The organism is Parasphingorhabdus sp., assembly GCF_965233695.1.
Lineage (GTDB): Bacteria > Pseudomonadota > Alphaproteobacteria > Sphingomonadales > Sphingomonadaceae > Parasphingorhabdus.
This window is the reverse complement of the sequence record NZ_OZ247497.1, coordinates 1,989,366-2,047,036: the sequence shown is the minus strand read 5'-3', so window position 1 is coordinate 2,047,036 and position 57,671 is coordinate 1,989,366. Positions and strand designations below refer to the sequence as shown.

At 53.1% G+C, this 57,671-nt stretch carries 57 protein-coding genes and 3 pseudogenes (2 of these 60 cut by a window edge); 23 read left to right on the top strand and 37 right to left on the bottom strand.

Annotated elements, in window-relative coordinates:
- From ACO6S1_RS09730 to ACO6S1_RS09650, 17 genes are all read right to left on the bottom strand, one after another.
- On the bottom strand, positions 1-953 hold the 5' portion of the coding sequence (locus ACO6S1_RS09730; RefSeq protein ID WP_422346085.1) for an MFS transporter. The gene continues 268 nt to the left of window position 1, outside the view; 953 of the gene's 1,221 nt are visible here — the first part of the coding sequence; the start codon lies at positions 951-953; its stop codon lies beyond the left edge, outside the window.
- Between the two features lie 248 nt (positions 954-1,201).
- Positions 1,202-2,395: a CaiB/BaiF CoA transferase family protein gene (locus ACO6S1_RS09725; RefSeq protein ID WP_422346084.1), complete on the bottom strand. Its 1,194-nt coding sequence runs from the start codon at positions 2,393-2,395 to the stop codon at positions 1,202-1,204.
- Between the two features lie 2 nt (positions 2,396-2,397).
- Positions 2,398-3,354 carry a hydroxymethylglutaryl-CoA lyase gene (locus tag ACO6S1_RS09720; RefSeq protein ID WP_422346172.1) on the bottom strand — a complete coding sequence of 319 codons (957 nt, stop codon included), beginning with the start codon at positions 3,352-3,354 and terminating at the stop codon, positions 2,398-2,400.
- Positions 3,354-3,629 (bottom strand): isochorismatase family protein, encoded by a 276-nt coding sequence (locus ACO6S1_RS09715; protein ID WP_422346083.1) that lies wholly within the window; start codon positions 3,627-3,629, stop codon positions 3,354-3,356. Before ACO6S1_RS09715 ends, ACO6S1_RS09720 begins: the two co-directional genes overlap by 1 nt.
- Before the next feature lie 231 nt (positions 3,630-3,860).
- Positions 3,861-4,505, bottom strand: a complete 645-nt coding sequence (maiA, locus tag ACO6S1_RS09710) for a maleylacetoacetate isomerase (protein WP_422346082.1) — start codon at positions 4,503-4,505, stop codon at positions 3,861-3,863.
- Between the two features lie 17 nt (positions 4,506-4,522).
- Positions 4,523-4,993, bottom strand: coding sequence for an aromatic-ring-hydroxylating dioxygenase subunit beta (locus ACO6S1_RS09705; RefSeq protein WP_173208202.1), 471 nt, complete (start codon positions 4,991-4,993; stop codon positions 4,523-4,525).
- 3 nt (positions 4,994-4,996) lie between these two features.
- The gene (locus ACO6S1_RS09700; RefSeq protein WP_422346081.1) at positions 4,997-6,259 is read right to left on the bottom strand and encodes an aromatic ring-hydroxylating dioxygenase subunit alpha; all 1,263 of its coding nucleotides are present in this window, start codon (positions 6,257-6,259) and stop codon (positions 4,997-4,999) included.
- A 15-nt stretch (positions 6,260-6,274) separates the two neighbouring features.
- Complete coding sequence (locus ACO6S1_RS09695; RefSeq protein WP_173208199.1) at positions 6,275-6,955, bottom strand: fumarylacetoacetate hydrolase family protein; 681 nt, start codon at positions 6,953-6,955, stop codon at positions 6,275-6,277.
- A 32-nt stretch (positions 6,956-6,987) separates the two neighbouring features.
- A complete protein-coding gene (gtdA, locus tag ACO6S1_RS09690; protein ID WP_422346080.1) occupies positions 6,988-8,031 on the bottom strand; it encodes a gentisate 1,2-dioxygenase in 1,044 nt (347 codons plus the stop codon).
- Positions 8,032-8,052: 21 nt separating this feature from the next.
- Positions 8,053-9,033: a 2Fe-2S iron-sulfur cluster-binding protein gene (locus ACO6S1_RS09685; protein ID WP_422346079.1), complete on the bottom strand. Its 981-nt coding sequence runs from the start codon at positions 9,031-9,033 to the stop codon at positions 8,053-8,055.
- Positions 9,034-9,081: 48 nt separating this feature from the next.
- Positions 9,082-9,948, bottom strand: a complete 867-nt coding sequence (locus ACO6S1_RS09680) for a fumarylacetoacetate hydrolase family protein (RefSeq protein WP_422346078.1) — start codon at positions 9,946-9,948, stop codon at positions 9,082-9,084.
- 30 nt (positions 9,949-9,978) lie between these two features.
- A complete protein-coding gene (hcaB, locus tag ACO6S1_RS09675) occupies positions 9,979-10,800 on the bottom strand; it encodes a 3-(cis-5,6-dihydroxycyclohexa-1,3-dien-1-yl)propanoate dehydrogenase (protein ID WP_422346077.1) in 822 nt (273 codons plus the stop codon).
- Positions 10,801-10,830: 30 nt separating this feature from the next.
- Complete coding sequence (locus tag ACO6S1_RS09670; RefSeq protein ID WP_173208178.1) at positions 10,831-11,406, bottom strand: aromatic-ring-hydroxylating dioxygenase subunit beta; 576 nt, start codon at positions 11,404-11,406, stop codon at positions 10,831-10,833.
- A gap of 44 nt (positions 11,407-11,450) precedes the next feature.
- The gene (locus ACO6S1_RS09665) at positions 11,451-12,782 is read right to left on the bottom strand and encodes an aromatic ring-hydroxylating oxygenase subunit alpha (protein ID WP_422346076.1); all 1,332 of its coding nucleotides are present in this window, start codon (positions 12,780-12,782) and stop codon (positions 11,451-11,453) included.
- A complete protein-coding gene (locus tag ACO6S1_RS09660) occupies positions 12,779-13,396 on the bottom strand; it encodes a 2-hydroxychromene-2-carboxylate isomerase (RefSeq protein ID WP_422346075.1) in 618 nt (205 codons plus the stop codon). The genes ACO6S1_RS09665 and ACO6S1_RS09660 overlap by 4 nt, the downstream gene beginning before the upstream one ends.
- Positions 13,397-13,398: 2 nt before the next feature.
- Entirely contained in the window at positions 13,399-14,385 is a 987-nt protein-coding gene (locus ACO6S1_RS09655; RefSeq protein WP_422346074.1) for a dihydrodipicolinate synthase family protein, read from the bottom strand.
- Positions 14,386-14,473: 88 nt separating this feature from the next.
- Positions 14,474-16,855, bottom strand: a complete 2,382-nt coding sequence (locus ACO6S1_RS09650; RefSeq protein WP_422346073.1) for a TonB-dependent receptor — start codon at positions 16,853-16,855, stop codon at positions 14,474-14,476.
- A 397-nt stretch (positions 16,856-17,252) separates the two neighbouring features.
- Between ACO6S1_RS09650 and ACO6S1_RS09645 the strand changes: the two are divergent.
- Positions 17,253-17,924: pseudogene (locus ACO6S1_RS09645) on the top strand (IS110 family transposase); the annotation flags it as partial.
- A gap of 17 nt (positions 17,925-17,941) precedes the next feature.
- Here ACO6S1_RS09645 and ACO6S1_RS09640 read toward each other — a convergent pair.
- Positions 17,942-18,049 (bottom strand): annotated as a pseudogene (locus ACO6S1_RS09640) (transposase); the annotation flags it as partial.
- An 87-nt stretch (positions 18,050-18,136) separates the two neighbouring features.
- Positions 18,137-19,036 (bottom strand): LysR substrate-binding domain-containing protein, encoded by a 900-nt coding sequence (locus tag ACO6S1_RS09635; RefSeq protein WP_422346072.1) that lies wholly within the window; start codon positions 19,034-19,036, stop codon positions 18,137-18,139.
- 192 nt (positions 19,037-19,228) lie between these two features.
- On the opposite strand from ACO6S1_RS09635, the gene ACO6S1_RS09630 reads away from it, so the two are divergent.
- The 7 genes from ACO6S1_RS09630 to ACO6S1_RS09600 all read left to right on the top strand — a co-directional run bounded on the left by ACO6S1_RS09630 (position 19,229) and on the right by ACO6S1_RS09600 (position 25,275).
- Positions 19,229-19,534 carry a non-heme iron oxygenase ferredoxin subunit gene (locus ACO6S1_RS09630; protein WP_422346071.1) on the top strand — a complete coding sequence of 102 codons (306 nt, stop codon included), beginning with the start codon at positions 19,229-19,231 and terminating at the stop codon, positions 19,532-19,534.
- Positions 19,535-19,570: 36 nt separating this feature from the next.
- On the top strand, positions 19,571-21,091 hold the full coding sequence (locus ACO6S1_RS09625) for an aldehyde dehydrogenase family protein (protein ID WP_422346070.1): 1,521 nt from the start codon (positions 19,571-19,573) through the stop codon (positions 21,089-21,091).
- A gap of 10 nt (positions 21,092-21,101) precedes the next feature.
- Entirely contained in the window at positions 21,102-22,130 is a 1,029-nt protein-coding gene (locus tag ACO6S1_RS09620; protein WP_422346069.1) for a 2Fe-2S iron-sulfur cluster binding domain-containing protein, read from the top strand.
- Positions 22,131-22,145: 15 nt separating this feature from the next.
- A complete protein-coding gene (locus ACO6S1_RS09615; RefSeq protein WP_422346068.1) occupies positions 22,146-23,390 on the top strand; it encodes a Rieske 2Fe-2S domain-containing protein in 1,245 nt (414 codons plus the stop codon).
- Positions 23,387-23,857, top strand: coding sequence for an aromatic-ring-hydroxylating dioxygenase subunit beta (locus ACO6S1_RS09610; RefSeq protein ID WP_422346067.1), 471 nt, complete (start codon positions 23,387-23,389; stop codon positions 23,855-23,857). Before ACO6S1_RS09615 ends, ACO6S1_RS09610 begins: the two co-directional genes overlap by 4 nt.
- 27 nt (positions 23,858-23,884) lie before the next feature.
- Entirely contained in the window at positions 23,885-24,796 is a 912-nt protein-coding gene (gene bphC, locus ACO6S1_RS09605) for a biphenyl-2,3-diol 1,2-dioxygenase (RefSeq protein ID WP_173208226.1), read from the top strand.
- 323 nt (positions 24,797-25,119) lie between these two features.
- Positions 25,120-25,275: an NAD(P)-binding protein gene (locus tag ACO6S1_RS09600; protein ID WP_422346066.1), complete on the top strand. Its 156-nt coding sequence runs from the start codon at positions 25,120-25,122 to the stop codon at positions 25,273-25,275.
- Positions 25,276-25,373: 98 nt separating this feature from the next.
- Here the strand turns inward: ACO6S1_RS09600 and ACO6S1_RS09595 are convergent, their stop codons facing one another.
- The 7 genes from ACO6S1_RS09595 to ACO6S1_RS09565 form a co-directional block, all read right to left on the bottom strand.
- Positions 25,374-26,438 (bottom strand): relaxase/mobilization nuclease domain-containing protein, encoded by a 1,065-nt coding sequence (locus ACO6S1_RS09595; protein WP_422346065.1) that lies wholly within the window; start codon positions 26,436-26,438, stop codon positions 25,374-25,376.
- Entirely contained in the window at positions 26,438-26,992 is a 555-nt protein-coding gene (locus tag ACO6S1_RS09590; RefSeq protein WP_422346064.1) for a hypothetical protein, read from the bottom strand. Before ACO6S1_RS09590 ends, ACO6S1_RS09595 begins: the two co-directional genes overlap by 1 nt.
- A 160-nt stretch (positions 26,993-27,152) precedes the next feature.
- Positions 27,153-27,356, bottom strand: a complete 204-nt coding sequence (locus ACO6S1_RS09585; RefSeq protein ID WP_422346063.1) for a DUF1289 domain-containing protein — start codon at positions 27,354-27,356, stop codon at positions 27,153-27,155.
- 43 nt (positions 27,357-27,399) lie between these two features.
- Positions 27,400-27,954 (bottom strand): nucleotidyltransferase family protein, encoded by a 555-nt coding sequence (locus ACO6S1_RS09580; protein WP_422346062.1) that lies wholly within the window; start codon positions 27,952-27,954, stop codon positions 27,400-27,402.
- A 159-nt stretch (positions 27,955-28,113) separates the two neighbouring features.
- Positions 28,114-28,437 carry a DUF736 domain-containing protein gene (locus tag ACO6S1_RS09575; protein WP_422346061.1) on the bottom strand — a complete coding sequence of 108 codons (324 nt, stop codon included), beginning with the start codon at positions 28,435-28,437 and terminating at the stop codon, positions 28,114-28,116.
- Between the two features lie 662 nt (positions 28,438-29,099).
- Positions 29,100-30,893: a ParB/RepB/Spo0J family partition protein gene (locus tag ACO6S1_RS09570; protein WP_422346060.1), complete on the bottom strand. Its 1,794-nt coding sequence runs from the start codon at positions 30,891-30,893 to the stop codon at positions 29,100-29,102.
- A gap of 158 nt (positions 30,894-31,051) precedes the next feature.
- Complete coding sequence (locus ACO6S1_RS09565; RefSeq protein WP_422346171.1) at positions 31,052-31,294, bottom strand: DUF2958 domain-containing protein; 243 nt, start codon at positions 31,292-31,294, stop codon at positions 31,052-31,054.
- Positions 31,295-31,400: 106 nt separating this feature from the next.
- Here ACO6S1_RS09565 and ACO6S1_RS09560 point away from each other — a divergent pair, with 106 nt between their 5' ends.
- From ACO6S1_RS09560 to ACO6S1_RS09550, 3 genes are read left to right on the top strand one after another with little or no spacing between them, the layout of a single operon-like run.
- The gene (locus ACO6S1_RS09560) at positions 31,401-32,615 is read left to right on the top strand and encodes a tyrosine-type recombinase/integrase (protein WP_422346059.1); all 1,215 of its coding nucleotides are present in this window, start codon (positions 31,401-31,403) and stop codon (positions 32,613-32,615) included.
- The gene (locus ACO6S1_RS09555) at positions 32,609-33,526 is read left to right on the top strand and encodes a tyrosine-type recombinase/integrase (protein WP_422344970.1); all 918 of its coding nucleotides are present in this window, start codon (positions 32,609-32,611) and stop codon (positions 33,524-33,526) included. The genes ACO6S1_RS09560 and ACO6S1_RS09555 overlap by 7 nt, the downstream gene beginning before the upstream one ends.
- Entirely contained in the window at positions 33,523-34,524 is a 1,002-nt protein-coding gene (locus ACO6S1_RS09550; protein ID WP_422344969.1) for a tyrosine-type recombinase/integrase, read from the top strand. Before ACO6S1_RS09555 ends, ACO6S1_RS09550 begins: the two co-directional genes overlap by 4 nt.
- 105 nt (positions 34,525-34,629) lie before the next feature.
- Here the strand turns inward: ACO6S1_RS09550 and ACO6S1_RS09545 are convergent.
- The 3 genes and pseudogenes from ACO6S1_RS09545 to ACO6S1_RS09535 form a co-directional block, all read right to left on the bottom strand.
- Positions 34,630-34,785, bottom strand: a pseudogene (locus ACO6S1_RS09545) (DUF2958 domain-containing protein); the annotation flags it as partial.
- A 14-nt stretch (positions 34,786-34,799) separates the two neighbouring features.
- Positions 34,800-35,015: a hypothetical protein gene (locus tag ACO6S1_RS09540; protein ID WP_422346058.1), complete on the bottom strand. Its 216-nt coding sequence runs from the start codon at positions 35,013-35,015 to the stop codon at positions 34,800-34,802.
- Complete coding sequence (locus ACO6S1_RS09535) at positions 35,012-36,028, bottom strand: ArdC family protein (protein ID WP_422346057.1); 1,017 nt, start codon at positions 36,026-36,028, stop codon at positions 35,012-35,014. The genes ACO6S1_RS09540 and ACO6S1_RS09535 overlap by 4 nt, the downstream gene beginning before the upstream one ends.
- Positions 36,029-36,388: 360 nt before the next feature.
- On the opposite strand from ACO6S1_RS09535, the gene ACO6S1_RS09530 reads away from it, so the two are divergent.
- From ACO6S1_RS09530 to ACO6S1_RS09520, 3 genes are all read left to right on the top strand, one after another.
- Entirely contained in the window at positions 36,389-37,567 is a 1,179-nt protein-coding gene (locus ACO6S1_RS09530) for an IS110 family transposase (RefSeq protein ID WP_422346056.1), read from the top strand.
- A 1,023-nt stretch (positions 37,568-38,590) separates the two neighbouring features.
- Positions 38,591-39,058, top strand: coding sequence for a mobile mystery protein A (locus ACO6S1_RS09525; protein ID WP_422346055.1), 468 nt, complete (start codon positions 38,591-38,593; stop codon positions 39,056-39,058).
- Complete coding sequence (locus tag ACO6S1_RS09520) at positions 39,055-39,648, top strand: mobile mystery protein B (RefSeq protein WP_422346054.1); 594 nt, start codon at positions 39,055-39,057, stop codon at positions 39,646-39,648. Before ACO6S1_RS09525 ends, ACO6S1_RS09520 begins: the two co-directional genes overlap by 4 nt.
- Before the next feature lie 113 nt (positions 39,649-39,761).
- Here ACO6S1_RS09520 and ACO6S1_RS09515 read toward each other — a convergent pair whose 3' ends face one another.
- The 5 genes from ACO6S1_RS09515 to ACO6S1_RS09495 all read right to left on the bottom strand — a co-directional run bounded on the left by ACO6S1_RS09515 (position 39,762) and on the right by ACO6S1_RS09495 (position 43,908).
- On the bottom strand, positions 39,762-40,418 hold the full coding sequence (locus ACO6S1_RS09515; RefSeq protein WP_422346053.1) for a hypothetical protein: 657 nt from the start codon (positions 40,416-40,418) through the stop codon (positions 39,762-39,764).
- Between the two features lie 213 nt (positions 40,419-40,631).
- On the bottom strand, positions 40,632-40,895 hold the full coding sequence (locus ACO6S1_RS09510; RefSeq protein WP_422346052.1) for a hypothetical protein: 264 nt from the start codon (positions 40,893-40,895) through the stop codon (positions 40,632-40,634).
- On the bottom strand, positions 40,888-41,265 hold the full coding sequence (locus tag ACO6S1_RS09505) for a hypothetical protein (protein WP_422346051.1): 378 nt from the start codon (positions 41,263-41,265) through the stop codon (positions 40,888-40,890). The genes ACO6S1_RS09510 and ACO6S1_RS09505 overlap by 8 nt, the downstream gene beginning before the upstream one ends.
- A 124-nt stretch (positions 41,266-41,389) precedes the next feature.
- Positions 41,390-42,700 (bottom strand): hypothetical protein, encoded by a 1,311-nt coding sequence (locus tag ACO6S1_RS09500; RefSeq protein WP_422346050.1) that lies wholly within the window; start codon positions 42,698-42,700, stop codon positions 41,390-41,392.
- Positions 42,700-43,908, bottom strand: coding sequence for a hypothetical protein (locus tag ACO6S1_RS09495; protein WP_422346049.1), 1,209 nt, complete (start codon positions 43,906-43,908; stop codon positions 42,700-42,702). The genes ACO6S1_RS09500 and ACO6S1_RS09495 overlap by 1 nt, the downstream gene beginning before the upstream one ends.
- A 142-nt stretch (positions 43,909-44,050) precedes the next feature.
- Here ACO6S1_RS09495 and ACO6S1_RS09490 point away from each other — a divergent pair.
- A protein-coding gene (locus tag ACO6S1_RS09490; protein WP_422343784.1) for an IS5 family transposase occupies positions 44,051-44,811 on the top strand; the annotation gives its coding sequence in 2 pieces (ribosomal slippage) (positions 44,051-44,384 and positions 44,384-44,811; 762 coding nt in all).
- 292 nt (positions 44,812-45,103) lie between these two features.
- On the opposite strand, the gene ACO6S1_RS09485 is transcribed toward ACO6S1_RS09490, so the two are convergent.
- Positions 45,104-45,946, bottom strand: coding sequence for an acyl-CoA thioesterase domain-containing protein (locus ACO6S1_RS09485; RefSeq protein ID WP_422346048.1), 843 nt, complete (start codon positions 45,944-45,946; stop codon positions 45,104-45,106).
- Positions 45,947-46,576: 630 nt separating this feature from the next.
- On the opposite strand from ACO6S1_RS09485, the gene ACO6S1_RS09480 reads away from it, so the two are divergent.
- From ACO6S1_RS09480 to ACO6S1_RS09445, 8 genes are all read left to right on the top strand, one after another.
- Entirely contained in the window at positions 46,577-47,761 is a 1,185-nt protein-coding gene (locus ACO6S1_RS09480; RefSeq protein WP_422346047.1) for an alkane 1-monooxygenase, read from the top strand.
- Between the two features lie 184 nt (positions 47,762-47,945).
- A complete protein-coding gene (locus tag ACO6S1_RS09475) occupies positions 47,946-48,359 on the top strand; it encodes a rubredoxin (protein WP_422346046.1) in 414 nt (137 codons plus the stop codon).
- Between the two features lie 31 nt (positions 48,360-48,390).
- Positions 48,391-49,845, top strand: coding sequence for an aldehyde dehydrogenase family protein (locus tag ACO6S1_RS09470; RefSeq protein WP_422346045.1), 1,455 nt, complete (start codon positions 48,391-48,393; stop codon positions 49,843-49,845).
- 30 nt (positions 49,846-49,875) lie between these two features.
- Positions 49,876-51,498: a GMC family oxidoreductase gene (locus ACO6S1_RS09465; RefSeq protein WP_422346044.1), complete on the top strand. Its 1,623-nt coding sequence runs from the start codon at positions 49,876-49,878 to the stop codon at positions 51,496-51,498.
- A 95-nt stretch (positions 51,499-51,593) separates the two neighbouring features.
- On the top strand, positions 51,594-52,268 hold the full coding sequence (locus ACO6S1_RS09460) for an OmpW/AlkL family protein (protein WP_422346043.1): 675 nt from the start codon (positions 51,594-51,596) through the stop codon (positions 52,266-52,268).
- A 131-nt stretch (positions 52,269-52,399) separates the two neighbouring features.
- Positions 52,400-55,012 (top strand): helix-turn-helix transcriptional regulator, encoded by a 2,613-nt coding sequence (locus ACO6S1_RS09455; RefSeq protein ID WP_422346042.1) that lies wholly within the window; start codon positions 52,400-52,402, stop codon positions 55,010-55,012.
- Positions 55,013-55,030: 18 nt separating this feature from the next.
- Positions 55,031-56,221, top strand: coding sequence for an NAD(P)/FAD-dependent oxidoreductase (locus ACO6S1_RS09450; protein ID WP_422346041.1), 1,191 nt, complete (start codon positions 55,031-55,033; stop codon positions 56,219-56,221).
- 415 nt (positions 56,222-56,636) lie between these two features.
- Positions 56,637-57,020: a transposase gene (locus ACO6S1_RS09445; protein ID WP_422346040.1), complete on the top strand. Its 384-nt coding sequence runs from the start codon at positions 56,637-56,639 to the stop codon at positions 57,018-57,020.
- 100 nt (positions 57,021-57,120) lie between these two features.
- Here the strand turns inward: ACO6S1_RS09445 and ACO6S1_RS09440 are convergent, their stop codons facing one another.
- On the bottom strand, positions 57,121-57,348 hold the full coding sequence (locus tag ACO6S1_RS09440) for a helix-turn-helix transcriptional regulator (RefSeq protein ID WP_422346039.1): 228 nt from the start codon (positions 57,346-57,348) through the stop codon (positions 57,121-57,123).
- On the bottom strand, positions 57,341-57,671 hold the 3' portion of the coding sequence (locus ACO6S1_RS09435) for a hypothetical protein (RefSeq protein WP_422346038.1). Its footprint extends 161 nt past the window's final position; 331 of the gene's 492 nt are visible here — the last part of the coding sequence; its start codon lies off the right edge, out of view; it ends in the stop codon at positions 57,341-57,343. The genes ACO6S1_RS09440 and ACO6S1_RS09435 overlap by 8 nt, the downstream gene beginning before the upstream one ends.

Genomic DNA, 57,671 nt, shown 5'->3' with positions numbered 1-57,671 from the left:
GGTGCCGCCGCGATCATAACCATGCCGATCACCTGAACGACCAGAGAGTAGCGGGCTACCGTCCCACCACCGTAGCGATCAGGAAAGCTACCACCGAAGACACGAACAGCGATGATCGCCGTAGCGAAGGCGCTGTAGCCGAGCGCTCCACCGTTCCACTCCTCAAACGCGAAATACAGAGTGAAAAAGCTGGTAATGACGCCAAGTGAAATTCCACTCATCGCAAATCCGATGCTTGGTATGGCCACGAGGGCCAATACTGAACGTACTGGCTGCGGCCTAGAAGGCGAAGGCATCAACGGTCTCATTCGTAGAACACCAAAAATGCAAACCAAAGGTATCGCAATGGTGAGCAGCGCAATTCCCGTGAAGCTACTCCCAAGAAAAACCACATTACCGAGCGCGGCACCAATCGCCAGTCCGATGAACATAGCCATGCCCGTCCACCCCATCGATCTGCCCGCCAGTCGGGGAGGGGTGAGCCCCAGCGACCAGACAAGACAGGCGGTAATAATGAGAGATTCCGCCGCTCCCATAAGAATCCGCCCGCCAAGCAGAACGAGCACCGCCAGATGAGGGCGCGAGAGAAATTGTATCGAAATCAGGTAAGCGGTGCCAGAGGCCATGGCCAATCCCAAGCCGAGCAGCACGGCATAGCGAGGGCCCTTTATATCAGACAGCCGTCCGACCCAGAATCGAGTAAGAAGCGCGGCGACGAACTGAGTCCCTATTGCAACCCCTACAACAAAGGGCCCCAGTCCCAAAACATGATTGATGTGAAGCGGGAGGACGGGCAGTGCCACACCCATGGTGAGAAATGTAGCCACAACGATAGCCATGATTGGATATATGGGCTTCATCCCAAAGGCATAAATTGCCTGTTCTTTTTCGCCTTGCTGATCGAGCGCCTCCCCTTCTTCGATCAGCATTCCCACCGTTCCTGCAGCGGACATGCCAAATCCTGCCACGCAAATATGCCAACTATCTTACGGATCAAGGCAGACCAGTATCCACTTCTTTGGACCGGGCAAGGCGTTTTGACAAAGGCTAACAAAATCGGGAAAGACTGCGCGATTCTGCACGGTGCGGGAAATTTGAGGTAGGTGCGAGCACGCGCGTCGCTCATCAGTACAAACTCCACTTGCGGTAATAACCGAACCTGCCACACCGATTCCGTCCGATTTTGGCCATGCTCCTCATTCTAGATTGCGTTCGCTTCTTTCAGGCGTCTAAGTTCGCTTTCGGTAATTCCGAGCAAATCCCGATACACAGGCAGATTGTCTGCTCCTGGAACGCGAGGCGCAGGACGCCTTACGCCACTGACGCTGCGGGAAAGTTTGGGCACCGGCGCCTGCATTTTCAGCGAACCGAAATATGGATGGGGAACCTCGACAATAGCCTCGCGAGCGGCAAAGTGCGGATCCACCAACATATCGGGTGCAGTATAAAGTCGGCCGGACGGAATGGAATGCTCTGTCATCAGCCGTTCGAGATCATCCACGCGCAGCATGCGCGTCCAGTCGGCGATGATCGCGTCCAGTTCCGCCTGATGTTTCCCGCGCGAGATGTGGGTGGCATAACGCTCGTCCAGCGCCAGCTCGGGCCTGCCCATCGCGCGCGCCAGCCGAGCAAAGATCGCATCGCCATTTGCCCCGATCATGTATTCGCCATCGGCGCAAGGGTAGACATTGGAAGGCGCGATGCCGGGCAGGATCGCGCCAGAGCGCTGGCGCACTATCCCCATTGCGTCATATTCAACGATCAGACTTTCCATCACCTGCAGCACGCTTTCATAAAGCGCCACGTCGACGACCTGGCCCTTGCCACTCTTTTCGCGTTCGCGAAGTGCGGCGAGCGCACCCATGCAGCCGTAGTTGCCAGCAAGAGTATCGCCGATCGAGACTCCCATCCGGCTCGGCGAGCGATCAGGATCACCCACAATCGCACGCCAGCCGCCCATTGCCTCGGCAATCCCGCCGAAGCCGGCCCGCTCGGCATAAGGGCCGGTTTGCCCGTAACCGGAAATACGGACCATGATCAGGTCTGGATTGATCGCGTGGAGCTGATCGGGGCCAAGTCCCCACTTCTCCATTGTGCCGGGCCGGAAGTTCTCGATTAATATGTCGGCCCCGACGACCAGCTTGCGGACCAGCTCCCGGCCTTCAGGCAGGCGCAGATTGGCGGTGACCGAACGCTTGTTGCGGGCGATCACCTCCCACCATACTTTGTGTTCGCCGTTTCCCCACTGCCGCATGGGGTCGCCCGCTCCCGGCGGCTCAACCTTTATGACATCGGCACCCATGTCACCAAGCAGCTGGCCGCAGAATGGACCGGCGATCAGCTGTCCCAACTCGACCACGAGTATCCCTTCGAGTGCACCGCTGTTCTTGTCCATCGTTAGCTAATCTCCTGCATGAAAAAATTTCCCGCTCGCGCGAGTTTTGAAGGAAGCTGCTTTCCCATCACTTGCTCCAGCCAGACGGAGGCGCGGATTGCAGCATCGAGTTCCAGCCCAGTCGCCAGACCCGAGCGGTGCAGCATGTAGAGCGCATCCTCGGTTGCAACATTTCCAGCAGCCCCGGGCGCAAAAGGGCATCCGCCAAGGCCGCCAAGCGAGACATCGACAGTGCGGGCGCCCGCTTCGACAGCCGCCCAGATATTGGCAATGCCGGTATTGCGAGTGTCGTGGCAATGGATCCTAACAGGAAGCGGTTCGATCGCCTTTCGCACCGAAGTCACCAGCTGGGCAACCTGCGTCGGCACCGCTACCCCGATGGTGTCGGCCAGGGCAATCTCAACAGGCCCCGCCTGGGCCAGAGCGCCTACCATGGCTATCACATGATCAGGATCAACATCTCCCGTGAACGGGCATCCAAATGCCACAGCGATCGTAACTTGCGCGGTTTTTCTTGCTTCACGAGCCATGGACACAATCCGCCTAGCCACATCAACCGAATCGGAGCTGTCCTGCCCCTGATTGCGGATCCCGAAAGAATCGCTGGCTACGGCCACCGCGCCAAGCTGGTCCACACCGCTGGCCAGCGCACGCTCGGCGCCCATTTCGTTCAGTACCAGCCCGATGCGTGTCACTCCGGGTACTTCGCCCAACGCCGAAACTACTTCTTCGGCATTGGCCATTTGCGGTACCCTGCGCGGGTTGACGAAGCTCGCCACTTCGATGCGCCGCGCACCATAATCAATCGCCCGGCGGATCAGTTCAACCTTGTCGAACGTCGAAACGATCTCTTTCTCATTTTGAAGCCCGTCACGCGGCCCCACTTCCACAATCTCGATCCGTTGGTGCATGTTGAAATACTCGTTTATTTCCGTTTCGAAAGGCTCCTCTGCCGGCATCACCCCTGTTCGCTGCTTGCGCGCAACAATTCCTCTGCCTTCTCGCAGCTAATCACTTCGGCATATTTGGCTTGCAGATCATAGAGGTTGCCTTGCTGTATCACCTCGGTGCGATCACCGCAGGCATCGCCGACGACGAAGGGCAGGTAGCCATGCTGGCACGCATCCAGTGTTGTTGCGCGCACACAGCCGCTCGTGCTCACCCCTGTAATCACCAGCGTATCGATCCGGTTGGCCGCCAAATAGGATGCCAGTGAAGTTCCGAAGAACCCCACACCGCGTAATGTGATGACCGGAGCCTATAATTGTGTCGGCGTGAAAGACATGCCCGGTATAGTAGCAGCCAATGTAGAGCAGGATTGTTCCAACTACCAAATCACGAACGACATTCTCATCCCAAACTTTCTGCAATAGCGAACTAACGATAGAAAAACCCTCAAACAATTTGAAAAAAAACGGGTGCAAGTCCAGTTATGATTTGGAGTTAAAGCTTGCCCTCAATCATCCTACGTCTGGCTCACCATGTCTGGGTGCGCCCTTTTGAATTCGTCAAGTTCTAGGCAGGCGCTATTTATTCGATTAATCTGCGGAAAAGCGGAGAGATCAACGTTGAACCGACGCGCATTGAAAACCTGTGGAATCAAGGAACAATCTGCTAAGGTAGGTGTATCACCAAAACAAAATTGCGAAGCCTGTTGCTGTTCGTTTATTAGCGTTTCGAGCGCCGTGAAACCTTCTGTAATCCAATGACTAATCCATGCAGTTTTGGCATCCTCATCTACATCTAGATCACCAGTCAAGTATTTCAATATCCGAAGGTTGTTGAGTGGATGAATATCACAAGCGATAATCATGGCACATTGACGAACATAGCCCCGGGCTCGAGGGTCATCTCGCGGAAGCAAAGGAAAATTCAAGTGTGTTTCATCCAGATACTCGATGATTGCGAGCGATTGACTAAGGCGCCATCCATCGTCTTCTTCTAACACTGGGACCAGTTTTGATGGATTGATATTAGCAAAGTCGTCCGAAAGTTGCTCCTTAATGGCGAAATCAATTGAAACCTGTTCATAGCTAATATTTTTCAAATTGAGCGCAATGCGCAATCGATAGGATGCCGAACTCCTAAAAAATTCATAAAGCTTCTTCACTGTCAATGTCTCCTCAATCAGATCGGATAGATGATCGCATTTGGAATCATCTCACTATCGTAGACACAGGTGCGGCTTTTGAATTTCAAGGCACCACCCTCTTCAACGATTTGATCAAAATACCGCCCCACATTGAATACAGTTGATGGTTCGCTCAATTTAGTTCGAAAAACTGCATAATTTGCTTCACAAAAAACACTGTTGTCGTCTTCTTGCCTTATAACGGGAAGACTTGTCACATGCCGTTGATAATAAGGATCGTGATAAATTGTCTCCCTAACCCCGTGAATTCGGTCAAGCATCATGCCTTTGCTGGAAAGGTCTAGCGTAGCTAGTGGAAGTTCCTTTTCATAATTTTCGCGCGGGATGACTTTATAGTTGGCATCATCGGCGAACAGATTGACCCAATTATCAAACTCTTCCGAATCGATGCAATCCTCATATTTCGAATAGAGCCTGCAAATTTCATTGATATCAAATAGGCTCATAATTCACACCTCCATAACTTCGCGCCAGTATTTATACATGCCCCGGATTAGAGTTTCAGTTGCAATGCAATCGCCATCCTGTGTATCGTTACCGCCCATTTTCGCCATAGACGTACTCGATGGATTTGTATGAAAACCCATTTGTGAAAACTCGAGCACTTCCCCATCATCAGCCGAAACATACCCCGACGGTCCGAAAAGATTTGCTTGCTTGAGTCGACGGGCAGTCATTTCTTTGTCGTCATCCTCAAAACCGAAATGCGTCCATACGAAATCAAATGAGTTCGGACCGCGTGGTTGAATATGACGGGTAGACAGGCTATTTACCTGCTGCTGAATGATGAGTGCAGGGAATAGGGTCATCATTGTTACTGTTGGTCCGTTCCACCAGTCCTCCGGGACGATGTCGATTTGGCTTGGATCTTTCAAGACCATGTCTTCTTTGAAACTTTGTACACCTGACACCAGACTGGCTTCGACAGCGGCTGTACTGCGGGTCCCGGCCATGACAGCATGGCGTTTGTAGGTATCCATTTTGAGGGACATCGGGCTGTCTGCGCGCCAAAGGCCAAAGGTAACAAACCAAGTGTGAAGCAGTCCAGCGTGGTAGGGATCTTTGATGTTCTCCATCATAAGCTTCCAGTTCCCCGGAATTCGCTGACGATTATAACCAAGGATAGTAAGCTTTCGGCCATTAAATATCCTATCGAAATACCCCAACATCATCTCACCGAGATAATCTTCGAATGATTCTATATCGTGGTCAAATGACCCGAAAATTACTCCGTTTCGAGATTCTACCTTTAACTTTGTCAGGCCATTTTCGGACATATTGAAATCCGCAGGCATCCCGCCACGCAATTCACCGTCTACTCGAAGGCCGCGCCGATAAGGCAACCCTCGCAAATTACCTTCCAGATCATACATCCACTGATGATACGGGCAGACAAACTCCTGACGATTTCCATCCCGCTCCCGGCAGAATTGGACCCGCCGGTGTGCACAAAGATTCTCAAACGCCGAAACGCCTCCCTCTTTGTTGCGCACCACAATGACGGAGCGCTCACCGATGACAGTCCGCTTGAAATCGCCAACGTTCGGAATTTCGGCGTCCAGCCCCAGATAGCCCCAATGCTTTTTGTAGAAAATTCGTTCTAGTTCTAACTTGTAAATATCTTCGTCAACATATGCCGACAGCGGAATTCGGCCCATTTCATCAGGCTTCCAATCAATAATGCTAGAGATATCTGAATTCTTCAAATTCATCTCACCATATCCTTCTTATTTAACTTCAACTTCAATAGCAGCCAGTCCTTCGATTGACGCGTGCATGACTTCGCCTGGGTTGACCGCGCCCACGCCCTCCGGCGTGCCCGTCATCAAGATATCGCCAGGAAGTAACACTTCATATTTCGATAAAAACGAAAGTGCTTCGGCCACATTCCACAGCATCAGGCCAGTGGTTGATTTCTGTCTTACTTCGCCATTGACTTCGAGCCTAATTTGCGAGTCAGGATGCGAATGGGACGGCTTTATCGAGCCGATCGGTGCCGATTTCGAAAATGATTTACCCAATTCCCAAGGGCGACCTTTCTCTCTTGCCTCCAACTGCAGATCTCGCCGAGTCATGTCGAGTCCAACAGCATATCCGAAAACCCCGTCAAGTGCTGCTTCAACAGATGCATTGTCCAGCGTCGCGCCTATCGCCGCCACCAACTCTACCTCATAATGGAAATTGTTGGTCATGGGCGGGTAGGGAATGCTCACCGCAACATTAGCGTCAACCGCTGCGTCGGCGGGTTTCATAAAAAAGAAAGGGGGCTCCTTGTCATCCCGCCCCATTTCTCTGGCGTGAGCAGCGTAGTTTCGTCCGACGCAATAAATCCGTCGCACCGGAAATCGCTCAGTTTTTCCATCGATTGATAAAGTCGGTGTAGCAGGTAAATCGAATAGTAGAGACATATCGTCAAAGTCCTTTTTTATATTCTAGAGCATTAGAGACGTTGTTCACGCCACAATCCGAGTGCTTTTTGGACGGGTCGGTCAGAGTAGCTAAAGAGAACCGTCTCGGTCTCCGCGTGAAGCTTGAAAGTATTCCATGAAGGAATCACAAAAACGTCATTTTCGCCAAATTCATAATCCTTTCCTTCTATTGTCGCGCGGCCACTCCCTTCCAGGCATAGGAATATGGTGGAATCCGTCGACCGGTAGGGACGTGTTACAAATCCACTGGGCAGCATTTGCAGAAATGCACCGATGGTTGGCATAGGTGATCTACCAGTCGCCGGATTGATGTAGCGAAACTTAAATCCGTGATGCACATCAGATTCGCCACAAGCTATTTTTTCAAGCGAGCGACGCGCTTCTTCATACGGGTAGACAAACACACGCGTTGGATCGCTTGGCTCAACCTCGAAATCTACCGGCAGCATATTCGTCCCGAAACGCGCCAGCGAATCTCCAATTGGGCGCGTTGGAATCTGTGCCTTTTCTGGGGCTCCTTCTCGAAATCCTGCAGCGAGCATTTCAACAATCGGGATATCCAAACCATCAAGCCATATAACTGGCTCATCACCATCATTGCCATGATCATGATAGGTCCAAGCAGGCGTGATTATAAAATCGCCACGCCGCATGATCGTTCTTTCTCCGTCGACGGCCGTATAGGCACCTTCTCCAGAAACCACGAGCCTCAAGGCCGATTGCGTATGACGGTGTGCAGGCGCGATCTCGCCGGGCAATATTAGCTGTAGGCCAGCATAAAGGCTTTGTGTGATCTGTGACTGGCCGCGCAGACCCGGATTTTCAAGAATGAGGACGCGGCGCTCTGCCTCCTCGGCAGTAATAAGATCACCGGCCTCCATGAGATAATCGCGCACAGTTGAAAATTCCCATAGGTGTGCCTTGGCTGAAGTCGTCGGGGATTCTGGAACCAGTGAGGCCAGTACTTCCCAAAGAGGTGTAAGATTTTCTGGATCAATTCTTTGATAGAATTCTTTGCGTATGTTGTCGCCAGTCGGCGTTATACTGATAGGCATAATGATGCTCTCAACTTTATGTCAGGACGGAATGTAAGGTTCGAGATAGATAAGTTGCGGGTCTGCGCCCTGATCAATCAAGCTATTGCGAATTGGCATCATTGCGACAAATCCACCGAATACATTGGCTGACCATCCACGGAGATTCTGAGGCATCTCGCGAATTGCCTCCGAAACATTTTGGGGTTTTGAAGTTCTACCAATAGATTTATACAACGATATAAATTTCACATCTGCATTCATGAGCTTATTTCGGGCCGGCAGTAGTAATGTTTGGATCATTTCTTCTAATCCTTCCGGTATATCTATGATCGCGATAACCCTCCGGGTCGGATTTGTAGTTTTAAGACTTTCCATCGCAGAAACTAATGCCCCAAAACCTACTCCCACACTGGCTAGCAGGACCGGCGTAGAATCGTCGGGAATTAAATAACTGTTTCCATATGGCCCTTCAATCACAAGCGTATCTCCAGCCGCCAATTCATCCTCCAAGAGACCGGTGGCGACACCCTCTTCATGGCGTTCTATGTAGAATACAAGACTCGCTTCTCCCGACAAGTTGGCGGCAGAATATTTACGCTTAACGTTCTTTGAAAAACTAACCGAGAAATGTTGCCCTGGCAGGAAATTCACCGGACGATCAAGGGTACACACTAGCCTCATAATCGAAGGGTGGATGGCTCCTACGCACTCCACCTTAGCTCGCAACTTAAGGTGAGCCGGTGTCTGTACCGGTCGCTCTTGTGGCAAATGAACCGCGATATTTTCCTGCACTTGAATCTGACATGCAAGGCGCTTTGCCGAAGCTGGCCTGGAGATTGCGGACCCAGTCAAGAAAGAACGGCCATCATCGAACGCCACTTGTTCTAAGGCGCACATATTGCAATTGCCATTGCGACAGCTATAAGAAATCGGGACATCATGTTTAATCAAGGCGTCAAGAAGGTTGCTATCTAGCGCACAATCAATAAGCGTTCCAGAGGGCTCCAAGCGCACGATCATCGCAGGCTACTACTGACACCATTTAATATGTATATGGCAATATCAACCTTACACATAACTGGACGCTACCTGCACTTGCATCGAACCAATTCGATCAAACGAACAATCCATAATATCGCCTGGTTGGAGCGGGCCAACACCTTCAGGTGTACCGGTAAAGATGATATCGCCCGCATATAGAGTATACATGGAAGAGGCGTATTCAATAAGCTTCGGCACATCGTAGATAAGCTGTGCGGTGTTAGCTGACTGACGCAACTCACCGTTCACCTGGAGTTCAAAATCAAGATCGGAGGGGTCGTCCAATTCGTCCGCGGTTACAATCCATGGTCCGCAAACAGCAAAGGTATCGGCAGATTTGCGAAAACTCTGAAGCTCCGGACCGCGGACCGTAATATCAAGTCCGATTGCATAACCGGCTACCACACCCAGCGCATCGTCGCGGGCAATCTGATGGCATTTTTTTCCGATGATTACGGCCAGTTCTATCTCGTGATCAATGCGCCGCTCAGGGTAGCGCAGAACAACCTCGTCTCCAGCACCAATAAGAGAGCTATTAGCCTTGAGAAAAAGGCCCCAGTCCGAAATAGTCTTTGTCATATCCCGTCCATGGGAAATATCTTGGTCCGCTTTTGTTTCGGCAATATGCTTCTGATAGTTAATCGGAGCGTTGATGATTTTGCTCGGATTGGCAACTGGCGAGTTTAGGACAACTTCGGAAAGCGGGAGAGAAGGAGCTGACTTGGCCAATCTTTGTATGGTTGGCAGCAGGCCCGGCAAATGTTCAATCAGGAGATCGCCGAGAGGAACTGGCCAAACCAAATTTGGCAAAAGAGTAAGTGCTACCGAAACATCTCGGACGATATCGCCTTGGACCACGCCAATCCTGTTATCGTTAAACCTACATATTTTCACGCGCGCCTCCTTATTGGACCTTCTAATAATTTATGCAGACAAGTCTTCTCCACCGCATACATTCATGATCCCTCGCACACCAAGGCCGCCATCAGTGTTAATGACTACACCCGTCATCGGAGCTGCGTTCTCGCGTGAAGCGAGAAGAACATAAGGACCGCAATATTGATCCGGTGTTGGCGACATGCGAAGCGGGGTAATTCCGATAATCAACTCCTCGAAACCTTCCATAGTTTCCAGGCTTTCGTCTGCAGTGTTCGTAGCCTTGAGGCCGGAAAGGCTTGTACGCATACCACCCGGCGCAACGCCGTTAACCCTGACCTTCGGCCCGAGTTCGTGTGCTAACTGTCGGACGACACCAACAAGTCCATGTTTTGAGGCGGTGTAGAGCGGCCCGCCACCGCCGGTATAAAAACCGGCATTGGACACGGTGAAGATCATGCTACCTTTAGATTTGATGAGTGCATCCAACGCCGCACGGGCACCAAGGAGTCCGCCCTTTACATTGATCGAGAGAAGCTCGTCAAAGGCTGCGGAAATTTCAGGCCCTTCAAATTCAGAAAGTGGCTTGAAAAAATCGAAGACGCCTGCATTTGCGACGAAAGTATCAAGTCGGCCAAAGCGCTCAACAGCCGTTTCCACCGCTTTCACATTATCTTCATAAGATGTAACATCGCCAACGACAGTTTCAATTTTCTCGCCAAATTTGCGCTTTAGGCTGTCGGCACGATTTGCGTCCCTCTCCAAAACAACGACGCTAGCGCCTTCATCGATAAAACGATGAACCAAAGCAAGGCCCAATCCAGCCCCGCCACCAGTGATCAATGCGACATCATCTTTGAGCCAACCCATTATCTTCTCCGATCCAATTTATTGATTATATTACAAGAACAGCGTCATATTACGGCCACTAACACATCGTTCGTCATAATCGATATGGCGTGCAACAACCTTGAACTTGCCTTCGCTATCTCTCGCTAACTCGTCGTGCCGACAATAAACAAAACGGTCGATCTCGTATTGACGTCGGGCACGTTGGACAAACCAGTTGGATCGTACGAAAAGATTTACGCTTCCCGGCTTTTGAGCGATCTCTGTGTTTGCAACCATGTGCTGGTAATTTTCATCCGGGTTGACCCTCCAATTCAGCTCAGAATGAAATTGCTCCACTCTAGCATTGAGACATTCATAGTCGTCATCATAAATGAAAACTTCATCGGGCAGGTCATACCGCTTATCATTCTTGTAACGAAGTTGCCGACTAACGATTACATAGCGTATATTTTTGTCGATCATTTGGGCAAGCCATTCACGCAACCGCCGCGTGTCCAGCAAGCGCGCTTCTCTAAGAAAGAACGCATTTACCTCACCAGTAATATCCGTATCCCAGATAATCTCGGGATCCCCATCCCAGATGTCAGCTCCCATCACATTTGCAGACCTTGATACGCTATTCATTTCAATTCACCTTAATAATGCCACAGATATCGATGTCATTTTGCTTAGACATCAGCACTAACAAGCTGTTCTTTCCAGCTATCATCGCTCGGATCCATATCCCCCCAAGAGGCAGACCTCATAACTTCGTCATAAAACCGATAATAACCGCGATACGAGGTTTCACCGATTGCGGCCTGACCTACGACACCTGGCAGTTCAGAATCGACAATATCTTTTCCTATTCCCATTTGTGCATTCAATTGCAGTTTGCGTGTTTGAAATCCTGTGGTCAAAAGCGATGCTGATTCCATATTGTCATTATCATCAGCTTCCCAGTATCCAGCCACACCGAATGTTCGGTGCATTCCGTTTACGATCTTACGTTTCAATTCGTCCGGCATATCTTTTTCGACTATTGCCCAAGTCCAGCATTCTGTTTCATTCGGCCCAAGCGGCTGCCAGGTTTTAAAAAGATTCGTGCCCCAAAGATATGAAACATTAGGGAAAATTGCTCCGTTTATATGTGAGCCATAATAGCGTGTGCGAATAGCACCGTATTTCTCTTCCATTGCAACGCGTTTTGTAGCCTGCCAAGCCAACATTTCCTCGCCGAGTTTAGCATCATGGCCACCGGGATGAACGTCATACAAAATCCCGTGTCCGTGCCCATAGCGAGAGGCGACTTGAATCCCTGCACCTGCTGGCGGAAGGGCCGCATTTCCGGACATCGGTGCCAGCATTGATCCACTGACTGCCAAAGACGATGCGTGCGTCCAGCCAACATGATAGGCATCACCGACGAAATTCTCGCATGGCGCTTTCCAGTTACAATGGACAACAGACCGACTAGGTGGACCGACTAGTTCAACGCCTCCACTCGCCTCCATCCAGATATCAAGATACCATCGGGCGTCACCTAGATAATCCTCCAAGCTAATTGCACCTGCATCGAAATTACCGAAGACGAAACCATGATAAATTGAAACTTGAGCAACTTCTTTCAGGCCGTGCGTCTCTCGATCTAGTTTGCCTTGATAAAGCTCTTTTTCGAACGGCACTGCGGATAAAGAACCGTCAACCGCATAAGACCAACCGTGGTAATTGCAAACAAACGAGCGCTTGTTACCGGCTTCAACCGGACAAATGCGTGCGCCGCGGTGTCTGCAGACATTGAGAAATGCTTTTATGGAGCCATCCTTTTGGCGCACAACGATCACTTCGTCTTGCCCCATACGAGTAGTTACAAAATCTCCAAAATTCGGGATAGCTGACTCATGCGTTAAAAACAGCCAACAACGACCAAAAATAGCTTCCATTTCTCGTTCGTAAATCTCAGGGTCGTGAAACATACGTGCACTTTGTTTGCCACGCTGGACGTCGATCAAATCTCTCATTTTTCAAATCCTCGGTTTTGTTTGTTTTTGAGATATTCCCGCAAAAAGTCTAAACGGTCATTTCCCCACCACATCTGACCATCAAGAATCATTGTCGGAGCGCCAAACACGCCCACCTGTTGCGCATTGGCGTTAGATTGGTCATATTGTTCCAGCACGTTATCGGAACACACAAAATCCAAAAACTCATCAGGCCTCCAGCCCATGTCGCCAGCGATCTCCGACAATACTGCCAGATCGGACATATCCTCGCCATTGCCCCAGATCCGCTTCCAAGTCTTCTGCACATAGTCCTCAGTTTGAGACCTTTTATCTGCAAAGAATGTTCCGCAGTTTACCATTCTGGAATCCAGCGACGGAGGAAACTTAATCGGAGCGCCATACCGGGCTGCCCAACGGTCAAGGTCTGACGTTAGATATTCCAACTTAATTGGTATCTTCACGTTGGGTGGCCCAGTGTTGCCAGCCGCCAGCTTTGCAGCGGGAAGATCTATAGGGTGGTAATCGAGCTTGCATTCAAACTGACGAGCCAAATTGGGAAGTCGTAGATGCGCCAAGTAGGAAAATGGACTCATGAAATCAAAATAGAAGTCAATGATATGGTTGTTCGACATAGTCATTCATCCTCAAGACGCCGGTGTAGTTCACCCCAGCGTCTGCCTGACTCTCGCCCCCCTTCGAGATATGCCTCGGGGATGATCGTGTATGGAGGACGACAAGGACCGGCCTTCATCCAGCCAGCAGTATCCATACGCGCCTTTTCGAGTCCTATATTATAAGAAGAAAAATCCTTGAACGAACCGTTGGGAAAAAGGGTCTGGTAGGTATAGCCAATGTCACCAGTGATCTTTTGCGCTTCGCCCCAAGCACCGGTTTCTTTAGCCTTAGCAACCTCATCACGTAATTTGATGACAGGCGCCGGTCCGCAAACTGCACCACTAGTCCAGAATGCAGTGCAAAACTCCGGATCAATGCGAGCAGCAGCATAATAATCAATATCGATAGGCAAAAAACGGATTTTCTTCTGTGATAGCTTCAGATCAGGCACCAGTGCGCCAATTCCGAGATATTTCGCGGTAACAACCTGAGGAATGTCAGAAACCTGAGCCCAGAACGGCCGCGGGAAATCGAATTTGAAGGCTTCGGGATTGGCGTACACACAGATGGCCATCGCAGGGCATGCCTCAGCGACGTCACGGTAAAACTGGACTGCGGTTGGAACATCGGGAGCACACCACATTGGGGGACCGATCATAACGCCATCCACACCGATTTTTTCCGCTTCACGTGTTTGCCATATCGTTTCCCGTGTCGAAAGCGAACTAGTCCCTCCGAACACGGGAACGCGGCCACGAGCAGCTTTCACCAGAGCCTCCATGAAATCCCGCTTTTCATCCCAGGTCAGCGTTGCCGCTTCCCCAAGCGAACCGAGTGACAAAATTCCATTGACGCCAGCCTCAATCAATTGTTCGACAACCCGCTTTGTCTCGTCGAGATCAACCGTATCTGAAGCCTTCCAATCGCTTGCGTTAGGTTTTGAGGGCGTAGGCACGATCGCCCATGCACCATGGATATCATCGACTGTTAGTTTGGGGCGGGTCATTTGTTTGGGGCTTTCTATGAAAGATGTGACAGTTAGATATACCTTCGGCGTCTAGATTTGCCGCTAACGACAAGTTTCTTCCTTGAGATCAGTAGCGGAAACCAACTCGCAAGAACCATTCGCGAGGCCGAGAGAATGTTCCGGTAGTTGCTGAGGATTGAGTTAAATCAGAATAACCACCAAGCAAATAGCGCTTATCGCCCAGATTAGTAACACCTGCCGTCAACCGCCAATGCTCGTCAATACCTTCAAACGTGGCACTGGCCCCGAAGACGCTATATCCTTTTTGAAACAACAATGGCGAGTTGACCGCATCTTTGAAATGGGAACCCTTGTAGGTCCAGTCCCCGCGCAGAGTAAGCTTGCCTAAATCTGTTTCAATAACATCGGCATTGAGAGCAGCCGAGGCCGTCCATTTAGGAACGTTAGGAAAACGGCTATTGATCGTAACCGGAGCTGCTGTAGGCGAAACAGTACGATAATAGGCATCAAGATATCCGACACCGCCTTCGAAACGAATACCATCTGCGAGCAACGCCTGCGCCTCAAGCTCAAACCCACGAATTCTGGCTACACCAGCATTGCGGACTTTAGGTGCGATCCCTTCATTCACGACAATCTGAATGTCAGTATAATCAGACTGAAACACTGCTCCATTCAAGCGCAGCCGGCGATCCAGTAACTCCGCCTTGAGGCCTAGCTCATAACTTTCAACAAATTCGGGTGCAAATGCACTGGCGGCTGGTTCCGGAGGGAAAATTCGCTGGGTGAAGCCGCCGCTCTTGAACCCCTTTGAGTAGGAAGCGTAACCCAATATCTCGTCGGTTATCTGGTAGTCAATCGTTACAGCAGGCGTCCATTCCTTCGCCGTGGTCGATACCTCAAACGCTGGCAGGATATGATTTCCTCCAGGATTAAATGTTGGATCAACCACACACCCGGGCTGTGGAGGAATGGTTGGTGTGCTCGATACGAAGCATTGGCTAAGCAACAACAAATCACCTCCTGTTCGATCATCAGAAATGATCTGGCGACTCGGATCAAAACGCTTTGTTTCGTTGGTGTAGCGCAGGCCGGGAGTGATCGAGAGGCGATCGGTGACATCGACGGTGAATTGCAGATAGGCCGCATAACTGTCGTTGTCGATGTCGCCGCCACTGACGAAATCGGCAAAGGCAAAGGTCAGGATGTTATCGTCAAATCCTGTTTCCTTCAGATAATAGAGACCCGCTGTATACTTTACTACATCATCAAACAATGAACCGGTAAACTGGAACTCCTGCGAGAACTGCTCCTGGCTGATATTGTTGAAGCTTTCTCCGAGTGGAATTGGCGAGCCGTCGAAATCGAAAGAAAAACTAGATTCCATTTCGCGGTAGGCCGTAATAGATTTAACTGTGACTGGCCCCAACTCCCAATCAACCGTCAAATTTGTGCCCCAGAGATCAAAGTCGGAAACGTTGCGATTGGTTGCCCATGTTTCGTCAATATCGTTCGTAAGCCACTGGTCGGTGTAGCAATTTGGCAGATCGGGTGCCGGTGCGCCCACCGCGCCGCACTGCCCGCCCTGAAGAACCTTGTTCCAGAAGAAGCTCTGAAAGCCGCCAACCCCTGGCGCTATACCTTCATTCACTTCAAGCAAGGTATTAGCCGAAGATTGCTCGCGCCGCCGATTAGCATCAAACGACAGCTGAGCCGTAAGCGTGTCTGTCAATTCTGCTTTTATCGCAATACGGCCACCGAGTGAGTCAGAATTCCCGTGACGTCCGCCATCAGAAAGTCTGCGCTGATACCCATCGCGCGTATTAAGTCCGACCGTTGCTCGCACAGCTACCCTATCGGAGAGCGGAACGTTAATCATTCCACGAGCGTCAAATCGGTTAAAGCGCCCCGTAGCCAGTTCGCCTTCAAGTTCAAAAATATCAGACGGAGGGTTGGAATTTACGATGACCGCTCCGCCAATCGTATTTTTGCCGAAAAGCGTACCTTGAGGTCCACGCAAAATCTGTACGCTCTGAACATCACCCAAATCGAGCAGCGCGCCAGCCGTCCGAGCAATATACACCCCATCATAGTATAAACCAACACCCGGATCGACCGTGATATTGAAGTCCGTTTGCCCAACACCGCGAATAAACGTGGTGATTGAGGCACTGCTCCCGGATATATTAGCGACCGGGTCCAAGCTCACATTGGGTGCAAATCGGCCAAGATCACCCACATTATTAACTTGTCGATCAGCAAGATCTTTGCCGCTGAATGCGGTGATGGAAATCGGTGTATCCTGAAGATCCTCATTGCGCTTACGCGCGGTGACGATAATTACACCAAGACCATCGGATTGCTCGATCGTAGAAACTTCCTCGGAATCCTGAGCATCATTGATAGCAGTGTCCTGTGCGTAAGCATTGGTTGCAACTGAAAGCGCCAGAACAGACGTCAGTGTCCAGCGGACACCGGCGGCCGACATTTTGGAATAAGATCGACAGGCCTTTAAATTATTCGACATAAAACTTCCTCCCACTTCATTATAATCGCGATACTAAAGATCACGTTTGAACCATATCGTACGCGCTTCGTCAGAGGTCGAACCGGCACCTTCGGCCCCGCATACTATAAAGCAGATAGTGCCCTACAGATAACTATTTACAATACGCCAAACTAAATATTGAATATCACCACTGGGAATAATGCACTTTGCGCTGTACGTCGCGCTCTTCCTTCTTGGTCATCGATACATCTCCTTCCTGCTTCAGGAATCTGCAGAAGATGTCTCACGAGATGGGGTGGTTGCCGCCCTCCCTGACGGCATCGCAATGTGCCAAGATAGTGGTGATTACAGCCACTGAGCGGAAAGGACGGCAACCATGACGAAAGATACCATGATTGGAGTAGATCTGGCTAAGAATGTTTTCCAGCTACACGCGGCCTCAATGACGGGGCAGCCACAGTTTTGCAGGAAGATGTCGCGGCAAAGTTTCCCAGGGTTTATGGCGAAGCAGCCTCCCGCAGTGGTCGTGATGGATGCCTGTGGCAGTGCTCGTTATTGGGCCCGGGAGATGGCGAAGCTTGGCCATGAGGTGAAGCTGATTGCGCCGCGCTACGTTAAACCGTTCGTGAAGCGCCAGAAGAACGATGCGGCAGACGCCGAGGCGATCGTTATCGCTGCCCAGCGGCCCGAGATGCGCTTCGTTCTTCCGAAGGGAGCTGACCAACAAAGTTGGGCGATTTTGTTTCGCGCCCGGGAACGGCTTGTCCACCAGCGCACCGAACTGGTCAATGCACTCAGGGCGAGCCTTTATGAATATGGTCACGTTGTTCCCCAGGGAATCCGCCAAATTAAACGGATCGCAGAGATCCTGGAGTCGCCGAATAATGATTTGCCCAATCTGATGCGGGAGGAATGCCGCGATATGGTGGAGCAGATCGCCGAGCAAACAACCCGCATCAATGCCCGGACCCGGAAGATCCAGGCGCTGGCCAATGAAGCTGACATCGCGCGGCGTTTGCAAACCATACCCGGGGTCGGTCCAATGACTGCTTTGGCAGTCGAAGCTTTCGTACCTGAAGAGAACTGGCGTGGAACGAGGCCCAGCCAGGCCGCAAAGTCGCGGCTGCAGCTGAAGTTCTCCATCGCAGGTGCAAAAGCTTCGATTGCCAAAGCACAGTGTTTTCAATGTATCTGCAGAGATGCCTTTTCCGATCAACTGCTAGGTCGGTACTGGAGAACCATCTGTTTCAACTGGTCTGCTCAGTTAGAGAAGAGAAGGTTCACCGTTTTGCGAAGCCATTTTATTGCAGGGTCGCTGTGGACGCGGGCGTGCCAGTTCGCGCTTATAGCATGTGGTTGAAGCGAAAACGGAAGTGGACACGAACTGAGTTCGTACGAAGCGGTGATAATTTGCGCAAGTCGTTCGGGAAGACACGCTATTAGTCCGCTGGCCTCCAACAAAGGGCCGACAGTGGCGTAGTTGGGAATCCAGGCATCGATTTTTCTGACCAACCCCTTTCCAACGAGGCTTTCGTTCAGAGAACTAAGACCGCTCCTATGCGCTCTCACACCTAACCATGAATAACCATTAAGCGCTTCTAAATTTACGTCTCGAACGTGAAAAATTGGATGATTTTTCGCAGCGGTCAGGACCCAATTTTGTAAGAATAACCGAGTGGTGTAGAAATTGGCTGTAAGTTGAGGAAGAAATCCAACGGCCAAATCCACACGCCCGTTTTCCATCATTTCAAGCAGGTCCGGCGAGTTATTACGTACCGTTTCGTAGGAGATGCCAGGCGCATGCTTACTAGCATGTGAGATCAAGTTAGGCATGAAATACATATCTCCGATATCAGCAACCGCGATCACAAAATGCCGCTTGCTGATTGTCGGATCAAAATTAACCGGACTGCGTATCGCTTGACCAATTGTATCTAGTCCATAGCTGATTGGTTCAGAGAGCCTAATTGCAATTGCCGTCGGTTTCATCCCACTTTTTGTTCTGACAAATAACTCGTCATCAAAGTGTTTGCGGAGCCTTTTCAACGCATTGCTGACAGCGGGCTGTGTCATTCCGAGATGCTCCGCCGCATCAACCACCTTTCCCGTGCGGATCAGTTCATTGAAGATACGTAAGAGATTCAGATCTATATTTTTCATAACCTGCCTTCATCGCCTATTATCATTCTCAGTGATGATATCTATCACAAGGTGCGATTGATTGTAAGATTCTTTTGCCTAAGCTCATCTAGTTAGATTGTCTACTGAGACGGATGACCACCGAATTAAACTGTGCAAATGTTGTAAGCAACAATTTGCAACCCGATGATATGAAAAAAGTGGAAAAATGGAATGATCAGATTGTGTGCGGTTACAGATATACAAAGTGGTGACATGCTACCAATTGACCAAGAGGGAATGCCTCCACTCGCTGTATTTAATCTCGACGATAAAATTTATGTAACGAGCAATATATGCACACACAATGTCGCACGGCTCACAGACGGTTTTTTTGAAGACGGCCTTATCGAGTGCCCGCTTCATTCGGGGGCTTTCGATGTCAAAACTGGTGAGCCAGAGGCATTCCCCTGTGAGATACCGCTAAAAACCTACGAAGTCACGATAAAAGATGGCTTTGTGTACATTGATCAAATCTGATTATTGCCGTGAAATTACACTAGAGGAGAGTGCAAAATGTCAAACGTAGAAGATGTCCGCCAAAAGCACCTTAAACTTGCTGAAAAGCTATTTCAGAAAGAATATGGACTTTTCATCGATGGTGCTTGGGAGCAAAGTAGTAGCGGTGAAACCATTGACATGATCAACCCCTCAACTGGGGATTGCCTTGCTAAGATTCAGTCCGCCAATGCCGCTGACGCAAAGCGCGCTGTCGAAGCTGCTGCGAAAGCCTTTCCTGCATGGTCACGAACGTCTCGATCTCAGCGTCAGGAGATAATCTATGAAATGGGTCGCCGCCTGAAAGCTCGTGCTGAAGATTACGCAATGATGGACACGTTGGACAATGGTAAGCCATTCATGGAGGCTATGAATTTCGATATTCCAATGGCGGTCGAACAATTCGAGATGTTCTCAGGTGCTCCATGGTTTCTGCATGGGCAAACGATTGAGGCTCCTAACGGTCTTGGAATAGTCCTACGTGAGCCACTCGGCGTGTGTGTACAGATTATACCCTGGAATGTCCCGCTAATAATGATGGCGTCTAAGATTGCACCAGCACTCGCTGCAGGCAACACGGTAGTCCTGAAACCGGCCGAAGCGGTATGCCTCTCCGTCATAGAGTTCTTCAAGGAGATGGCAGACTTACTACCAGCAGGTGTGCTAAACCTCGTGACCGGATATGGTCCGAATGTGGGAGAAGCGCTAGTGGCGCACCCATTAACGCGCAAGGTAGCTTTTACCGGGTCCAGACCAACCGCACAGAAGCTGATCCAATATGCCTCGACCAACGTCATTCCTCAGACGATGGAGCTAGGAGGGAAATCAGCTAACATTGTGTGCAATGACGCTGATCTAGACGCGGCCGCAGAAGGAGCTGCGATGTCCACTGTGCTTAATAAAGGTGAGGTATGCCTCGCGGGTAGTCGGGTTTTTGTTCATGAAGACGTGATGGATGAGTTTCTTGGGAAGTTCCAAGATTTGCTTGGGCGCGCTAGTTCGGGTGATCCAACGGAACATACCACTGTTTTGGGGCCACAGGCCTCACGCATGCAATATGAAAAAATTCTAAATTATATAGATATAGGAAAAACAGAGGGAGCCACCGTGGCCTATGGCGGGGGCAAGAGAGAGGTCGACGGCCTTCCAGATGGGCTTTTTATTAAACCAACCATCTTTACAGATGTCCGCAACGAGATGCGAATTGCTCAGGAAGAGATTTTCGGCCCCGTCACAACGGTTATAGGCTGGAGGGATGAAGCGGATGTTATCCGCATGGCCAATGAAAGTATCTATGGATTGGGAGGCGGACTTTGGACGCGAGATCTTCCTCGCGCTCACCGGATGGCACGTGCGCTTGAAACCGGCACTGTTTGGGTAAACCGATATTATAACTTCATCGGTGGCATGCCGATTGGCGGCTACAAAGGCAGTGGCTTTGGGCGCGAGTTCGCCAGTGAAGCATTGAACCACTATAGCCAAACCAAGAGTGTCATCATCAATCTGGAAGAAGGCCCGATCGGTGTGTTCGGGCAATAAAGAGGAGGAAATGACAAACCCAAAAAAGATTGTTGTAGAAGGTACAGATATAGAATTTTCCGTCGACGAGGGAGATACCATTCTGCGTGCCGCACTGCGAAATGGGATTGGATTGCCATATGACTGCAATTCGGGCGGTTGTGGTTCCTGTCAATTTGAACTGATAAACGGCGAGATTGAGGACCTCTGGCCAGAGGCCAAGGGAATCGGCGAAAGAGCGCGTCGTCGCGGTCGCCACCTCGCCTGTCAAAGCAGGCCGGATGGAGATTGTACGATAAAAGTACAAATTGAAAGGCAATATGAACCAATAGTCTCGCCGCGCCGCCAAACGCTTCGGTATGTATCATGCACGCAAATCACCCACAATATGGCCGAATTCACATTCAAAGGCGATTTGCCAGCGGATTTTCTAGTCGGGCAATATATATTATTGGATATACCTACCGTAGAAGGTTCTCGCGCCTATTCTATGTCCAATCTTCCCAATGAGCAAGGTGAATGGAGGTTCATCGCCAAACGCATACTTGGCGGCGCTGCGACGTCTTTCCTTTTTGAACATCTGGTCTCGGGACAGAAAATAGAAATCGATGGTTCTTATGGTATGTCCTACCTTCGAGAGGATTCGCCGCGCGACATTATTCTAATTGGTGGGGGATCCGGAATATCTCCACTCATGTCAATCATGCAGCAAGCCAGCATATCCGCCACTGCATCACAAAAGAAGATGCTGTTGTTTTACGGCGGCCGCGAGCCTCAGGACCTATGTGCAAACAAGCTCGTGTCTGCTTATCCTAGCTTAGCGCAACGAGTCTCTGTTGTAGAGGCTATCTCAGACACCGACGGTTTAAATAGACCAGAAGGAACAGAGTTGGGTTTTATCCATGATGTCGTTCGCCAAAACAAAAAGGTACAGATTAACCCCCTAAATTACGATTATTATTTCTGCGGTCCGCCACCGATGATTTCAGCGGTGAATAAAATGCTGCAACTCGATTTGAACGTGCCCGCTAACCAACTCTATTATGATAGTTTTCTTTAGTAGAAAAGGATTATTATGCCTGACTTGAAAACAACCTCAACGGCTAATAATGTTGATTATTCCGTTTATTCGGATCCAGAAATATTCAAAAAGGAGCAGGAACGCATTTTTCGCGGGCCTGTTTGGTCTTATGTAGGGCTAGCAGCAGAGGTCCCTGAAGCTAATTCATACAAATCGACACACATTGGCGAAACGCCGGTAGTCCTGTGCCGCGGGGAAGATGGAGCCATGCACGTCTGGGTAAACCGCTGCGTTCACAAGGGCGCGCTCGTCTGTCGAAATTCCCGGGGGAAAGCCGAGTCTGGCACATTTGTATGCGTTTATCATCAGTGGGCCTATGACGCCACTGGTGCGCTGCGCAGCGTCCCCTATCGCAGGGGAGTAGGCGGCAAAGGTGGAATGCCCGATTCATTTGATATCAAGAATCAGAGGATGACACCGCTGCGGGTCGACACCATAGGGGATATGGTATTTGCTACATTCCGCGAAGACGCGACAGAGCTGCGAGACTTTCTTGGAAACGCCATGTGTTCTGCAATCGAGAGAATCATGATCCATCCCATCAAGGTCATTGGTTCTGTGGGCCAACGCATCAAAGGCAATTGGAAGCTATATGCTGAAAACAGCCGAGACAGCTATCATGGCGGGTTACTGCACCTTTTCTATACTACTTTTGGTATATGGCGACCAAGCCAGAAATCTGTCGGCGAGATCGACGAGAAGTTCGGCTTTCACAATTCATTCCAGGTGCACAAGCCGTCGGACGATGACAGTGGGGCAAAACACCAAACAGAGGCTTCCCGAGACCCGGGAGCGGTCAATCTCAAAGACTCCCGGTTACTTGAAATTTGGCCCGACATGGGAGACGATATAACTCTAAGTATCCAGTCCATCTTTCCATCTGTAGTTTTACAACAGATCGGTAATGCGCTGGCAACGCGTCAGATGGTTGTCAGAAACAATGACGAGTTCGATCTGATTTGGACGTATTTTGGGTTTGAGCAGGATAGTGACGAGATGTTGCGACAAAGAATGCGTAGCATCAATATGGTCGGACCGGCCGGTTACGTCTCACTCGAAGATGGCGAGGCCACAGAAATTTGCCAAGAAGGTGTAAAGGGACCAGACGGACACTCACAGATTTTGATGGACTTGGACAATTCTACCAACCCGACCATTCCTATGGGGCTTGATGAAAATGCCGTGCGTGGATTTTGGCGTGGCTATCTTCATCTGATGGAAGATGGAGCGAAATCATGAATGATCAGATGGCACAGAGGGTTGACCGGTTCAATGCCTTATATGGGTTTTACATTGATGAGAAACTGGAGAAATGGCCCTCACTTTTTTCCGAACAATGTGAGTATCGGATTACTTCAAAACAAAACGAACTGGCTGGATTACCCGCCGGATTTCTCTTTTTCGAGAGCCGTGATGCCATGGACGATCGCGTGGCCTCTTTACTACATTCAAATATCTATCCCGAAATGGCATTGAGGCACATCAACGCACCATGCATCATTACGGAAATAACAGATGGCGTTATCCACGCTTCATCTAACTTTGTTGTCTTCGAGACTCGGAGCCAGAGTGATGTTTTTCCTTACGCGGCCGGCCGTTATATCGACGAACTGATCGAAAATAGGGACAGTGGTTTTGAAATCCGGAAACGGGTTTGTGTAATCGACAACGATATCGTGAGAACCCTTATGGCGATGCCATTATAATTTATGTTTTAGATCGAGGAGAATGTGATGACTGGAAAAATAATAGAACTTGGCTACATGGGTCTATCTGTATCTGATGGTGATGCATGGAGGAAGTTTGCCGGAGACATCATCGGCATGCAGGTTATAGAAGAAGAAGAAGAAGAAGACCGCTACTATCTGCGGATGGATGAGTGGCATCACCGAATTGTTGTTCACACCGATGGCGATGATGACTTAGCCTATCTAGGTTGGAGAGTAGCTGGTCAACCCGAACTAGAAGAAGTCGCAGTTCTGCTTGAACAGAATGGTGTCGAATATCGTGTAGGCAGCGAAGAGGAAGCACAAGAACGCAAAGTTCTCGGTTTGCTTAAACTGGAAGATCCTGGAGGCAACCCGACCGAGATTTTTTATGGTCCTAGGGTAGATAGCCATAATCCCTTCCACCCTGGCCGGCCCATGCATGGCAGATTTCTGACCGGCAATCAGGGGATCGGGCATTGTATCTTACGGCAGACGGATGACGACGCCGCTTATAAGTTTTACTCGATGCTGGGTTTTCGCGGTAGTGTCGAATATCATTTGCCATTGCCGAATGGAATGACCGCCAAACCTATCTTTATGCATTGTAATGACCGAGATCATTCGGTTGCATTCGGGATGGGCCCGATGCCAAAGCGAATAAATCATTTTATGGTTGAGTATACTGACCTGCGCGATTTTGGTATCACACATGACAAAATCCGACAGGAGGCACGCGACGTTGCTCTAACGCTGGGAATGCACTCGAACGATAGAGCTCTGACATTCTATTGTGCAAATCCATCAGGCTGGCTTTGGGAGCCCGGTTGGGCGGCACGCAAGGCAATCGATGCTCAAGAGTATTATGTCTCTGATATATTCGGACATGACAATGAAGCAGAAGGCTACGGTATGGATCTAAAGATGAAATGTGACTAGATGAGCATGCATTCCATTTGATCTTTGATGAATTTCAGTTGATGGCGGCTACCGCTCGAGGGGCCTCAAGCAGCACTTCTCTCATGTAGGTTGAAGAACGTTAGCCTGCTCTCCCCGTCGGCGATTGATCGCTGACGGGGGACAATGTTTTGAAATGTTAGTACATCGACGCTGCATCTCATTCGGGCCCTTTGTGAAGCTGAATCCACAAATGAGGCAGGACAAACGATCAATATAAATATCAGCATTGATGATGAAATGGAGCCATTACAGCGCAAACGGCGCACTAATAGAATAGGCGGCATCAATCTCTTGCCACATGTTTGGGGCTAGAAAATATATCGGAAGGAATCGAGTTGGTTCATAGAATCGCAATAATTGGCACCGGTATTGCCGGTCTCTGCATGGCAAAGACCCTGCTTGAACTACGATATAAGGTTACCATTTTCGAAAGTGAGCCAGACCTCGGCGGTGTATAGTCATCTTCTCGACGCTACTCTGGCCTAACTACTCAGAACCCTACGCGAAAACATGAGGTATCTGACCGGAACAAAGTATCTCGGAAGACATTCGATTGTTAGCGACTTCTCTCTTTTTCTGGCGGCGGTTGGTCGGGGGCAATGACATCCTTGAGTAGCGATGCTTGGTTCAACAGTCGTGAATGATGCGCAGCAAACACTTCCGGGGTAGCATTCATGCCTTGATGCTTGTCGAGGAAGCCGCTCACGTCGCTGGCAATTTCCCGGTCTTCGGTTGATCCAGTCGCGTCCAGCGCAGAGGCAGCATGACGATATGCCTTACGTATTTCCTGCCACTTTTCTGTACCATTGGCGACAAATGCTGGCAGCGCCGCCTGCCCCCGCGCGACGGCAATAGCCGGTTCGTTGGTGAGACGATCCGCATCGGTCATCTGACCGCTTGATCCGGCCCGCAGCCGCGCCCGCAATTTGACCAGCGCCATGCTTGACCCTGCGATCCCCTGCCCGCGCGCGCGTCTTGGCGTTGCTTCCGCAACCACACCGCGTGCGCGGAGTTCTCGCGCAAACCTCTCTCGCAAGCGATTAAGCTGGACTGGGCGTGGATTGAATCGGGTTCGATCAAGCCCCTCTGCTTGCACTGTCAAATGAACATGCGGGCGCGGCGTATCGGTGTGAAGCGCCATGACATAGTCGTGATTGTCGCTAAATTCGGCATGAGCCAGCGCGCGCACCGATCCCAACACCTTGTCGGGATCGGTGCGCGCAGGCATCGAAAAAACTAGCGACACCGATGACACAGTTGGCCGTGACCGCCATTGGAGCGTATCGCTCCACTCCGCCGCACGCTCTGCAATATCTTCCTTGCTCGTGAGGATTTCACCGTCGCGGCTTTCGATCTCGACGTCACCCTTGCGTCCGATATATTCAAGATGGGCTTTGACATGACGACCGCCCTTCTGCCGCCCCGTCACTTTGACCAACACTTCGGGCGCGCGGCGCACAATCCGCGCCAGCTTGGCCCGAGCTGTTTTACCGCTGGCAGACCCATAGCTGGCATAGAGCGGGATAAGCGGCTGGCCATTCAGGTCATGGATATAGCGCACCCGGAATGCGGGACGGGTCGCTTCCCACAATGCTGATTCTAGGGCCGATTCCAACCCCATCAATCCGCAACCGCCCAATAGCTGGCATCACCGCGCATGGCTTCGCCGACGGCTGCTACCTGCTCGGAAATTTCCATACGCATGTCAGCGATACGGCGCAGGTCGTTTCCAATCTGCTTGTCGCCATCTTCCATCATACGCAAATTGGCAGCCTTCATTGCCTGATTGAGATTGCGGCCAATACGGAGCAACTGCATTCGTATCGGTGCGAGCTCAGCCAGCAAACCATCATCGACGCGCGTTTTCAAAGCTAGATGGCGGCGGACCAATGCCTTGATCCATCCTGCTCGATCTGTCGAACGCAGTGACGCGCGATATTCGATCACCGCAATCTCGGCATCGGTAAAGCGCAGCGAGACACGATTCCGCGCCACGCCATCGGGACGTTCGATCAGTGGGCGATGGGTATTCTCCGCCAACATCCGTTCGATCAATTGGCGCAAGACTGCGCTTCGACCGCCTCGCCCTACCGCGAAGCTATCGAGCGCCGCAAGTGCGCCCGTATCTAGCCTTATGCTGAGCATCGCAGTCGTCGGTGGGGTATTTGTCGCCATTAAAATTGCCTCGTGAAACACGGGCATTGTAATACAACACGCGCCGCTAGGCATATCCTGCAATTAAGACAAATACCCTAAAACCCTCTAAGAAAAGCGCATCCAAAGCGGCAATCTTCATGAAAGATGAAGGTCGCTTTGGATGCGCTTGGGGGTTAGGTTATTGAGTACGCCCGTTAAGCAGGGTTCTCATACGGACTGAAGATCGCCGCACGATTTCGTGCTGGCGGCTGGCGGTCGCGCTCCCCCATTCGGCGATCTCGGCGATGGTGCGACCGCAGCCGGTGCAGACGCTGGCCCTGGCGTCTAGCGCGCAAATATCTTTGCAGGGAGATAATGGCCGGTCGGTCACAAAGCCCAGCATGCACTTTTATTCGGACGAGTGAAACTGTGACTGCGATGGCCACTCATCGGACCAAACGATCAATTATTCGGAGCTTGGGATATCTTTGCAGCCACTGCTTTTGTTCAAGCCGTTCCAAGAAAACCGACCGCTTCTCATTTGCAGATCGGCCCGCTGCCGTGAGCCGAAGTTCAAACAAATCATCCAGACCGAACGGTGCAGCGATTTCGCACTGGTCTTGGCCGCTCCGTCGAATCGCAACTGCGGTTGCGGTCTCCGGCCAGAAACGCATGGCGTCAGTCACAGACCTGTAATCAGCATCGCCATTCCTCTCGTTCATTCGCGCTTGATTTTTTACTGACCAATTCAGGTCCGGTCGGATCTTGTGCAACTCTGCTTCGAGCGCTCGATCTTTGGCGGCATTGGAATCGTCTGAACCAAACCAAATCACATCAATGTCTGCCGTCAAATCATTGGGCACGCGTCCGTGCAAGTTATCCCAAACGGCATCGCGAACAAATCCTGAACCTACCCAACAGTCTGCCAAATCAAGCGAGCGGACAATGTCCAACACGGCCCATCGGCTCGGGTCAGCCATCATCAACTTTTTAAGTGTCAAAGCATATTGCATAAGAGAACGACCACATGATCGGGTTTCCAAACGATATATGATCCGACCTTCCGATTGTCTGGTTTGTCCAATGTCAGTAAATCATCCGCTCAAACGAGCACAGCGAAGCCCCGACCGGCAGAGCCGGTCGGGGTGCGGGCGTTTGGATCAGTTGCCGTTCGATGTGCGGGCGCGTGACCAGATGAGGTTGAAGTTCTTGCCATCTTCATCGGCGAACAGGCTGGCGAAGATCGGCGCGTTGAAGCTGGGATCGTCGAGCTTGATCGAAAGATACTCGCGGTCTTCTTTGCTGGTCTTTGCCCAGGCTGCCCCGATTTCGGCCTTTGCCACGAACACCCGGTGGGTCGGTGCGTTTTCGTTGTCGCTTGGCTCTTCGGCGACGATGGTGACGTTTTTCTTCTGCAACATCACGGTGACGATTTCGCCGCGATAGTCATTGCCCGTTTTTTTGAATGTTCCGATGTTAGCCATGATACTTCTCCTTGGTTTGGTCGAACCCGCGCTCATTCGCGGCCTCGATGGCTGATTTCAGGCAGGGGCTTGAACCGATGCATCCGAAGGACCGAAACGAAGTGGAGGACGGTGCAGAACGGGGTTTCTTGATTCCGCGAGGAATGCGCGTCAGCGCAGGGGAAGAAACTTTGGGCTGCACCGTTGCAGCTAGGGGCAAGAGGCGCAGCCGTCCCCTGCCAATCAAAGCCATTTAAGAGGACGTGAATGAGTGCAGTTGGCTAATAGTACCAAGGAGATTTGGCGAATATGTGACCGCGTTCAATGACTGGCTCATAGACTGCGGTAGATATGGCGGGGTTTGTTTGTTGAACGGGCCGATCCCTCATGCAGATGCTGACGATTACAGAAAATACGCCGACGCCCTCAAGGCGATGGACAAGGCCAATCGAGCACCCTGTCAAAAACCGCAGCAAACGCAGCGACCATTTCGGGCATCGGGAGGCTCATAGCGCGCCGATATTGTTAGCCCGTTCGCCCGTGACGATGGCGCTTCCGCCAACAAATAGGACGCTGCCTCGCTCAATGGCTGCTGCACCCACGCCGCTGCCTCGAACGGCTGTGCCGGACGGGGCTTTGCGGTGATTTTGGAGCGGGCGGCTGAACAGCCGCCCGCCTATGCTTCAAGCCGCAATTCGCTCTTCCTCATCTTTTGTGGACGCAGCCTCTACCGCTTCCTGCGGTTCCGGCTCCGCTGGTTCATCCTCTTCCATCAGCCACTTGGCTCGTTCAGCGGCGGTAACGGTTCCGACACCGCCACGCTTTGTATAAGCCGATGGCGGAAACGCCATCCAGCGCGGAACCCAAGCCTCCTGTTTTGCACGGCCATTCTCGCCCGTGAGGTGGTCACTGATAATGCCCTTCACCGTCTTTGTCTTTTCGCTGGCGTTGGCGGCGGCAATGCTGGCTCCGCCAACTTCGCCCAAAAGAGCGGTCAGGACTTCACGGTCGCGCACAAGGTCCATGAACGCATCATCCGCCGTCCAGTAATCAGCCATCTCCACATCGAGATGGATACCCAAAGTTTCGACAAGATCGCTTCCCGCTGCCAGCGTTTCGGCCATGACCACGCCCAATATCTCTATCACCACAGCATCAGGCACATCAAGCAAACGCAGCAGCAAGCCGCTCATACCATTTCGCGTTTCATGGCCGAGCGTCACGGTGGGTTCGTCGGCATCAAAGCCAAGCACCGCCAACACCGCACGGCGGCGCTCGTCAAAACGCGCCTCCGCCACGCTGGTTTCGATACTTTCAGTAATCGATTCCTTGCGGCTGCGCTGCTCCTGCACTCTCACATTCCACAATGGCGACCCGCAAATCGCATGGGCCACCATAACGCGCAGCGCGATAGTGGGGCTGGCCGCAAGTTCGCAGCGCACGGCAGCGTGGCGGTGAAGGTCGATATATTCGCCCATTGGGCCGGTAATTTCAGGACGCTTGGGCTTGTCGGCCTTGCTATCCACCTGTCCGGTTTCCCGCACCCGCGCTTCTTTGGCAGTGAGATAACCTTCGTGGAACGTCACTTCGCCCTTGGCGCTCACATCAATATAGACGCGGCCACCCTTGCGCTTGGTGGTCTTTTCATGGTCCCATGTCTGGAAATAGCTGTCCTCTGGGATGATCTGCACATCGCTCCAGCCATCTTCGAGATATTCCGCTTTCTTGGCTTCAATGGCGGCGGATTGTGCTTCCCAGAACTGGTCCGCATCGCCAAAATAGCCATCCTCGGCAAACAGATCGCTGACGACCTGGCCCTTAAACTCGGCCATATCAAAGATCGCAGCGGAAGTAGAAATCGACGCCCCGCCAAACAGCCAAGCCTTTAGCTGCGTCCCGCGCGGCGCATAGGCTTCTTCATCCCTGAACAAAGCCAGCCATGCTTTTTGCTGCGCCTTGCTCGCCAAAGTCAGATGGCGCACGGTAGCGGCATCAATTTCTTCGCGGCCATAGGCTTTGCGGATAGCGGGAAGCAGATTGCCAAGCGCAAGAATGCGCCCCACGGTCTTTTCATCCATCCCGAATGTGTCGGCAATTTCGGCTGCCTTACGACCCTTTTTGACCAACTGGGTAAACTGTTCCCACTGCGTGACCTCGTCGGGATTTTCGCGGACGAGATTCTCGATCAAGGAGGCTTCCAAGGCGGCGGCATCGTCGCCTTCTTCCAATATCGCGCAAGGGAGCGGCGCGGCGCTGCCGCCTTCTTCGGCAACCGTGGTTGCCGCATGATAGCGCCGCCGTCCCGCGACAATCTCGAAAGTGTCGGCGCTGCCGTTGGGACGCACCAAAAGCGGAACAAGAACGCCCCGCACCCGCACCGAGGGCAATATATCGCTAATGTCGGGCGGCTTCTTGGCGTTTCGCATATTGGCCGGTGAAACCGACAGTTTGGCGAGGTCTATATTTTCGAGTTGCATTGCTATTCTCCTTCGTGAATTTCAAGTGATTGGCCCCGCTCCCGTTGCATACGGGGGTGGCGGTGGAAGCGGGGCCGGTTGTCTCGCGCAGCAGGATTGCTGCGCGAGGGTCTGCCGCGCCTTGACCGGAGGGGTGGGCAAGGTGGCGGAAGATGTGCTTATTCATGGGCTTGAGCCAAGGCAGCGGCTTTCAGCCGCGCTTCGTCCTCGGTGATGCGCCCGATATTTCGGGCGGCATCAGCGTAAACCGTGAGCGGAAAGCGCGCTTCAAAATGCAGATCGCGCTCGATGGACAGACCAAGCGGCAAGGTCAGAGATGCAATCTCTGACAGGCTCACCGAGCCGAGTTCGGGACAACCAAACCCCAGATCGGCCAGACCGAAGTATGTCGAGTGCGGAATTATGTTGAGCGCACCGCGCGATCTGGCGGTTTGTCAGGTGTTTCTAAGGACAACACTTCGCATAACGAGCATGCTCCCGACGTCTCAAGACGAAAGGAGTATCACAATGTCAGACGAACAATTTACCACTATAGCGGCTCGCCATATTGAGGATTTCGGCAAACATCTCCGCCAGCAGGGATATGCTGAGGGTACAATCAAGCATTACGGTCATAGCTGCCGCCACTTCGTGACGTGGCTCGATCAGCACGACATTCCACTTGATGCCGTCGATGAAGAGCTCATCGAACGGTTCGCCGTCCATAGCTGTGCTTGCCCAGGCTACTTTGTGCAAAAGGCGCGGCGGAATGCCCAGTATCTGGCGTCGATCCGCCGCTTTGTGCGCCATCTCGCAGCGATCGGCGCGATCCCTGAAATGGTGTGTGGAAAGCAGGGAGATGACCGGCTTCATCCGTTCCGCGACTGGCTGAGCCGACATCGCGGCGCGAGCGAACGCACGATCCTCGGTCATCTGCATATGGTCACCAAGCTGTTGCCCCAGCTTGGCGATGATCCGGCGTGCTATGATGCTGCCCTGATCAACCGGGTCATATTGCAGAATCTGGAGAGCGCGTCGCGGGTGAGTGTCCAGCAGATGTGCGGTTCGCTGCGGATGTATCTTCGTTACCTGGCCGCGAGCGGCACTTGCTCACCGGCGTTGGTCGGAGCAGTCCCGCGAATACCGCGATGGCGGCTCGCGACGCTGCCGCGCTATATCCTGAGCGACGATGTGGAACGCGTGATCGCCTCATGCGATCCGGCCACGCCTCGGGGACTGCGGGACCGCGCCATTCTGCTGTTGCTGGCGAGGCTGGCCCTTCGCGGCGGCGATGTCGCCAACCTGCATCTTGAAGACATCGACTGGGACAATGGCCTGATCCGAGTCGCTGGCAAGACGAAACACGCCGTCGCGCTGCCTTTGCCACAAGACGCAGGTGATGCCCTGCTGGCCTATATCGAACGTGCCCGGCCTATCGTTACCTCGACGAAGGTCTTCATCCGATCAATCGCGCCGTTCGTGCCGTTCGCATCGTCGTCGCCGATCTCGATCATCGTGCGCGACGCCCTTCAGCGGGCAGGTGTCGACAATGCCAACCTGCGCGGTGCCTATCTGCTGCGCCACTCCGCCGCCACGCACATGCTGCGCTCGGGCGCAACGCTCGATGCCGTCGGCGCGGTGCTTCGTCACCGTTCGCCGGAAACGACCGCTATCTACGCGAAGGTCGATACGACGATGCTGGCGCATGTGGTGCAGCCCTGGATCGGAGGTGCGTCATGCTGATGATCACCAATGTTCAGCGCTATGTCGCGATCAAACGCGGGCTCGGCTACAAGTTCGCCGATCAAGAGCAGATGCTCCTGAAATATGCCGGGTTCGCCGACGCCCGCGGTGATGAATATACCTTCGCCGACCGGATGATCGAATGGGCGTCGATGGCGCCATCGGGGCAGCGATCGCGAGAATGGCTGAGGGTAGCACGACACTTTGCGATCTCCATGCATGCCGAGGATGACCGCAACGAAATACCGCCGCGCGATGTGTTCGGCAGGGCCAAACGGCCGAGGCCTCGTCCGCACATCCTAACCCCATCGGACGTCAATCGGATTATGGAGGCGGCGCTATCGGTCCCGCCGGTCGCGTCGATCACGCCCCATACCTATCACCATCTGTTCGGGCTGTTGGCGACGACGGGGCTGCGCGTATCCGAGGGGGTTGCTCTGTTCTATACCGACATAACGCCTGATGGGCTGATGATCCGCGAGACCAAGTTCCGCAAAACCCGGCTTGTTCCGATCCACGACAGCACGCGCACCGCGCTCGCCGAATATCTGACGCTCCGGCAGCGCATCGGCGGTCCCAGTCCGCACCTGTTCGTGCTCTCGACAGGCGAACCACCGGATCATGCGACGGTGACGCGCACCTTCGTCAGGCTAGCGCGGCAGGTCGGGCTGCGCGGTCCGCAAGGCGAGCGCGGTCCAAGGCTGCATGATCTTCGCCATAGCTTCGCGGTCCGCTCGCTCGAACAATGCGGCAGCGATCGTGCAACTATCAACCGGCACATGCTCGCACTCAGTACCTATCTTGGACACGCCTGTCTCTCCGATACCTACTGGTATCTGGAGGCGACGCCGGTGCTGGTCCAACAGATCGCGACCGCGACCGAGGCGTTCCGGGAAGGGGGTGCGGCATGACCGCGCTCGCACCGCACCTCAGCGTCTGGCTGCTGGAGCATCTGCCCCGCGATCGGGGCGCGAGCCGCCATACGATCGACAGCTATGCCTATAGCTTCCGGCTGCTCGTCTGCTTCGCGGCCAAACGGTTGCGCCTACGGCCGTCAGACCTCCGGATCGAACAGCTCGACGCCGCGCTGATCCTCGACTTCCTCGACGACATCGAGAAGAGCCGGGCCAACACGCCTCGCACGCGCAATGCCCGGCTTGCCGCGATCCGGTCCTTCTTCCGGTTCCTCGAATATCGGGCACCGGCCTGCCTCGACGTCGCCATGCAGGTGCAGGCGATACCGGCCAAGCGGGTCGAACAGCCGCTGGTCGATTATCTAACCCGTGCCGAGTTGCAGGCCCTGCTCGACGCTCCTGATCGGCGAACACGATCCGGGCTGCGCGACCGGGCGATGCTGCACCTTGCCTATGCTTGTGGGCTGCGCGTCTCCGAACTGACCGGCATTCAGCTTGACGACATCAACCAGCCCACCGCCGATACCGTCCATGTTCTGGGTAAGGGCCGGCGCGAACGGGTGTTGCCGATGTGGAAGGAAACGCAAGCCGTCCTGCGAGACTGGCTGCGAGTACGGCCAGCAGGTGATGAACAGGCTCTGTTCCTCAACGCGCGCGGCGAGGCGATCGGGCGGCATGGCTTCGCCAGTCGGCTGACGGTGCACGTCAAAACGGCCCAGCGGACTGCTCCGAGCCTCGTCCGGAAGAAGGTTACGCCGCACGTTCTGCGGCACACCTGCGCCATCCACACGCTTGAAGCCACCGGCGACATCAGGCGTGTGGCGCTGTGGCTCGGCCATAGCAGCGTCACCAGCACCGAGATCTATCTGCGGATCGATCCGAGCGAAAAGCTCGACATCCTCGATGCCGGGGCTCCGCCACAGATCAGGAAAGGCACGTTCACCGGCGTGTCTGATCGCCTGCTCGCAATGCTGGAGGCTGCCCATGCCTCATGATTATGTGAAGCAATCAGAGCTCATCGCCGTGAAATGCGACAATGGGACATCCCAACACAACATAACGCTGTGCTCGACATACTTTGGTTTATGTCGAGTTCAACATAAACCGAATAGCGTGTCGCCATCTTCGTCGAGTTCAGACAGCAGCCAAGTGGCTGCGCCAACCGGATTGAACAATTTGACAACCGGAATATGATCGCCGCGATTTTGGCCGTTAGCCAAAAGACGCTTTCGTTGATCTTGAGTCAGCAACATCATGGCAGAAACTCCTTTCAGAACATCTCGATCTGGTTGCGGCTATTGGTATCGAACAGGCCGTGATCGGCGGGTCGCTGGGCCTTCTTGGGTTCCATCGGCGCGTTGGCGCGGTAGGCCAGCCTCTGGGCTGGCGTGATCGGCGCAACACCCGACACCAAAGTCTGAACCCCAATCGGTGTGACCTCGGCGTCAAGCTGCGGGATGGTGTGATCTGGCGCTGCCCTGCTCATGCCGCGCACTCCGACCGGAATGGCACCTGATCGGTGAACGCGAGCAAATAATCTGCCGCCTTGCTGGCCTGGCTGGCCGCTTTGAAAATGGCGCGGTTGTCCTGCCGCAATACCGCCAGCCAAGAGCCGAGATAATCGGCATGGCGAACGGTCGGCACGATACCGAGCGCGGCGCAAAGGAAAGCGGATGCGAGTTCGGCGCATAATTCCTCCCGCGCATAAAGCGCAGTCCCGAAACTGCCCGACTGATCGCGGCCAAGACGGGTCTTGTGGCCCGTCCAGTGGCCGAGTTCATGCAAGGCGGTGCGGTAGTAATCAATCTGGTAAGTGAAGGCGGGTTGCGGGGGAACTTGCACAAAATCCGCGCCGACATTGTAAAAGGCCTTGGTTCCGCCCGTCCGAAAATCCGCGCCCGTTGCTGCAATCAAGGCCTCGGCCTGATCGTGCAATTCGCGTTCGGGCAAGGGCGCGGGTTCAGCGGTCAGCTTCTCCGGCAAGCCATCGCATTGCGCGGCATTGAACACGGTAAAGCGTTTGAGGAATGGAATGGAGCGGGGTGCATCTGAATAGCTCGCGCCGCCCTCGCCTTCCTTTTGCCGCTCATCATCCGGCGTGAAGCGGTCAGCATAGAAAATCGTTCGGCCCTTCTCGCCTTTGCGAACGCATCCGCCAGCGGCCAAGGCTTGCCGGAATGTCAGCCAATCCTGCGAGGGATAACCACCATCAATGACAGCGCCCCACAATATGAGGATATTGATACCCGAATAGTGCCGCCCCGAAATCGCGTTGCGCGGCAAGCCGGTCACGGCGTTGCCGCTGTTCCAAGGTTTCACCCAAGGAAAAACGCCTTCCTCAAGCTGCGCGATAATCTGCGCGGTCACTTCATCATAAAGAGATACCTTCGGCGCTGCCCTTCCGCTCCGGCGCGGTTTACGCGCCGTGCGCGAAGCGCGCTTTGCCTTCGCTGTTCTGCCCTTGCCGTTTTCACTGACTTTCGTATTTTCATGCAACATAACCGCCTCCATCACCCCAAAACTGCCGCACCCGGCCCCGGAAGACCCTATGGAGATCAGGCCGCACACAGACCTAAATCCGCATGCGCCTGACCCAGGGAGGGGGGTGGGCGGCGAAGAACGACCGGAAAGGCCCGCTGATTGAGGCAGGCTGCACCCGAAGGGCCGGAACGAAGAGGAGGTAGTGAGCGAAGCGAGCATTGCGGCCTGCCGCAGCGGGCCTAGAAGGGAGTGCCGCCCACCCCGCGACCTGGATCAGGCCCAAAACAACGTCATCGCGCAAGCGATGGCCATTGTGGCGACATTGTAAAAAATGACACGAAGACTGTCTTCGCCGTCGCAAAAATAGAAAGGAGATATATGGTGCAAAATAATAATGGTGAAAAACTTGAACCCGAGCCAGCGGTTCAAACGACGTTAAATGCTATTTTCTTTTCCATGGAGCTCAGCCGTTCGGTGTGGATGATCACATCGATCTTGCCAGGGGGCGGTGAGCGAATGTCACGCCATGTGCTGAAGGCTGGCGATGTTGCTGGCCTGTTGGACCGCCTCGAACTTCTGCGCAAGAAGGCCAAAAAGCGAACCGGTAGCGAGTTCCCGTTTGTGGCCGTGCAAGAAGCCGGCCTTGACGGCTTCTGGATACACCGCATGCTGGAACAGCATGATATTGAAAGCCATGTCGTCGATTCCGCCTCAATTGCGACATCGCGGCGGCGGCGCAGGATCAAAACGGATCGGCTCGACGGCGAAATGCTGCTGCGCGCATTATTGTCGTTCAAGCGCGGTGATCCGCGTGTCTGCGCCATGGTTGTGCCGCCGACACCGGAAGAAGAAGATCGCCGCCGCAACAGCCGCGAGCGCAAAACGCTGGTGGTGGAGCGCGTCAAGATCGTCAACAAGATCAAAGGCCTGCTATTCTGTCAGGGGGTTGTCGGCTTTGAACCGCTGGGCCGGTATCGCCGCAAGCGGTTCGAAGAGCTGCGAACGGGTGACGGTCGTTTACTACCACCGCATCTCAAAGCCGAGATTGCGCGGATGCTCGACCGGATCGAGTTGATCCTTTTGCAAATGAAGGCGGTCGAGAAAACCCGTGACGAGCTGGTCGCATCAGCGCCAGTCGACGAAAAGATTCCTGGCTGCGCAGCCAGACTGATGCAGCTCAAAGGCATCGGCCCCGATTTTGCCGAGGTGCTCTGGTCCGAAGGACTATATCGCCACTTTGACAACCGAAGGCAGCTCGCATCTTATGCCGGGCTCACGCCGACGCCTTGGCAAAGCGGGTCAATCAGCCGTGAACAAGGTGTGTCCATGGCGGGTAATCCGCGTCTTCGAACCGTGATGGTGCAAATATCCTGGTTCTGGCTGTTACATCAGCCGACCTCAGCATTATCAAAATGGTTCCAGGAGCGGGTCAAGCTGGATGGCGGCCGTCGCCGCAAGCCTGCCGTTATCGCTCTGGCTCGCAAGCTGCTGATCGCATTATGGAAGTTTATCCGGCACGGCGTTGTTATTGAGGGCGCTGTTATGAAGACGGCATAACTTCAACACTGTTTTCCCTGTCCGCCGGGTTCGATCGCGCCCGGCAGATCCAGGTTGGCGGACCGACAACCCCGCATGGCTTCAAATGCCGACCGGAAGAATGGTCCCGTCTACCTGAGCCTACCCGACGAATACGGGGTCTTGGTGCAGCTGTTTATTGCAGCGACCGTATGTGAGGCTGGAGTGGTAAGATTACTTACCACGCAATCGAACAGGCTCAGACTTGGATTTATCTAATAATGGAGTGCATATGATGAAAAATGTTTGACAGTCTAATCCCCATGTGAGGCGGGGTGGGCGGCAAGAGCGACCAGAAAGGCCCGCATCAAGCGGTCAGGCGCACCCGAAGGGATGCAACAAAGAGGAATACCCGGTCCTGAAAGGCCGGGTTGCGCCTGAGCTCGGCGGGCCTAGCCGGGAGCGCCGCCCACACCGTCTCTCTGGTGCCGGAAAACAACGCCGGCGCGTCCGCGCCGTCCATAGCCATCGCACATCATCGCGATCCCATCATCCGCGAAGCGGCCTCAACAAAAACGGCACCCTTGCACGGCGCGACGCCGCGCGGTGGTGTGCGCGCGCAGCTGTGCGCCAGCGCCCACCGTGCAAGGAGAGAGGCAAGAGTGCCTGCGGGTCAGAACAAAAGCCGCACCCTCAAGGAGCGCAGCGGAAAAGAGTGCGTCCCCAAAAAATCCCGCCCATTATCCGGGACGTTGCGGGGTGTCCCCGCAGAAGGGGTAGCGGGAGACAGCGCAAGCGGCTCCGGCTCAGGGGAAGGCCTTCCCCAAAATATAAGTTCAGACAATGTTCCTGAACTTTCCTACCTCTGTCAGGAAACAAGTCACGCTCATCTGCATGATACAAAACCTCACAGTCCAGCCCCAGAGATTGGCGGTTTCATATCAAGCCACACTCATAATCAAATATCTACATGTGCTCAATTACAAATATATCTAATATCTATATATGTTCAATAACTCTTGATTTGAACATCTATGAGTGTTACGAAAGCGCCGGAGATCAGATATGTCAAATGCAAAAAGAGCCGGATTAGCCCGCAAGAATCTCGACAAGCGCCTCGGTTTTCTGCGTGATACAAATCTTGCCAGCCCCAAAGGCGGCTGGATACGAGCCATTCGCGACGCGCTAGCCATGTCAAGCCGTCAGCTTGCGAATAGACTAGGCGTTTCCCAGTCGCGTATTACCCCGCTTGAACGGGCCGAAGCGCATGGCTCGGCCACGCTAAAAACGCTGAGAGAAGCGGCTGAAGCGCTGGATTGCACGCTGGTTTATGCGTTTGTTCCCAATAAGCCGCTCGATCAGATCGTCGAGGATCGTGCGCGCAGCAAAGCCCATGACCAGATCGGGACGGTATCGCACGGTATGCTGCTGGAAAACCAGTCGATGACCAAAGTGCAAATGCAAGAAGAGCTCGAACGCATGACCAGGGACATATTGGCAGAGCCGATTAGCCATTTATGGGATGATGAATGACCGATCCGCTGTTTGATGGTGATGATGAAGCCAACACGCCTTTAACAGAAGAAGAGCGTGAACAGCTGATCCCGACCTATATCACGCTGCGCAGCGAGCTCAACGAAGCCGAGCAGATCAACATTACCGAGGCAAGCCGCTGGTATGGGCGAAAGCGCAAAGCCGATATATTGGATGATGCGTTGCTCAAGGAGCTGCACAAACAAATGTTCGGGCAGGTCTGGAAATGGGCGGGCAAATATCGCCAAAGCCCTAGAAATATCGGGATTGATGCCTATCGCATCCCGACCGAAATGCGCCAGCTTGTCGACAATGTCCGGTTCTGGGTAGAAAATGAAACCTACCCGCCCGATGAAATCGCAGTCCGGTTCAGCCACCAGCTCGTTTCCATTCATCCCTTCCCTAACGGCAATGGACGCCATTCCCGCATGGCAGGCGATTATCTCGCAATCCAATTAGAACAGGCGATATTTACATGGGGGCGAACAAGCCTGACCGATGCCAGCGCAACCCGCAAAGCCTATATCACAGCATTACAGGCAGCGGACGGCGGGGACATCGAACCACTGTTGAAATTTGCACGGGATTAGCCGCAAAGAAGAACCGGCAAAAAACATCCTGTCACGCAGGAGTTGACATTGCGCAACGCGGGTCAGGGAAGCATTTCCCCTGCGGCCCTACACTCTGAACTATATCGCTTGAACTAGGGCCTGTTTTGATTGAGCGCCGTAATCGTCTGCACACGATCAAGCCAACCAGCGGCCGTTTGGCACTTCCATCCGACAACGGCTTTTATCCGGTCATATTCCTCCGCGATGTTGCGGACGAATATGGGCTCGTGATGTGCGATACGGTTTCTAAATTTACGGATTTTGAACACTTGATCATGCGCTTCATGACGCAGCTGTTGCACCGATTTACCGGCATCGGTGTGCGGAAAAACAGTTCGAAAATGCGGATTCCAAAGGTCGTTGTCATGCGTAGCTGTCAGCATGGATTCCCAAAATACAAATTTCAGCTCGGCAACCACTTTGCCCGTGGTCGGCTGCATCCGGCTTACATTGAGAAGCTCGGTTGTCGGACTGAACCGCCTTTGCGGATTGGGCAGTCGTCGGATAAGGCCGTTTGACCGGGGCCAATTGGGACCATGTACCATTTCCAAGGCATCCGCGATGCTATTGCGCACCGCCACTTCACATATCTGAAGCGGGACGATGAAGGCTGCAGAAAGCTCAAGATTCCACTGATAAAGCGCGAGAGCGTCTTCAGGGACATTGTTTTTTGCCTGCAAATAGGTTGCAAATCGGGGCGCCGAGAATACATTGGGTAAATCAGTGATTTCTTGAGGCGTGAAGGGCAAAATCCGTCTTCTTAAAGTTGGGAATCGATCAACTAAAAGTTGACTTTTCGAGAAAAATAGCTATTAAGGTTCGTATGACGTGTGAGACACGCGGGCGCAAGCCTCCCCTCACCGCATATAGATACTAAAAAGCTCGTCAGTGATGGCGAGCTTTTTTATTACAAGGCTAGCATAGCAAAACCTGAGAAATATCGACAGCGACGGGGCCTTCGGTCATGACGACGAAGCGTTTTTGAAACTGCGCAGATGCTCGGGAAGCGCCATTTCAGTATCGTGCATCGAAACTACAATCTGTAGCCCGCTATAGGCTACTGCGGGTAAGCCAAGCTCAGCGGCTTGCTCAATCAATGTACGGGCAATATCTATTGCCTCCTTATTGCCCAAAAGCAGAGGAGTCTTAGCAAATTTTTCAGCTTCAGCCTTGCAGCGCTTTGCGAATTCAAGTTGCTCATGAGAGAGAAATATCGGGTCAGGCATTTACGGTATCCATTTCTAGCAGAGCATGTGCTCCGGCATGATCGCCTTCGCGTTCCCAAGCCCCCATGATTGCGCCCTCGAACATCATCCGGCTTTGCTCATCACGCCATGATATCTGCAGCGTGCCTTTACAATCCTCCATAGCAAAGATCGCGCCACGCCAGTGACGCTGATATCTATTGGATAAAAGGCTGACGGCTGCACAGGCTTGCCCCCAAGCTGAACGGAGTCGATCCAATCTCCAGCTTTCAGATGCTTGATTGTAAGCCGAAAGTTTTGGAACGTTTATCGTCGAATCGGGCCTTGAGGCTCCGTTTTCGACCTCCGAAAAATCTTGATCAAATTTAAAGGCTAATTCTTTGTCACTCATCGTAATCTCCTGCTGGTGTCATACAATATTCCTACCAGATTGAAGCCATAGTTGCCACATTTACGAAGTGAACCAACATGAACCGCGGTCGAGCGTTCTAAACTATATAACAAGATTTAGGTGTTTAAAGGCCGTGTTCTTCCATCTGCTCAAAAGCCGCGTCCAGCTTATCCTGATCTAAGCAGTCCCATTCCTCAAAAAATGGTAGAAATAAGAACTGGAATCCTTTGTCGGTTATTTCGGTGGGATGCACTTTTTTGATTTTTTTCGAGCCAAATCGCCTGCGCTCAAAGACAGCTTCCATCGCAAAGCTCTCACCTTTCGAGTTTGCCGCATTCAAGAACAGGACTTCTCCGCGTTCCTCGGCTTCGACAGCGAATCCCGAAGGTGGTAGATCTTCTGGCTTGGCTGACCATGCTTCTCCAAGCATGATTACGGCGTCAGCGCCTACAATCCGAGCCAAACGAGCAAGGTCACGCATCAGTACATAGCGCGATGCACGGTCCGGATGGTCCGTGCGGATCATATCAATTGGGAACCTGTCCTTGAACAGAAATGTCATATTCTGATGGTAGCCATCACGCTTGAGAACCGCCCGTGCATTATCGAAATACGCCTCGGCAATATCGCTTAGTGTTTTGGCGTTTTTGAGCCTTCCCCAACCGGCACCGGCCTTACGGTAGCGCTTCATCACGCGCGCTTCATCTTTTTCGGAAGGACGCTCCATTGGCTTTCTAAAGAAGCGATGACCTCGAACCGACCCGTCTTTCATCGAAAGATACAAGGCGCGATTCATTGCCAGCTGGCCCATTGCGTCAGGGCGGCTTTTCGTAAGCTTAGATGGGACCGGTAGCTGATTAGCTTCCAGCAAATCGATTAAAGTTGAGCAGAAATCGCTATAGACATGTGCGAGAGCTTCCAGAATTTCAGTGTCGGGCAAATCGTTGGCGACCCATCGCCGCTCGATAAGCAAAGTACCATGCTCGACAATCTGCGGAACGAAATATTTTTGCGGTATCGTTTTGTAGATAGACGTTGGAGTCGCCGATAGGGGGACGTTGGACCAATCGGTTCGCGGCCCCTCGTTCATATAGCTGGCGATGATCTCAGCCCGGACTTGACTGTGGGTTTCCAGGTCACCCTGCTTTTCGATTGTATTGCGGGAGTCTTTCGCCCACCGCATGATCGGATCTTGCTTCCAGCGATTCTGATGCGGCGTATACCATGTGTCAAAATCGGAAAATTTGGCTTTGTTCGATTGAAGGATGAATGTGACCGTCCTGCTGGTCATGATGCAGTTTTGCAGTGCGAGCCGAAACTTCTGCGGCTCGAAATATGCCCAGACTGCCTCTCCCCATAATTGCCGCATCTGGAACAGCCGGGCAATGATCGCTTGCGCGGCTTCCGAGGCATCTTGGTCCAACCCCGAGGTCATTACGACTCCAGATGCTGGTGCAACTGATGACGAATTGCTCCCAAAACACTAAGTTCGATCTGCCAGACAGACGGCAGACCTGCTTCTGCCAGCTGCGCTGATCTTTTCGCGAAAAGTGTTCTTTCGAAAGCAATTTCAGAGACCCCCGGTAAAGTAATCGTCACATTGACCACGCAGCGTGCATTCTGCTCGCTATCTAGGGCACCTCCAAAAATCTCCCATTTGGATTTACGTTCGATAATCAGCTTATCGACACCAAGCTCCTGCCATTCTCTCATTTTTTCGGGCAACAACGTCAGAACAGGATGATAATCGATCATTGCGACGACATCGGTAAAACGCCCTGAATCGAAAGCCTCCTGAAACAGTTCGAGGGCCCGTTCCGGTGTATCGGGATTAAGCCTAGTAAGATTCGCAGCCAGGAATTTGGAATTCCATTCCCGCTTCGCGATCTCGTTCTTGGGCTCGGGCGCGATATCGCGCGCCCATTCGACAACGGCCGCCAACAGGTTGAGAGCCTTTGCCGAGACGACACCACTAGAATAGTTCAGCCGTGTCCCGTGAAGGATACCATTACGCAAGGGCATCGTCAGAGGGGATTCGGAATATCCGCGCTGGCCTCTGCGAAGTTTCTCCAGCAACTTCCGCAATGCGGTCGGATGACCGGCAACGCTCTCAAGCGATTGAAATAGGTGATCAAGGTCGCCGATGTCAGCGAACATACTCTTCGTGCCCGTTTCCGACACACCGAACCCGTCGACCAGCATCAAAACTAAGGGCGTGACAATCATGTGGTCGCCAGACTCATAGGCTTGGAACACGCGCTCGACGAACCCGGCCCTCACCGGATAGCGAGGTTCGGACATACCGCCGCCCAGAAGCTTGAGCGCCTGCCATCTGATTGGCTCGACCCCTAGCAAATGCTCGCTCAAATATTGGTCGATCGATGCTTGCTCTACCCCTTGCAGTTTCATGGTCAGCGCTTGGCTGGCGGCCTCGTGACCACAGGCAAACTCGACATATATCCAGCCATCGCCGAGAAATGCCGCGTTAAACCGATCTGGTAGATCGGGCAGTCCTTCCAGCGCCTGGGCCAGCTTGAATGGTTCTGAATCACGCGGCAAGCTCGCAGCCTGCGCCAGCAACAACTCAAGCTTTTGAAGGGCAACACTATCGCCCCTGATGTTATTGCTGCCGCTAGCGCTCATATCGTCCACCTCGATTTTCTGTTTCGTATTTTGTACCTGCAGTGAAGAAAAGAAACATATATACTAGGGTCAGGACCTATTAAATTGCTTGCATGATTGGTTGAAGGTTGATTCAATGGTGGCATCAAAGGAGATGCCGCTGATGAGTGAACTGTTTATGTTGAGCAAGGCGCAGATGCGCCGGATAGAGCCATATTTTCCATTATCGCACGGGGTCCCCAGGGTTGATGACCGGCGAGTGCTAAGCGGGATTGTCTTTGTGATCCGCAATGGCTTGCGCTGGCGTGATGCCCCTGCTGGTTACGGGCCGCACAAGACGATCTATAACCGGTTCATACGCTGGAGCCGTCTGGGCGTGTTCAACAAGATACTCGCGAGCCTTGCCGCCGATAGCAGCGCAGACGATGTGCTGATGATCGATGCCACACATCTCAAAGCGCACCGTACTGCTGCCAGCCTTTTAAAAAAGGGACTATTCCCAGACGTATCGGAAGAACGAAAGGCGGCTTGAACTCCAAACTCCATGCCGTGTGCGACGGGACCGGAAGACCGCTGATCCTGTGTTTAAGTGAAGGGCAGATGAGCGATCACATCGGTGCAAAGCTCACATATCCAGTACTTCCGCGCCATGCCAAGTGCATGATCGGAGATAAAGGCTATGACAGCGACGAGTATCGCGCTGCCCTGCAGGCCAAAGGCATCACGCCATGCATCCCACCGCGAAAAGGACGGATATTACCCGCTGACTTCGACAAAAACCTCTACCGTCAGCGTCACAAAATCGAGAATATGTTCGGGCGCCTCAAAGATTGGCGACGCATCCACACCCGCTATGATCGCTGCGCTCACACATTCTTGTCCGCAATCGCTATCGCAGCTACCGTCATCTTCTGGCTCAGTTAATGAGTCCTGATCCTAACGCTGTTTATAAGAAGATGTTCAAAGGCGTTTCCAACGCAGACGTGGCCATCATACGAAACGCGATGGAAAAAATGGTTGGGAATCTAAGGGTGTGCTGAACACCTCCAATCCCAAAATCTAACTGATTCTGATCCTTCTCTCCCGTTGGATCAGTCGGAGCGAGTGGTGGGGGCCATTCGCTCCATTTTTTTTGCAGTCCTGGCCAAATAATTTAATAATTATCGGACGGCGAATTATACCGTTGATACCTGCCGGGACACCAATCAAATATGCGCTAGCGCACAAAAGTTGCTATCGCTTTGGCTAGCGGTTTCTCTGGTTCATGGAAACAGGTGGCGCGGACAAAGCTCGCGGCTTTGCCTTCACGTTCAAAACAGCTTTTGGTGAATAGATCGCGCGACCCAATGGCTGGACGCAAATAACGAATGTCGATCGACTCTAGCTGCTGGCCGATCGAACTTTCACCGCCTGCCACACGGCCCTGGCATGCAGCCATCAGCGCTGCGGCAACGGCGCCTCCATGGACAATATTTCCGCTTTCCCATCCCAAAACAGCCCGGTTCCCTGCAGCAATTTGTGGCGAGTCTGGTGCGCCCGATATTCCCAAACTGGCGGTCATTGGCCCGGGCATTGCTTGGGGATTGAAATCACCGATCAAATTATAGTCGGCCGGAGCGCCCCCCGGAAAGCTACCCAGACGGAACAGACCTGTTGCTATTCCGACGATATCTTTGGACGAATTGGTTAAACTACCTGTTGCAGTAGCTGATTTTTTCCCAACCATCACTGCTTCGGCGGTCAGCGTCAGCTCATCCCCCATTGAAGATCCTGATAAAAGTCCGATCCGCAAATCAAAAGTTGAAATCCCGATTTCAGCCGCAATCAGTCCTTTCAACGATTGGGACAATCCTTGATCGATAAAGCCCATGAGGGCTAGCGGATCAAGGTTTGGATTTCCCGGTGCTTTGGCAATCCGCCTATTGGCTTTCATTCGACTGATCGAACGCCCGCTGCTGCTTTCCAGCAATTCCATACCGAGCGTCAATTGGTAGGGGGTTACAAGTCGAACCCGCATTTTCTCAACCGTTTGTTCATCTGGCATAGATTGCGCAGTCATCCATTTATCTTCCAACAAGGCATACTCAAGATTCCTTAGTTAGGCGTAAACTGCAAACAAAGGACTCCGTTCGCCGGACACGCGAAAATTGATGTCCGCAAAACCCCCATTATGCAAGGTAATCATGATCTTGGGGGATGAGGTCCAATAATTGCTTTTACAATTCTGTCCAAAATCCCCTTTGTCATTTGGTCATGTTAAACTAGCAGGGCAACGTTGAGAGGCGTAGGCAGCGTTGCGCACGCCGCACATTAGATATTCACCGTTGCGTCGATGCCATATGCGCGCGGTGTGTACATCGGGTGTCTGGGGAGACACTCTCTACCTGCGATTATAGCCTTTCCCGAAGCGCTTCATAGGGCGTTTGGCAAAACCAAAGACTCTTATCTCGGCTTCGTCGCGCTCGCCTCATTCTTATTTGCGTCTCCTAAGCTGGTACAATCCTATCCCGCGGTTCCTCAGAGGCGCTCCTTAACGGCCTATCCAATCGAAAAACGCCTAAAACTACCCGATCGGGTAGTTGAATACCCCTCATATGCCTGTCTACTTGTTGCAGATAGGAATCGGACACGAAATTCGAAAAAGTCCGATCCGTTTATGGACTAGGGATGCATTTGAAAGGTAGAACGGATGGTGAGCCACGCATTGAATAAGTCGCATCTAGATGGCGATGCGGCACTGAACTATGTCGACAAGAAAAAAGCACTATGGATACTCTCCGTTCTTTGGCCAGCAACGCCTCTGGTAGGCCTTTATCTCGTTTCGGAAACGGGCTGGAGCATCTGGTATGGACTGGTTCTGATCCTGTGGTATTTAATTATTCCAGCGCTTGATTTTGTATTTGGCCAGGATTACTCCAATCCACCCGAAAGCGCGGTAGAAAAACTTGAAAAAAGTACATATTATCGCGTGCTTCTCTACCTTACGGTGCCAATACACTTCGCCGCGCTGATCGGCTGCGCATGGTGGGTTGCCACCCAGGATCTCAGCGCGCTTGAATTTATTGCGCTGGCCCTCTCGTTGGGTGTCGTCAACGGATTGGCACTCAACACCGGCCACGAACTTGGACATAAGAAATCCTCGTTCAGTCGCTGGATGGCAAAGCTTGTGCTTGCCGTTGTCGGCTACGGACACTTCTTCATCGAACATAACAAAGGGCATCACCGCGACGTAGCGACGCCGCTAGATCCCGCAACTTCGCAAATGGGCGAGAATATTTACATTTTCTCGCTGCGCGAAATTCCGGGTGCATTCAAACGCGCTTGGCATCTGGAAAAGGAACGCCTCGCCCGTTGTGGCAGTAGCCCCTGGACTCTCAAAAACGAGATTCTCCAGCCAATGGTCGTCACCCTCCTGCTTTATGGTGCGCTGATCGCCGCATTTGGCACGATCATGCTAGTCTTCCTGCCGATTCAAATGGCGTATGGCTGGTGGCAGCTGACGAGCGCGAATTATATCGAGCATTACGGCCTGCTGCGCGAGAAGTTGCCGAATGGCCGGTATGAGCACCAGCAGCCGCGGCACTCGTGGAACGCGAACCATATCATGTCAAACCTGATCCTGTTTCATTTGCAGCGCCATTCGGATCACCATGCGCATCCGACGCGGTCCTATCAGTCGCTGCGTAATTTTGAGGATTTGCCGGCGCTTCCGCTCGGCTATCCAGGGATGTTTTTTCTCGCACTATTCCCAGCTGCATACCGGGCCGTGATGGACAAGCGTACCGTCGCTTGGGCCGACGGCGATCTGAGTAAAATCCAGATACGCAAGGGTAAACGGGCATATTACGAAAGAAAGTTCGCGGACGCGGCGTAAAACTTTTCGGCGCAGGGTCGAGTCTCTTCCCACACCCACCCTGCGCCGTTCTTCCCAACCGAGTGGCGGTGCAGGTTTGTAGGGTCGAACGCTGTGAAAGCTTTGTGCCCAAGGTCACTGCGGTGTCTCACCGAGCGGTGCAATCCGCACCATGGCTCTCCAGAACAAATTACGAGGTTTATCGATGGCGAAATATCAGTGCCCTGATTGCGGTTATATTTATGACGAGGCCGATGGCGACCCTCATGAAGGTTTCGGACCTGGAACGCCGTGGAGCGAGGTGCCGGAAAGCTGGTCATGTCCCGACTGCGCTGTGCGCGACAAGATCGATTTTACTCCGATTGATGGAGGATCGCAGGCCGCCGAAGTTGGCGCAAGCACGCCCATCACCCCAGATGGTTCCACGACGACCAGCGCCGCTCCAGGGGCGCCATTTCGAAAGTGGGTCTGCATCACCTGCGGGCATGTCTATGACGAGGCAGCAGGCGATCAGCACGAGGGATTTGCGGTGGGAACTCGGTTCGAAGAAATACCAGACGACTGGTGCTGTCCCGATTGCGGAGCATCCAAGGGCGATTATGTCCTTGTGCGCGATTAAATGACGACAATTCAGATGAAAGCTTAATTTAATGGGAATTGCCGAAATTCTGAAACCAGCTGGATCTCCGGGCAATGCGATTAGAGAATATGACAACCTTTTAGCACAAATGAAGGCTACCCAACTGGCGCATCGGACACAGTATAATCGAAATGCGCGGCTTGATGATCTTCAAAGGTTGCGTAAGGCTATGCTTGCGCACGAAACGCAGATCACTGAGGCCTGCGAACGTGATTTCCGCAAGCCTGCATCGGAAGTCAAGCTGACCGAAATATTCCCGGTCTTGCAAGAAATACGGCACGCGAAACGACATCTCAGGCAGTGGATGAAACCCCGTCGCGCGGCGTTGACATTGAGCATGGTCGGCACGCGGGCGCGGGTTCGCCCGGAAGCCAAGGGTGTGTGCCTCATTATCGCGCCCTGGAATTACCCGGTCAATCTCTCGCTAGCCCCTTTGGTTTCAGCGATCGCGGCGGGAAACAGCGTCGTGATCAAGCCCTCAGAACTGACACCGCACACGTCGGGCGTAATCGCCGACATCGTGCGCGAGGTCTTTTCACCATTGCATGTAGCTGTCGTCCAGGGCGGAATTGAAACCTCGCAGAGCCTTTTAGAGCAGCCGTTCGATCATATCTTCTTCACCGGTAGTCCGGCAGTTGGCAAGGTTGTGATGGCAGCAGCAGCGCGCAATCTTTCTTCGGTAACGCTTGAATTGGGTGGGAAGTCGCCGACCATTGTCGGCCCCGGGGCGAATATGCGCAAGGCGGTACAGAGTATCGTTTGGGGTAAATTCGCAAACAACGGGCAGACCTGCATCGCGCCCGACCATGTTTATGTTCATAGCAGTATTGCCCAAGAATTCGAGCACGCTGTCATCACAGAAATCTGCAGGGTCTACGGGAACGACAATCGTGATCTGAAGGCTAACCCCGACTATTGCCGGATCGTCAATGCCCGCCATTTCAAGCGGCTGCACGCCCTCGTAAAGGATGCACGCACGAAGGGCGGGGAGATCGCTTTCGGCGGCGAATTCGACTCGAGTGAAAACTACATTTCACCGACCGTGCTGAGAGGCATGAACCCTGACATGGACATCGCCGAAAAGGAATTGTTTGGACCCCTGCTCCCGCTCATTCCGTTCGATAATCTGGATGACGTCATTGCAAGGATCAATTCGCAGCCGAAACCTCTGGCACTCTATATCTTCGAGAAGGACCGGGGATTAATCGACCGCGTGATCGCGAACACCTCGACTGGCGGGATTGGAATTAATGTCACGGTCGCCCAATTTCTCCATCCAAACCTCCCTTTCGGCGGAGTGAACAATTCCGGGATAGGGGCCGCGCACGGCGAGTATGGCTTTCGTTCGTTCTCACATGAGCGGGCCATCCTGGAAGATCGGTTTTCAATCCTTTCTTGGCTCTATCCTCCCTACACGCCGCGCGTACGCCGTTTGATCGACCTCGTAGTCCGGGTGCTGGGCTGATGCGTACATTCTGCAAGGAACAAGCGAACCATGTATGACTACATAATAATCGGGGCCGGTTCGGCCGGTTGCGTCCTCGCCAACCGGTTGTCAGCCGATGGCAAGAAACGGGTGGCTCTGCTAGAGGCTGGCCCAAGGGACAAAAGCCCGCTGATCCACATGCCGATTGGAATCGCGCTTCTCGCCAACAACAAAAAACTCAACTGGGCTTTCGAAACCGAGCCGCAGGATCATCTTAATAAGCGGCGCTTGTTCTGGCCCAGAGGAAAGACACTTGGTGGCTCGTCCTCGATCAATGCGATGATCTATATTCGCGGTCATCCAGACGATTATCAATATTGGCAGGAAGCGGCAGGATCGGCTTTGTGGGGGTGGGACCGTGCGAGCGAACTTTTCCGGCGCATGGAGGACAACGAACGTCACCCGGCTGGAGGTTTTCACGGACAGGGCGGTGAATTGAGCGTCGGCGATTTGCGCACGGTAAACCCGCTCAGCGATGATTTCGTCGAAGCGGGGCGGGAACTCCAGTTCCCGGTCAATCCGGATTTCAACGCGGACAGCCAAGAAGGCCTCGGATATTACCAAGTGACACAGCGCAACGGTCGGCGATGGAGTTCAGCGCAGGCCTTTTTGCGCCAGGTCGAGGAGCGGGCGAACTTGGACATTATTACCGATGCGCGCGCCGAGCGCGTGTTGATGAATGGCAAATCGACCGTTGGCGTCGCTTACCGCCAGGCGCGCGAGTCGAAAAAGTTGAAGCTCAAACCGGGTGGTGAAGTCCTACTGTCTGGTGGCACCGTGAATTCTCCACAATTGCTGATGCTGTCGGGGATCGGGGATAGTGCTGTGTTGCGCCATAATGGCATTCCGATCATACACGATTTACCCGAGGTCGGGCAGAACATGGCTGATCACCTCGACGTCACCATCATGAACGCAGCAAATTCGCGCAAGCCGATCGGGGTGGCAGCCAGCTTCATACCAAGAGCCCTCGGGGGGCTGTGGTCGTATATTTTTTCACGGCGGGGCTTTCTTACCAGCAACGTTGCGGAAGCAGGTGGTTTTGTCCAGTCTTCGCCTGACCGAGATCGGCCTAATGTTCAGTTCCACTTTCTGCCTACTTATCTCAAAGATCACGGGCGAAAAGTTGCCTTCGGATATGGTTACACGCTTCATATCTGCGATCTGCTGCCGAAAAGCCGCGGTTACATTTCCTTGAAATCATCTGATCCAATGGCCGACCCACTGATTCAGCCTGGATACCTGACCGATCCTGATGATCTCAAAACAATGATCGCGGCATTCAAGATCGGCCGACGCATTCTGGATGCGCCTACGATGGCCGCTCATAGTGCTTCTGAGGTGCATCCCGGACCGTCCGTCCAGACAGACGATGAAATTGCCGCGTTTATCCGCGACACTGCCGAAACAATTTACCATCCCACGGGCACCTGCCGAATGGGTGCGGATGCGAAGTCCGTAGTCGACGCCTCGCTTCGCGTCCGGGGTATCTCAGGCCTCCGGGTTGTTGACGCCTCGATTATGCCCAGCCTCGTGGCCGGTAATACCAATGCCCCGACCATGATGATTGCAGAGAACGCCGCCGACATGATTTTGGGCAAGGTCGGGATGTTGGACGCAAATGCTGCCTGAGGCCGCTGGGTCTCAGGAAAACTCCGGCGGTGTCCGGAGAAATTAGTGAAGCTGGGCCTGGCCCGAACAAGATAAATATATCTGGGAGAGAAGAAATGAATCCATTCAATGTAAAATTCCCGACATCCTGTTGTGTTCTGGGTTTGGCTCTCATGTGGGGGAGTGCGGCTTCAGCCCAAGATGGCGGCATGTATAAACGCGGGGATTTCGTAGTCGCTGTTTCCGCGTCAGAGGTTTTGACCAGTGAGCAGTTGGACGAGGTTTCGGTTGGCGGCGGTGACCTGCCGGGAGCAGGCGTCACCATCAATAATGACGAAACGGTCACTTTCGACCTGTCCTATTTTCTATCTGACCGGATTGCGATAAACCTGTTCGGCGGTATCCCTGCTAGCGCGAGGCTGCAAGGAACCGGCTCTATCGAAGGTCTTGCGCTCGGCTCGACTGACTATGGACCTGCGGTGTTGTCGCTTCAATATCATCAGCCGATCGGGAGTAATGTCTCTCTGTATGCAGGGGGAGGCATAGCGCGCCTGCTATTCCTGAACGAGAAAGACGGCGCAATTGCCGAGTTCAACGTGAAAGACACTTGGGCTCCCGCGCTGCAGGTCGGAACGCGTGTAGCTCTGAATTCGAGCCTATTGCTCAACCTCGATACCCGCTATATTCCTTTCAATGGAAATATCAGCGGGAATCTTGGCCCCGCGCCAGTCAGGGCCAAGGTCGGTGTGGACCCGATTGTCGTCAATCTGGGCCTTGCCTATCGCTTCTGACGACGCTCCTGATCCGCATTCCCGGTACGGCAAATTCAATTGCCGGGACAGATAAACAGCGGTCGGTGCCGCCGAAGTTAAGAGGAACCATTATGATGACAGCGGGAGGGGTCGACGGGCAATCGCCGCTCTTGCAAGAAGGGCTCGACCCCACCTTGCTCTTATACAACAGACGCATGGTCCAGCGCAGGCAGGTTTTTGCTCAGTCTGCCATCCGGCGCGAGCGCCTCTCGCATGAGGCCCATCAGGGTGCGAAAGCGCTCGTCTACTGCGCACCCAGCGGCTTTGGGAAATCGACGCAGTTGGCGATCATGGCCGAAGATGCAGGTTCCGGGAACGCAGCTTACCTTAGCCTCGCTGAGCTCGAAAAAGCGGAGGGCATCGATGGTTCGTGTGTAGAACGCGTGACGCAGGCCATCCTCGATCAGTTGTCGGGACCGGATGCCCCGCAAACAATGGGCGCGCATGAGGGAGAGGCTGTACTGTTCGCCCGGCTTTGGAAAGCCGAGCAGCCAGTCTTGTTGTGTTTCGACGAATTCACACCGGCCTTTTCTAACTTTGCGGAGCGGATTATCTGCGAGACGCCTTCCAGCGTCAAACTTGCCTTCGCCCCCATTGGCGTGGAGTTTTTGTCACGGCTCGCTCTTTTGCCCGGGGTTGTAAGAGTGCGGTCGGAAAGCTTAGCATTCAACGAAGCCGAGATAGATGAACTTGCCCTTCTATCGGGGGCGCCATGGTCCACTGAACGCGCTTTGGAACTGACTGGCGGCTGGCCCGCATTGCTGCGTTTCGCTGTCGACCGGACCGAGCCATTGTCTTCGCCCATACAGTGGCCCGAAGTCCAGAACTTTTTACATAACGACGTGTTTGCCAAATTTACCGTCGAAGAACGGGAAATTCTGCGTAATGCCTCGATCTTGCAAGCGGTCACACCGGAAAGCTACCGCTATGTTTTCAAGACGAATTCGGACCTAGAGCATTGGCTCAAGCGCCTGAGCGCTGTCCATGGTGTGCTGGTTGCAGGGTTGGCGAATGATGGAGAGAAGTTAGTAATGCTCCCGGTACTCCGCGATTTTCTGCGCGAGGAGTTGCGCGAGCTCATGCCGGACCGATTTTCCTATTTATTGAAGCGCATCGCTTACTGGCATTGGCGACGAGGCGAATACCGCGAGACGATAACTGCCGCTTTGGATGCGCACGATCATCGCTGGGCGCACCGGGTAAGCGCAGGCGTGCTTATCGATATTGCATTACGACAGGGAGAAATTGCGGGCCTGCGAGAATGGTTCGCTTCGGTTCCTCGTGACCAGTTGAATCGCCTGCCGGCCTTGGCATTCGGCTATGCTTGGACGATGTATTTCAGTCAGCAGGCGCAGGTGGCAGACGAAGTGCTCGAAGGCATAGCCGCGACTGAAGACGCCGAACAGAACCTCAACGGCCAACCCAGAGGTTGGCCCGAACTCGTATTCGCTATTGGCAAGGCGACACATGATGAATTGGATGAAAGCACCAGACTATGCCACCAATGGATCGATAGTTTTGGAGAGGATAACGAGGTTGGCGCAGGCGCGGCTTATACCTGCTTAGCATTTATCGCTGCGAGCGAGCGGCAATTCGAAGATCTGTCGAAGCTTTCTCGGAAGGCTTTCTCAATCAATCGATACGCGCGTCAGCGTTACGCTTCGGGTTGGCTTTCGGCCACCAACGTGCTTGCGGCGATGCGGAGAGGCGAGATGCTACGGGCTCGTACACTCGTAAAACAATCGCGCGAGAGCTCTGATATCGCTGTTGAACGTTCGCCTTTCGCGTCAAATCTCCTGCAGGCGTTCGAATATCAACTTTGCGAGGAGATCAAAGAAGGTGTCATGCCGGAGGGGCTCGAACACGACGCCATCAATTTCGCAATGGAATACGGGGTGGTGGATGTGCTCGCCGGAGTGACCCAGGCTGCGGCAAGGCGGATGGCGTTGAAGGGACTAACAACTGAGGCATTTGCCCTGATGGAAAAGGTCCGCGCCACGGCTCACCGCCGCCAATTGCCCCGCTTACGTTATCTGGCGGAAATCAATCTCGCCGAATTTCACTTGCTGGAAGAAAGCGCGGCGGCTGATGTTGATCTGCCCAAGCCCAACGCTGCGATCCTTTCGGCCAACCAGCTCCAGGCGTTGGATGCGCGCCTCGCCCGTGTGCGAGCGCTCATCGAGATCGGCAAGTCGCGTTTCGGGCTTGCTGAACAGCACGCCCGTCTCGCGTTGCGCGAGGCGGGCGTAATGGGCGACTTGCGTGCGGCGGCCGCCGCCCAATATTGTCTCGCTACGGCGCTTGTCCTTCTGGGTTCGACCCGGGACGCGGAACGTGCTTTTCGCGAAGCGGAAGAACTCGTCGCATTGAATGGATGCCACACGACACGTGAGTGGATGATGGCACTGCTCCTTCGAATCGTGCCAGAAACGATACAGTTCTTCGATACAATCGGGCGTAAGGGCGAAGCGCTTCATTCGATGGAGCCGAGCGTCGGCTCCTCAGATAAGGGCCTCGTGCCGGTTCTGGCAGGGCGGCTTACCCGCAAGCAATATCTTGTCCTCCAATATATTGCCCGGGGCATGACGAACAAGGAAATCGCAGCACAACTCTCGATCAGCGAAAGCGGCGCGAAATGGCATGTCAAGCGGCTGTTCGAACGCTTCGGTGTCTCTAAGCGGAGTCAGTTGGTCGCCACCGCGCAGGCAAAAAACTTACTATAGGTACGAGGAAAATACTTCATGCAATCAATTAAGAGAATTGTAATCATTGGGAGCGGGACTGCTGGGATCAATCTAGCGCTAAATCTGCGCCAGAACGGTTTCGCAGGGAATGTCACGGTATTTGGTACCGAGCATCACGATCCCTATCAACGTCCGCCGCTTTCGAAGAACTGGTTGCTATCCGATAACGATCCCAGCCCCATTCCGTTGCGTCCAGCGAGCGCTCTTGAGGAAAATGAAATCGTGCTCAGGCTGGGCCAGGAGGTTGCCCTGATCGACCGCAAACGTGCTGTGATTGTGACCGAAACTGGCGAGGAAATTCCTTATGATAGGTTAGTATTCGCCACGGGTGCCGCGCCGCGTCGGCTCGACGTGCCGGGGGCGGATCTGAAAGGTGTTTTCTATTTGCGCAGCCTGGATGATGCTGCGGCGCTGCGGCGCGCGATGCGCGATAATTTGTCGGCCGAAGCGGTCGTTGTAGGCGCTGGGGTGATTGGCCTTGAAGTCGCCTCGGCATTTACCACCCTTAATAGACCCGTGACGGTGGTCGAGGCGGGTGCACGCGTCCTTGCTCGGGTCGCATCGGTTTCGGTCGCGGCGCAAGTGACGCAACGACTGGAAAAGGCGGGCATACACTTCCTGTTTGAAAAGGCGGTCGCCCGGATCGAAGGCGAGTCCGGTTCGGTAAAAGCTTTGGAGCTAGCCGATGGAACTCGATTGCCCGCCCAGCTGGTTATCATTGGAATTGGAGCGGTGCCACAGGAAAGCCTTGCACTCAAGGCTGGACTTACGTGCGATGACGGTATACTGGTGGATGAGGAAATGCGCACGTCGGATGAGCACATTTATGCAATTGGTGATTGCGCGCGGGGGCCGAATGAATTCGCGCGAGGCAAAGTCCGGATCGAGACGATCCATAACGCTATGCATCAGGCGAAATTGGCGGCCGCCAGCCTGTGTGATAAACCCGCTCCCGCTCCGGCCGTGCCGCGTTTTTGGTCCGACCTTGCTGGCATGAAGCTTCAGGGTCTCGGCATTCACTCCGATTCGGAAGTGATCGAGGAGCAACATGGGGAGAGCGAGGATACCGGCGAATATCATCATTTCGAGAACGGCCAACTCGTCGCGACCGAAACAATCAATCTCCCAATGCGGCAGAACGAGTTCGCCTCGCTTATCGTATCCCGAGCTCGTGCTGACACCGAATAGTCTGTGAGTTGTTTCCCGTCAGCACTTATGTCACCAAATTGATGTTGTGATTTAAGGAGTGTTTTGGTTTCATCGTAGTGACGAAGGAACGAAGCTCACGGCAAATCAAACTTCATTTCGAACGATGTTGGATGATCATCTGAAAGAACGAGCAACAAAGATGTTGGGGCAAGATAAAATGTCGAAAGAGGCCATATCGGAAGCATTGGGCTATACCGACCGGACCAGTTTTAGCCATGCGTGCAGACGGTGGTTCGACATTTGAGGGCCACCTCGAAAACCAGGCCCTTCCCTTGGGGATTAAAATCCGGTTCAAGGATGCTGAGGCAGCGAGGGAACTTGGATCATAGGCCAGCTGGGGTTTTTTGATTTGCAGCAGCGGCATTAAGGTCTGGACGCAAAGTCTGATCCTTTAGTGGCGATATTGGTAGCGGTGCCGTTTGAGCTGTTCCGCGTGAAGCTGAAGGCGGCCCTGGTGAAAAGCGGTCTGCGCAAAATGGCGGATGATCGCAAGAATGCGGCGGGCCGCAAGCCTTGGGATGAAGTGCTGATCTTCAAGGCCTTGGTGTTGCAGGCGCTCTACAATTTGTCGGACGATGCGATGGAATATCAGCTGCGGGACCGGCTCTCCTTCATACGGTTTGTTGGCCTTGGCCTTGAGGACGCGGTGTCCAATGCCAAGACGCTATGGCTGTACCGCAAGGCGCTGGTCAAAGCGGGAGCGATTGAAGGCCTGTTCCATCAGTTTGACAGCACGCGTCACTGCTGTGAATGGCAGCGTGCTCAAAACATGTTATAGCAACTGTATCGTTCACGCTGTTTGCTCCATCCCGTTTATTTGTGAGCGACACAACGCGTTTAGTATCCGACGGAAAAAAATTTGTGGAATTCCGAAAGTTCTAGCTTGTAGCGTCGAGCAATGTCTTCGAAGCAATCCACCCATCAATATCGCTTTCTAGCCACCTGACGCTGTAACCGCCTATTGAATGCGGCCGAGGAAATTTCCCATCTTCCATCCAGCGATAGATGGTTGATCGGCCTAATCCGACACGGTGCTGCACTTCGCTGAGACGGAGCAACCGCGCGCTAGCGTGATCTGAAACTTCGCCCATGTCAGCATCAAGCATATCCGCCTCCCTGTGTCCGATCTAAGCCATCACCCAAAAACGGATCCTTCCGGGCGAGGCCCTCCATGTGCTCAGAAAGCATCTGCGCGATGCGCTTTGCAGTTCCCTTCGCCCAATGCGGTTTGATATCATGGAGGTAATCGCCAAGCTGCGTTTCCAAAGCATCGGGCAGATGGCGAACCAGTTCTTCAAAAAATAGCGCCAGATCGGTTTGCAGCCAGCTTGAAGCCCTGCCCAGATCTGCTGCGAGATAGAGAAGCAAGTGGGCATGCGGCGATGCGCCCGCACCATATAATATACGCAAGGTTTCGCTCACAGTAGCT

Coding starts and splice junctions, on each gene's coding strand:
- ACO6S1_RS09630 (WP_422346071.1), top strand. CDS start 19,229: ATGATCAGATTGTGTGCGGTTACAGATATACAAAGTGGTGACATGCTA.
- hcaB (WP_422346077.1), bottom strand. CDS start 10,800: ATGGGTTGGCTCAAAGATGATGTCGCATTGATCACTGGTGGCGGGGCT.
- ACO6S1_RS09465 (WP_422346044.1), top strand. CDS start 49,876: ATGTATGACTACATAATAATCGGGGCCGGTTCGGCCGGTTGCGTCCTC.
- ACO6S1_RS09705 (WP_173208202.1), bottom strand. CDS start 4,993: ATGAGCCTATTTGATATCAATGAAATTTGCAGGCTCTATTCGAAATAT.
- ACO6S1_RS09590 (WP_422346064.1), bottom strand. CDS start 26,992: ATGGCGACAAATACCCCACCGACGACTGCGATGCTCAGCATAAGGCTA.
- ACO6S1_RS09655 (WP_422346074.1), bottom strand. CDS start 14,385: ATGACCCGCCCCAAACTAACAGTCGATGATATCCATGGTGCATGGGCG.
- ACO6S1_RS09570 (WP_422346060.1), bottom strand. CDS start 30,893: ATGCAACTCGAAAATATAGACCTCGCCAAACTGTCGGTTTCACCGGCC.
- ACO6S1_RS09635 (WP_422346072.1), bottom strand. CDS start 19,036: ATGAAAAATATAGATCTGAATCTCTTACGTATCTTCAATGAACTGATC.
- ACO6S1_RS09525 (WP_422346055.1), top strand. CDS start 38,591: ATGTCAAATGCAAAAAGAGCCGGATTAGCCCGCAAGAATCTCGACAAG.
- bphC (WP_173208226.1), top strand. CDS start 23,885: ATGACTGGAAAAATAATAGAACTTGGCTACATGGGTCTATCTGTATCT.
- ACO6S1_RS09585 (WP_422346063.1), bottom strand. CDS start 27,356: ATGCTGGGCTTTGTGACCGACCGGCCATTATCTCCCTGCAAAGATATT.
- ACO6S1_RS09510 (WP_422346052.1), bottom strand. CDS start 40,895: ATGCCTGACCCGATATTTCTCTCTCATGAGCAACTTGAATTCGCAAAG.
- gtdA (WP_422346080.1), bottom strand. CDS start 8,031: ATGCCTATCAGTATAACGCCGACTGGCGACAACATACGCAAAGAATTC.
- ACO6S1_RS09575 (WP_422346061.1), bottom strand. CDS start 28,437: ATGGCTAACATCGGAACATTCAAAAAAACGGGCAATGACTATCGCGGC.
- ACO6S1_RS09625 (WP_422346070.1), top strand. CDS start 19,571: ATGTCAAACGTAGAAGATGTCCGCCAAAAGCACCTTAAACTTGCTGAA.
- ACO6S1_RS09520 (WP_422346054.1), top strand. CDS start 39,055: ATGACCGATCCGCTGTTTGATGGTGATGATGAAGCCAACACGCCTTTA.
- ACO6S1_RS09450 (WP_422346041.1), top strand. CDS start 55,031: ATGCAATCAATTAAGAGAATTGTAATCATTGGGAGCGGGACTGCTGGG.
- ACO6S1_RS09595 (WP_422346065.1), bottom strand. CDS start 26,438: ATGGGGTTGGAATCGGCCCTAGAATCAGCATTGTGGGAAGCGACCCGT.
- ACO6S1_RS09660 (WP_422346075.1), bottom strand. CDS start 13,396: ATGTCGAACAACCATATCATTGACTTCTATTTTGATTTCATGAGTCCA.
- ACO6S1_RS09665 (WP_422346076.1), bottom strand. CDS start 12,782: ATGAGAGATTTGATCGACGTCCAGCGTGGCAAACAAAGTGCACGTATG.
- ACO6S1_RS09720 (WP_422346172.1), bottom strand. CDS start 3,354: ATGCCGGCAGAGGAGCCTTTCGAAACGGAAATAAACGAGTATTTCAAC.
- ACO6S1_RS09650 (WP_422346073.1), bottom strand. CDS start 16,855: ATGTCGGCCGCCGGTGTCCGCTGGACACTGACGTCTGTTCTGGCGCTT.
- ACO6S1_RS09620 (WP_422346069.1), top strand. CDS start 21,102: ATGACAAACCCAAAAAAGATTGTTGTAGAAGGTACAGATATAGAATTT.
- ACO6S1_RS09505 (WP_422346051.1), bottom strand. CDS start 41,265: ATGAGTGACAAAGAATTAGCCTTTAAATTTGATCAAGATTTTTCGGAG.
- ACO6S1_RS09725 (WP_422346084.1), bottom strand. CDS start 2,395: ATGGACAAGAACAGCGGTGCACTCGAAGGGATACTCGTGGTCGAGTTG.
- ACO6S1_RS09470 (WP_422346045.1), top strand. CDS start 48,391: ATGGGAATTGCCGAAATTCTGAAACCAGCTGGATCTCCGGGCAATGCG.
- ACO6S1_RS09500 (WP_422346050.1), bottom strand. CDS start 42,700: ATGACCTCGGGGTTGGACCAAGATGCCTCGGAAGCCGCGCAAGCGATC.
- ACO6S1_RS09460 (WP_422346043.1), top strand. CDS start 51,594: ATGAATCCATTCAATGTAAAATTCCCGACATCCTGTTGTGTTCTGGGT.
- ACO6S1_RS09475 (WP_422346046.1), top strand. CDS start 47,946: ATGGCGAAATATCAGTGCCCTGATTGCGGTTATATTTATGACGAGGCC.
- ACO6S1_RS09540 (WP_422346058.1), bottom strand. CDS start 35,015: ATGAGCAGGGCAGCGCCAGATCACACCATCCCGCAGCTTGACGCCGAG.
- ACO6S1_RS09615 (WP_422346068.1), top strand. CDS start 22,146: ATGCCTGACTTGAAAACAACCTCAACGGCTAATAATGTTGATTATTCC.
- ACO6S1_RS09555 (WP_422344970.1), top strand. CDS start 32,609: ATGCTGATGATCACCAATGTTCAGCGCTATGTCGCGATCAAACGCGGG.
- ACO6S1_RS09695 (WP_173208199.1), bottom strand. CDS start 6,955: ATGTCTCTACTATTCGATTTACCTGCTACACCGACTTTATCAATCGAT.
- ACO6S1_RS09550 (WP_422344969.1), top strand. CDS start 33,523: ATGACCGCGCTCGCACCGCACCTCAGCGTCTGGCTGCTGGAGCATCTG.
- ACO6S1_RS09480 (WP_422346047.1), top strand. CDS start 46,577: ATGGTGAGCCACGCATTGAATAAGTCGCATCTAGATGGCGATGCGGCA.
- ACO6S1_RS09485 (WP_422346048.1), bottom strand. CDS start 45,946: ATGACTGCGCAATCTATGCCAGATGAACAAACGGTTGAGAAAATGCGG.
- ACO6S1_RS09700 (WP_422346081.1), bottom strand. CDS start 6,259: ATGAATTTGAAGAATTCAGATATCTCTAGCATTATTGATTGGAAGCCT.
- ACO6S1_RS09560 (WP_422346059.1), top strand. CDS start 31,401: ATGTCAGACGAACAATTTACCACTATAGCGGCTCGCCATATTGAGGAT.
- ACO6S1_RS09530 (WP_422346056.1), top strand. CDS start 36,389: ATGGTGCAAAATAATAATGGTGAAAAACTTGAACCCGAGCCAGCGGTT.
- ACO6S1_RS09535 (WP_422346057.1), bottom strand. CDS start 36,028: ATGTTGCATGAAAATACGAAAGTCAGTGAAAACGGCAAGGGCAGAACA.
- ACO6S1_RS09610 (WP_422346067.1), top strand. CDS start 23,387: ATGAATGATCAGATGGCACAGAGGGTTGACCGGTTCAATGCCTTATAT.
- ACO6S1_RS09440 (WP_422346039.1), bottom strand. CDS start 57,348: ATGCTTGATGCTGACATGGGCGAAGTTTCAGATCACGCTAGCGCGCGG.
- ACO6S1_RS09670 (WP_173208178.1), bottom strand. CDS start 11,406: ATGAATAGCGTATCAAGGTCTGCAAATGTGATGGGAGCTGACATCTGG.
- ACO6S1_RS09685 (WP_422346079.1), bottom strand. CDS start 9,033: ATGATCGTGCGCTTGGAGCCCTCTGGAACGCTTATTGATTGTGCGCTA.
- ACO6S1_RS09495 (WP_422346049.1), bottom strand. CDS start 43,908: ATGAGCGCTAGCGGCAGCAATAACATCAGGGGCGATAGTGTTGCCCTT.